The 50,968-nt window shown below is 42.1% G+C and carries 54 protein-coding genes and 2 pseudogenes; 26 read left to right on the top strand and 30 right to left on the bottom strand.

Annotation, left to right across the window (positions count from 1 at the left end; all coding sequences use genetic code 11):
* Both pglZ and brxL read left to right on the top strand, forming a co-directional pair.
* Positions 1 to 1,286: BREX-1 system phosphatase PglZ type A (gene pglZ, locus F8S12_RS36535; protein ID WP_196521224.1), on the top strand; the 1,286-nt coding region annotated here is incomplete at its 5' end.
* A 91-nt stretch (positions 1,287 to 1,377) separates the two neighbouring features.
* Positions 1,378 to 3,396, top strand: coding sequence for a protease Lon-related BREX system protein BrxL (brxL, locus tag F8S12_RS36530; protein ID WP_196521223.1), 2,019 nt, complete (start codon positions 1,378 to 1,380; stop codon positions 3,394 to 3,396).
* Here brxL and F8S12_RS36525 read toward each other — a convergent pair.
* Both F8S12_RS36525 and F8S12_RS36520 read right to left on the bottom strand, forming a co-directional pair.
* Positions 3,393 to 3,995, bottom strand: a complete 603-nt coding sequence (locus F8S12_RS36525) for a DUF1819 family protein (protein WP_196521222.1) — start codon at positions 3,993 to 3,995, stop codon at positions 3,393 to 3,395. The genes brxL and F8S12_RS36525 overlap by 4 nt on opposite strands.
* Positions 3,996 to 4,265: 270 nt before the next feature.
* Positions 4,266 to 4,436: a ribbon-helix-helix domain-containing protein gene (locus F8S12_RS36520; protein ID WP_196521221.1), complete on the bottom strand. Its 171-nt coding sequence runs from the start codon at positions 4,434 to 4,436 to the stop codon at positions 4,266 to 4,268.
* A gap of 172 nt (positions 4,437 to 4,608) precedes the next feature.
* Here F8S12_RS36520 and F8S12_RS36515 point away from each other — a divergent pair, with 172 nt between their 5' ends.
* From F8S12_RS36515 to F8S12_RS36505, 3 genes are all read left to right on the top strand, one after another.
* Complete coding sequence (locus tag F8S12_RS36515) at positions 4,609 to 5,166, top strand: hypothetical protein (RefSeq protein ID WP_196521220.1); 558 nt, start codon at positions 4,609 to 4,611, stop codon at positions 5,164 to 5,166.
* Positions 5,163 to 5,465: a helix-turn-helix domain-containing protein gene (locus F8S12_RS36510; protein ID WP_196521219.1), complete on the top strand. Its 303-nt coding sequence runs from the start codon at positions 5,163 to 5,165 to the stop codon at positions 5,463 to 5,465. The genes F8S12_RS36515 and F8S12_RS36510 overlap by 4 nt, the downstream gene beginning before the upstream one ends.
* A gap of 103 nt (positions 5,466 to 5,568) precedes the next feature.
* Positions 5,569 to 5,769 carry a hypothetical protein gene (locus F8S12_RS36505; protein ID WP_196521218.1) on the top strand — a complete coding sequence of 67 codons (201 nt, stop codon included), beginning with the start codon at positions 5,569 to 5,571 and terminating at the stop codon, positions 5,767 to 5,769.
* Positions 5,770 to 6,014: 245 nt separating this feature from the next.
* On the opposite strand, the gene F8S12_RS36500 is transcribed toward F8S12_RS36505, so the two are convergent.
* The 6 genes from F8S12_RS36500 to F8S12_RS36475 form a co-directional block, all read right to left on the bottom strand.
* Positions 6,015 to 6,665, bottom strand: coding sequence for a hypothetical protein (locus F8S12_RS36500; RefSeq protein ID WP_196521217.1), 651 nt, complete (start codon positions 6,663 to 6,665; stop codon positions 6,015 to 6,017).
* 37 nt (positions 6,666 to 6,702) lie between these two features.
* Positions 6,703 to 7,698, bottom strand: a complete 996-nt coding sequence (locus F8S12_RS36495; RefSeq protein ID WP_196521216.1) for an ImmA/IrrE family metallo-endopeptidase — start codon at positions 7,696 to 7,698, stop codon at positions 6,703 to 6,705.
* Between the two features lie 221 nt (positions 7,699 to 7,919).
* Positions 7,920 to 8,453 (bottom strand): TniQ family protein, encoded by a 534-nt coding sequence (locus F8S12_RS36490; protein ID WP_196521215.1) that lies wholly within the window; start codon positions 8,451 to 8,453, stop codon positions 7,920 to 7,922.
* Between the two features lie 116 nt (positions 8,454 to 8,569).
* Complete coding sequence (locus F8S12_RS36485; protein WP_230968521.1) at positions 8,570 to 9,283, bottom strand: TniB family NTP-binding protein; 714 nt, start codon at positions 9,281 to 9,283, stop codon at positions 8,570 to 8,572.
* 3 nt (positions 9,284 to 9,286) lie between these two features.
* Positions 9,287 to 11,041 (bottom strand): Mu transposase C-terminal domain-containing protein, encoded by a 1,755-nt coding sequence (locus F8S12_RS36480; RefSeq protein ID WP_196521214.1) that lies wholly within the window; start codon positions 11,039 to 11,041, stop codon positions 9,287 to 9,289.
* Positions 11,042 to 11,369: 328 nt separating this feature from the next.
* A complete protein-coding gene (locus F8S12_RS36475) occupies positions 11,370 to 11,567 on the bottom strand; it encodes a hypothetical protein (protein ID WP_196521213.1) in 198 nt (65 codons plus the stop codon).
* Between the two features lie 365 nt (positions 11,568 to 11,932).
* Here F8S12_RS36475 and F8S12_RS36470 point away from each other — a divergent pair, with 365 nt between their 5' ends.
* Both F8S12_RS36470 and F8S12_RS36465 read left to right on the top strand, forming a co-directional pair.
* On the top strand, positions 11,933 to 12,901 hold the full coding sequence (locus F8S12_RS36470; protein WP_196521212.1) for a homogentisate phytyltransferase: 969 nt from the start codon (positions 11,933 to 11,935) through the stop codon (positions 12,899 to 12,901).
* Between the two features lie 3 nt (positions 12,902 to 12,904).
* Complete coding sequence (locus F8S12_RS36465) at positions 12,905 to 13,381, top strand: tetratricopeptide repeat protein (protein WP_196521211.1); 477 nt, start codon at positions 12,905 to 12,907, stop codon at positions 13,379 to 13,381.
* Positions 13,382 to 13,388: 7 nt separating this feature from the next.
* Here the strand turns inward: F8S12_RS36465 and F8S12_RS36460 are convergent, their stop codons facing one another.
* Entirely contained in the window at positions 13,389 to 14,162 is a 774-nt protein-coding gene (locus F8S12_RS36460; RefSeq protein ID WP_196521210.1) for an ABC transporter permease, read from the bottom strand.
* Between the two features lie 269 nt (positions 14,163 to 14,431).
* Between F8S12_RS36460 and F8S12_RS36455 the strand changes: the two genes are divergently transcribed.
* Entirely contained in the window at positions 14,432 to 15,580 is a 1,149-nt protein-coding gene (locus tag F8S12_RS36455; RefSeq protein ID WP_196521209.1) for a DegT/DnrJ/EryC1/StrS family aminotransferase, read from the top strand.
* A 123-nt stretch (positions 15,581 to 15,703) separates the two neighbouring features.
* Here the strand turns inward: F8S12_RS36455 and F8S12_RS36450 are convergent, their stop codons facing one another.
* Positions 15,704 to 16,450, bottom strand: coding sequence for a DUF561 domain-containing protein (locus tag F8S12_RS36450; RefSeq protein WP_196521208.1), 747 nt, complete (start codon positions 16,448 to 16,450; stop codon positions 15,704 to 15,706).
* Between the two features lie 416 nt (positions 16,451 to 16,866).
* Here F8S12_RS36450 and F8S12_RS36445 point away from each other — a divergent pair, with 416 nt between their 5' ends.
* A complete protein-coding gene (locus F8S12_RS36445) occupies positions 16,867 to 18,459 on the top strand; it encodes a calcium-binding protein (RefSeq protein ID WP_196521207.1) in 1,593 nt (530 codons plus the stop codon).
* 235 nt (positions 18,460 to 18,694) lie between these two features.
* Here F8S12_RS36445 and F8S12_RS36440 read toward each other — a convergent pair whose 3' ends face one another.
* Together F8S12_RS36440 and F8S12_RS36435 are read right to left on the bottom strand one after the other, a co-directional pair.
* Complete coding sequence (locus F8S12_RS36440) at positions 18,695 to 18,904, bottom strand: type II toxin-antitoxin system HicB family antitoxin (protein ID WP_196521206.1); 210 nt, start codon at positions 18,902 to 18,904, stop codon at positions 18,695 to 18,697.
* Positions 18,905 to 19,108: 204 nt separating this feature from the next.
* Positions 19,109 to 19,378 (bottom strand): hypothetical protein, encoded by a 270-nt coding sequence (locus F8S12_RS36435; protein WP_196521205.1) that lies wholly within the window; start codon positions 19,376 to 19,378, stop codon positions 19,109 to 19,111.
* A 380-nt stretch (positions 19,379 to 19,758) separates the two neighbouring features.
* On the opposite strand from F8S12_RS36435, the gene F8S12_RS36430 reads away from it, so the two are divergent.
* Positions 19,759 to 21,492 carry a hypothetical protein gene (locus F8S12_RS36430; protein ID WP_196521204.1) on the top strand — a complete coding sequence of 578 codons (1,734 nt, stop codon included), beginning with the start codon at positions 19,759 to 19,761 and terminating at the stop codon, positions 21,490 to 21,492.
* Positions 21,493 to 21,659: 167 nt separating this feature from the next.
* Here F8S12_RS36430 and F8S12_RS36425 read toward each other — a convergent pair whose 3' ends face one another.
* Entirely contained in the window at positions 21,660 to 24,128 is a 2,469-nt protein-coding gene (locus F8S12_RS36425) for an ATP-dependent Clp protease ATP-binding subunit (protein WP_196521203.1), read from the bottom strand.
* A 437-nt stretch (positions 24,129 to 24,565) separates the two neighbouring features.
* The gene (gene rimI, locus F8S12_RS36420) at positions 24,566 to 25,117 is read right to left on the bottom strand and encodes a ribosomal protein S18-alanine N-acetyltransferase (protein ID WP_196521202.1); all 552 of its coding nucleotides are present in this window, start codon (positions 25,115 to 25,117) and stop codon (positions 24,566 to 24,568) included.
* A 91-nt stretch (positions 25,118 to 25,208) separates the two neighbouring features.
* Between rimI and lysA the strand changes: the two genes are divergently transcribed.
* From lysA to F8S12_RS36390, 5 genes are all read left to right on the top strand, one after another.
* On the top strand, positions 25,209 to 26,618 hold the full coding sequence (lysA, locus tag F8S12_RS36415) for a diaminopimelate decarboxylase (RefSeq protein ID WP_196521201.1): 1,410 nt from the start codon (positions 25,209 to 25,211) through the stop codon (positions 26,616 to 26,618).
* A gap of 225 nt (positions 26,619 to 26,843) precedes the next feature.
* Entirely contained in the window at positions 26,844 to 27,767 is a 924-nt protein-coding gene (gene cdaA, locus F8S12_RS36405) for a diadenylate cyclase CdaA (RefSeq protein ID WP_196521199.1), read from the top strand.
* Positions 27,764 to 28,513, top strand: coding sequence for an isoprenyl transferase (locus F8S12_RS36400; RefSeq protein WP_196521198.1), 750 nt, complete (start codon positions 27,764 to 27,766; stop codon positions 28,511 to 28,513). Before cdaA ends, F8S12_RS36400 begins: the two co-directional genes overlap by 4 nt.
* A 105-nt stretch (positions 28,514 to 28,618) precedes the next feature.
* Positions 28,619 to 28,933, top strand: a complete 315-nt coding sequence (locus F8S12_RS36395; RefSeq protein WP_230968520.1) for a DUF4160 domain-containing protein — start codon at positions 28,619 to 28,621, stop codon at positions 28,931 to 28,933.
* 18 nt (positions 28,934 to 28,951) lie between these two features.
* The gene (locus F8S12_RS36390; protein WP_196521197.1) at positions 28,952 to 29,239 is read left to right on the top strand and encodes a DUF2442 domain-containing protein; all 288 of its coding nucleotides are present in this window, start codon (positions 28,952 to 28,954) and stop codon (positions 29,237 to 29,239) included.
* 12 nt (positions 29,240 to 29,251) lie between these two features.
* Here F8S12_RS36390 and F8S12_RS36385 read toward each other — a convergent pair whose 3' ends face one another.
* The 8 genes from F8S12_RS36385 to dnaK all read right to left on the bottom strand — a co-directional run bounded on the left by F8S12_RS36385 (position 29,252) and on the right by dnaK (position 36,757).
* Positions 29,252 to 29,545, bottom strand: a complete 294-nt coding sequence (locus F8S12_RS36385) for a hypothetical protein (RefSeq protein ID WP_196521196.1) — start codon at positions 29,543 to 29,545, stop codon at positions 29,252 to 29,254.
* 21 nt (positions 29,546 to 29,566) lie between these two features.
* Entirely contained in the window at positions 29,567 to 29,848 is a 282-nt protein-coding gene (locus F8S12_RS36380) for a hypothetical protein (protein WP_196521195.1), read from the bottom strand.
* Between the two features lie 141 nt (positions 29,849 to 29,989).
* Positions 29,990 to 30,730, bottom strand: coding sequence for a hypothetical protein (locus F8S12_RS36375; RefSeq protein ID WP_196521194.1), 741 nt, complete (start codon positions 30,728 to 30,730; stop codon positions 29,990 to 29,992).
* Positions 30,727 to 32,055 carry an eCIS core domain-containing protein gene (locus tag F8S12_RS36370; RefSeq protein WP_196521193.1) on the bottom strand — a complete coding sequence of 443 codons (1,329 nt, stop codon included), beginning with the start codon at positions 32,053 to 32,055 and terminating at the stop codon, positions 30,727 to 30,729. Before F8S12_RS36370 ends, F8S12_RS36375 begins: the two co-directional genes overlap by 4 nt.
* A gap of 137 nt (positions 32,056 to 32,192) precedes the next feature.
* Positions 32,193 to 32,465, bottom strand: coding sequence for a DUF3143 domain-containing protein (locus tag F8S12_RS36365; protein WP_196521192.1), 273 nt, complete (start codon positions 32,463 to 32,465; stop codon positions 32,193 to 32,195).
* 62 nt (positions 32,466 to 32,527) lie between these two features.
* Complete coding sequence (locus F8S12_RS36360; RefSeq protein ID WP_196521226.1) at positions 32,528 to 33,034, bottom strand: J domain-containing protein; 507 nt, start codon at positions 33,032 to 33,034, stop codon at positions 32,528 to 32,530.
* A 491-nt stretch (positions 33,035 to 33,525) separates the two neighbouring features.
* A complete protein-coding gene (locus F8S12_RS36355; protein WP_196521191.1) occupies positions 33,526 to 34,521 on the bottom strand; it encodes a DnaJ C-terminal domain-containing protein in 996 nt (331 codons plus the stop codon).
* A 142-nt stretch (positions 34,522 to 34,663) separates the two neighbouring features.
* Positions 34,664 to 36,757: a molecular chaperone DnaK gene (gene dnaK, locus F8S12_RS36350; RefSeq protein ID WP_196521190.1), complete on the bottom strand. Its 2,094-nt coding sequence runs from the start codon at positions 36,755 to 36,757 to the stop codon at positions 34,664 to 34,666.
* A 321-nt stretch (positions 36,758 to 37,078) separates the two neighbouring features.
* Between dnaK and F8S12_RS36345 the strand changes: the two genes are divergently transcribed.
* Positions 37,079 to 37,927 (top strand): M28 family peptidase, encoded by an 849-nt coding sequence (locus F8S12_RS36345; RefSeq protein WP_196521189.1) that lies wholly within the window; start codon positions 37,079 to 37,081, stop codon positions 37,925 to 37,927.
* 55 nt (positions 37,928 to 37,982) lie between these two features.
* Here the strand turns inward: F8S12_RS36345 and F8S12_RS36340 are convergent, their stop codons facing one another.
* A complete protein-coding gene (locus F8S12_RS36340; protein ID WP_196521188.1) occupies positions 37,983 to 38,885 on the bottom strand; it encodes a bestrophin family protein in 903 nt (300 codons plus the stop codon).
* 987 nt (positions 38,886 to 39,872) lie between these two features.
* On the opposite strand from F8S12_RS36340, the gene F8S12_RS36335 reads away from it, so the two are divergent.
* Positions 39,873 to 40,190 carry a hypothetical protein gene (locus tag F8S12_RS36335; RefSeq protein ID WP_196521187.1) on the top strand — a complete coding sequence of 106 codons (318 nt, stop codon included), beginning with the start codon at positions 39,873 to 39,875 and terminating at the stop codon, positions 40,188 to 40,190.
* On the top strand, positions 40,187 to 40,555 hold the full coding sequence (locus F8S12_RS36330; protein WP_196521186.1) for an aspartyl protease: 369 nt from the start codon (positions 40,187 to 40,189) through the stop codon (positions 40,553 to 40,555). Before F8S12_RS36335 ends, F8S12_RS36330 begins: the two co-directional genes overlap by 4 nt.
* Positions 40,556 to 40,652: 97 nt before the next feature.
* On the opposite strand, the gene F8S12_RS36325 is transcribed toward F8S12_RS36330, so the two are convergent.
* A complete protein-coding gene (locus tag F8S12_RS36325) occupies positions 40,653 to 41,498 on the bottom strand; it encodes an SIMPL domain-containing protein (RefSeq protein WP_196521185.1) in 846 nt (281 codons plus the stop codon).
* A 169-nt stretch (positions 41,499 to 41,667) separates the two neighbouring features.
* Between F8S12_RS36325 and F8S12_RS36320 the strand changes: the two genes are divergently transcribed.
* The 3 genes from F8S12_RS36320 (at position 41,668) to F8S12_RS36310 (ending at position 44,874) form a co-directional block, all read left to right on the top strand.
* A complete protein-coding gene (locus F8S12_RS36320; RefSeq protein WP_196521184.1) occupies positions 41,668 to 42,510 on the top strand; it encodes a YaaW family protein in 843 nt (280 codons plus the stop codon).
* Positions 42,492 to 43,826, top strand: a complete 1,335-nt coding sequence (locus tag F8S12_RS36315; protein WP_196521183.1) for an O-antigen ligase family protein — start codon at positions 42,492 to 42,494, stop codon at positions 43,824 to 43,826. Before F8S12_RS36320 ends, F8S12_RS36315 begins: the two co-directional genes overlap by 19 nt.
* Before the next feature lie 529 nt (positions 43,827 to 44,355).
* A complete protein-coding gene (locus F8S12_RS36310) occupies positions 44,356 to 44,874 on the top strand; it encodes a hypothetical protein (protein ID WP_230968518.1) in 519 nt (172 codons plus the stop codon).
* 108 nt (positions 44,875 to 44,982) lie between these two features.
* Here the strand turns inward: F8S12_RS36310 and F8S12_RS36305 are convergent, their stop codons facing one another.
* From F8S12_RS36305 to F8S12_RS36300, 3 genes and pseudogenes are all read right to left on the bottom strand, one after another.
* The gene (locus F8S12_RS36305; protein WP_196521182.1) at positions 44,983 to 45,171 is read right to left on the bottom strand and encodes a DUF6887 family protein; all 189 of its coding nucleotides are present in this window, start codon (positions 45,169 to 45,171) and stop codon (positions 44,983 to 44,985) included.
* The gene (locus F8S12_RS42565; RefSeq protein WP_442946850.1) at positions 45,164 to 45,280 is read right to left on the bottom strand and encodes a DUF6888 family protein; all 117 of its coding nucleotides are present in this window, start codon (positions 45,278 to 45,280) and stop codon (positions 45,164 to 45,166) included. The genes F8S12_RS36305 and F8S12_RS42565 overlap by 8 nt, the downstream gene beginning before the upstream one ends.
* Positions 45,250 to 46,187, bottom strand: a pseudogene (locus F8S12_RS36300) (IS110 family transposase). The gene F8S12_RS42565 and the pseudogene F8S12_RS36300 overlap by 31 nt, the downstream one beginning before the upstream one ends.
* Positions 46,188 to 46,558: 371 nt before the next feature.
* Between F8S12_RS36300 and F8S12_RS36295 the strand changes: the two are divergent.
* On the top strand, positions 46,559 to 46,918 hold the full coding sequence (locus F8S12_RS36295; RefSeq protein ID WP_196521225.1) for a transposase family protein: 360 nt from the start codon (positions 46,559 to 46,561) through the stop codon (positions 46,916 to 46,918).
* 51 nt (positions 46,919 to 46,969) lie between these two features.
* Here F8S12_RS36295 and F8S12_RS41865 read toward each other — a convergent pair whose 3' ends face one another.
* Complete coding sequence (locus F8S12_RS41865) at positions 46,970 to 47,098, bottom strand: hypothetical protein (protein ID WP_269144870.1); 129 nt, start codon at positions 47,096 to 47,098, stop codon at positions 46,970 to 46,972.
* 72 nt (positions 47,099 to 47,170) lie between these two features.
* On the opposite strand from F8S12_RS41865, the gene F8S12_RS36290 reads away from it, so the two are divergent.
* Entirely contained in the window at positions 47,171 to 47,356 is a 186-nt protein-coding gene (locus tag F8S12_RS36290; RefSeq protein WP_196521181.1) for a hypothetical protein, read from the top strand.
* 232 nt (positions 47,357 to 47,588) lie between these two features.
* Entirely contained in the window at positions 47,589 to 48,788 is a 1,200-nt protein-coding gene (locus F8S12_RS36285) for an NACHT C-terminal helical domain 2-containing protein (protein WP_196521180.1), read from the top strand.
* Positions 48,789 to 49,111: 323 nt separating this feature from the next.
* On the opposite strand, the gene F8S12_RS36280 is transcribed toward F8S12_RS36285, so the two are convergent.
* Positions 49,112 to 49,342, bottom strand: coding sequence for a hypothetical protein (locus tag F8S12_RS36280; RefSeq protein WP_196521179.1), 231 nt, complete (start codon positions 49,340 to 49,342; stop codon positions 49,112 to 49,114).
* 135 nt (positions 49,343 to 49,477) lie between these two features.
* Here F8S12_RS36280 and F8S12_RS36275 point away from each other — a divergent pair.
* Positions 49,478 to 49,831, top strand: a pseudogene (locus F8S12_RS36275) (AAA family ATPase); the annotation flags it as partial.
* Positions 49,832 to 49,908: 77 nt separating this feature from the next.
* Here F8S12_RS36275 and F8S12_RS36270 read toward each other — a convergent pair.
* Positions 49,909 to 50,229, bottom strand: a complete 321-nt coding sequence (locus tag F8S12_RS36270) for a hypothetical protein (protein WP_190882069.1) — start codon at positions 50,227 to 50,229, stop codon at positions 49,909 to 49,911.
* A gap of 219 nt (positions 50,230 to 50,448) precedes the next feature.
* Between F8S12_RS36270 and F8S12_RS36265 the strand changes: the two genes are divergently transcribed.
* Positions 50,449 to 50,859: a hypothetical protein gene (locus F8S12_RS36265; protein WP_196521178.1), complete on the top strand. Its 411-nt coding sequence runs from the start codon at positions 50,449 to 50,451 to the stop codon at positions 50,857 to 50,859.
* The last annotated feature ends 109 nt before the right edge of the window (positions 50,860 to 50,968 follow it).

The following is a 50,968-nucleotide window of genomic DNA, read 5'->3' as shown; positions in this document are numbered from 1 at the left end:
GCCCCCCTGCCTCTCCTCCCCTGCCTTTAAGTTGGGAATTAGAGGGCATAGCATCCCAAACTAGATTTTTTGGTAGGCACGTATTCCCAATTTTAGAACGGAGCGATCGCGAAAAAGTATTTGTGATTATCTCCGATGCTTTGCGCTACGAAGTCGCCAGCGAACTCCAAGAAGTAATTAAAAAAGAAGTTCGAGGTGAAACCAGCCTAGAGGCACAATTGGGAGTTTTACCCAGCGTGACACGGTTGGGTATGGCAGCACTTCTTCCAGGGTCAAAACTAGAACTGATAGCAGGTGATGATGATGTTCGACTGGATGGGCTTAGTACTAAAGGAGCATTAGCAAGGCAAAAGGTACTAAATCAAAATAGTCGGGTAGAAGCTACAGTACTTAGTGCCAAAGACCTGCTAGAGATGAATACTGAGGAAGGACGGGCTGCTGTGCAACCTTATCGCCTAATCTACATTTATCACAACGTCATTGATGCGATCGGCGATCAGGCATCCAGCGAACGTCAAGTACTATCAGCTTGCGGAACCGCAATTAGCGAACTGCTACGGCTGGTAAAGAAAATTTGTAATTCTATCAATGGTACAAACGTTATCATCACCGCAGACCACGGTTTTTTATACCAACGTCGCCCCATTCAAGAGGCAGACAAGCGACCCCTACCAAGTGGTGAAGTAGTACTAGAAAGCAAACGCCGTTACCTGCTAGCACGAGAACAGTTGAATGACTCAACATTACTGCATTTTAGCCTACCCTATACAGAAAATGGCACAGTTGCGATCGTACCCCGTGGTAGTTTACGCTTTGCCGTCCAAGGTGCAGGAGCGCAGTTTGTCCACGGCGGGGCATCTCTCCAAGAAGTATGCGTACCAGTCATCACCTATCATCACCAACGGGCCGTTAAAGGAGACGAAGGCCCAGCCCGGAAAGTAGGGGTACAGGTAAGTGCCAGAGTTCGGCGGGTAACGAATAATCGTTTGACATTGACATTAGTACAAAGTGATGCAGTTGAGGGAAGATGGCGATCGCGTCAAATTACAGTTGCTTTCTACGATCCCCAAACTAATACACCGATAACAGATGTGCGAGGAGCAAACTTAAGCAGCACTAGCCCACATCCTAGCGATCGGGAAATTAGCTTAAGGTTGACCGTAACTACTGCTAATCCCCCTAGTAACGTCTATTTAATAGTTAAGGATGCAGACGATGAGAGTGAATTGCTCCGAGAAACCTGGGCAGTTAGTTTAGGAATCGCTAACGACTTTGGAGATTTCTGAGCCAATATAGTCACAAGATTTTAGATGTTGGATTATTAACCAACTGACTTCAATCATCTCAGAATAATCACCAGCAGTTGCCAACCCTTCTATGGACGACCTGAATCAAAAGCTAAACAGCATTTACCCTGGAAAAGTAGTACGTAAAGACCTGACTAAACGTATTAAAGAAGGTGCTAATGTACCAGTGTATGTGCTGGAATACCTACTCGGTATGTACTGCGCGACCGACGACGAAACCACCATTGAAGAAGGCGTTGCTCGTGTAAAAAACATCCTGGCACAGAATTACGTCCGTCCTGATGAAGCAGAACAGATCAAATCTAAAATTCGGGAATTGGGACGATTTACCATCATTGACCGGGTAACGGTAACGCTCAACGACAGAGATGACATCTACCAGGGAACTTTAATGAACCTGGGTGTCAAAGGTGTAGTCATTGACCCAGAAATTGTCAAACCCAACCAAAAGCTTCTGGGTGGTGGTATTTGGTGTATTCTACAACTGGAATATGAAGCCGGAACCAAACCCAGTCCCTTCATTGTCGGAAGTCTCAAACCTATCCAAATGCCTAGTGTGGATATGGATGAATTGTTTGCGGGCCGCCCAGCTTTTACCCGCAGTGAATGGATTGACCTGCTGATTCGGTCAACAGGACTGGAACCCACTACCGTCAACGAAGATGTGAAATGGCATCTACTTGCCCGTCTGGTAGCTCTTTGTGAAAATAACTACAACTGCTGCGAACTTGGCCCCCGTTCTACAGGTAAATCCCATATCTACAAAGAAGTTTCTCCTAACTCAATCTTGGTTTCCGGTGGAAAAACTACAGTAGCGAATCTTTTCTACAATATGTCCAATCGTCGCGTAGGACTAGTAGGTTTATTTGACGTGGTTGCCTTTGATGAAGTAGCAGGCATGAGCTTCCACGATAACGACGGTGTGCAAATAATGAAGGACTACATGGCATCAGGTTCTTTTGCACGCGGGAAGGCAGAGATAACCGCTAATGCTTCTATGGTCTTTGTCGGCAACATTAATCAAAGCGTGGAATCCTTAGTGAAAACCTCACATCTGCTGGCACCCTTCCCCGAAGCCATGATTGACACCGCCTTCTTCGACCGTTTTCACGCTTATATTCCTGGCTGGGAAATCCCCAAATTTAGCCCAGAGAATTTTACCAACCAGTACGGGTTTATTGTCGATTACTTAGCGGAGTGGCTGCGGGAAATGCGTAAACGCAGTTTTGCCGATGCCATAGACCTCCACTTCAGACTAGGTAACAATCTTAAGCAACGAGATGTTCAAGCAGTTCGCAAAACTGTATCAGGGCTGCTGAAACTGCTGTTTCCAGATAGCTCATTTAGTAAGGAAGATGTGCGTGAAGCCTTAGTGTATGGGCTGCGGGTGCGACGGCGGGTAAAAGAACAGTTAAAGAAAATTGGCGGAATGGAATTTTACGATGTGCATTTCAGCTACATCGACTTAGAAACTCTAGATGAGCATTTTGTCTCAGTACCGGAACAGGGTGGTTCGAGCTTGATTAGTCAGGAAATGCTGACTCCCGGTCACTTGCACTTTGTCAGTACTGGGGATAGCGGCATAATCGGAGCATTCAAACTTGAACTGCAAGCAGTACCCGGTAGTGGCAAGCTAGTACGCACTGGTGTAGCAACGGCTGGCAGGATGAAAGACAGTTTAAACATTGCTATGAATTACTTCAAAGCTAACGCCCAAAGAGTTAGCAGTAGCATTCACCCAAGTAATTTGGATTTTTTGCTTCAGTTATTAGACTTGCAAGGGTCTGGCGCACCGCAAGAGAGCGGATTAGCATTGTTCGTTTCGTTATGTTCTGCTTCTTTAAAACGAAGTGTTCAAACCCAATTTGCAATATTTGGGGAAATGACCATTGGTGGGACGATTACACCAGTCAGTAACCTAGCGGGTAGCCTGCAAGTAGCCTTTGATGCTGGCGCTAAACGTATCCTCTTACCAATGGCAAGCGCCGTGGACTTAGGCAGTGTTCCGCCAGAGTTGTTTGCTAAATTTCAAACATCATTTTACGCTGACCCCGTAGACGCAGTATTTAAAGCGTTAGCAGTCGATTAAAAATCAAGCATAAGAGTTAGGTAATAATCTAGCCCATCAGCGAGTAATTGTTGACGCAAAGCTGATGGCACTGGAACAGAACGAATTTGATAATTTCCTCTTGGAGACGTGGGTTGCAATAGACCCGCATTTACTAGCACCAGTAAGGTGTTACTAGCAGCCTTTTTATAGGTGGAGTCTGACCATGCAGCCACGGTTGAATTTTGATCTCGTTTTCCTTCAAAGAAGGTTCGCAAATCAGCAATGGTTACGACATAATCAAAACCCTTAATTTTGTCCAACAGGACTTCAGCAATGAGTTCGCGCAGAAGGCGGTGTTCTCGCAGAATCAGGAACAATATGGTGAATCGACGGGTGTCAGGGTTGCCAGTGGCAATTAATTGAATGTATTCCTCTGCCACTTGTTGAAGGCGTTTGAGAACAGTTTGCAGCGCCCGCTCACGAGAAACTTGGGAGCGCAGTTGAAATAAATCCTCCACTAATACCCGTTGCCGAATATCTTCCTGGGTTGCACCTTGATACATCAGTTCAGCAACTCGAAGGGTTTCAGTCAAAACAAAAGCGTGGTTAGTACGAGCAGCATAAGCCGTTTCAGTCATAGTAGTAAGAGTAACAAAGACAGGCAGAAACCTTTCTCAAATCCAGACGGTAAGCTATCGTACAGCAATAATCTTGCTGAGGAAGGTTTTTGGCATCCTACTATGTAAGTCTCCCTTGATATATTCGTCAAGCGTGGTAGCTAGAAATTTATATAGGAATCCTGTTTGAGTCTTGCTGGGTATACTGACACTCTAGCCTTTGTCAGCCAAGGTTTAGACTTTTGTAGTTAAGCTTTTTTGCATACTCTACGCAAGCGATCGCATCACACATCATTTTCCCTGACTTGGAGGAATTTTACCCTCATTTTGGGCTTGTTTGATAGCTCGTTTCACAATTAACACTGCCATCTGAGACAAAGACCGCTCCTCTGCATCAGCCAAAAATTGCAGGGCTTCTTTGTCTTCTTCTTCCATATAAAGAGTTACAGTTACTTTTCCCATGTCAGCATCATAAGCGATTTTGTTTGTTTTTGTGTTAAATACATTAAAACACACTAATTAAAACAAAAACACTTTATTTTAGCGTATAATTACTGATAAGTCAAAAGCCAGCCATCAACTTTCTCACGGCGGATGCTGGCTTTTGGCCCCCATATCACAGGAGACATTTTCCATGTTAAAGCCTGTTAGCTACAAAACAGATCAACACAGAGCTTATCAACAAGCTTTAGATGATTTCGGCATTACAGAATTACTCGCAAAGCTCAACAACTACTCTGATGCTGACTTTGATAGTGCCTGGATACAACTCCAGCAGCAAGAAATAGAAAGTCTAGCTGCGATTCTGATTTCTCAATTAACTTACAGCCTCAATGGTAAGTTGATTGCCGCTTATCTCAATCTCATCCGGCACAGTAACCAAGATATAGTCCCAAGCTTGATTAACCTCAAATGCCCAGACGCATCTATTGAGCTTCCCGATAATTTTCCCGATGTAGCAAAGACACCCAGATTTTTATATGGCGATCGCTTGCGTTGGCTCTCTACTGAAAGCGATACTGACTGGGGTATTGTCATAGGTAGATTTTATAGCTTTGGTTGCGATCGCTGCTGCTGGAGTTGGTGCTACCTGATTTGGTTGAGCAAAGATTGCCCCAGTGCTGCTTGGACATCTGCCGATATTGCTTGGGAAGAAGATTTAGAAGCAATCAGCGAGGAAACAGACTTATGAATCCTCATCCACTCAAGCAGCGAGAACAAGATTTGATGCAACTCTACAGTTACTGTCAATTGGGCATGACTCCCAAGCAGTTTTACGCCAAGTGGCAGGTGAACTATGAAGAAATGGCTCAGATTTGCGATCGTTCCCTGTCCACCGTTCGGCGCTGGTTTGCTAGAGGTAAAAACTACCGCCGCCCCATGCCAGCCGATTTACGCCACCTGGCGCTGATGAACTTTTTGCTAGAACACTTTGAGGATATCCCCGAAGGAGTGTTGCAGAAGCTTTGTTTTCCAGACAAGAGTGAGTAGGAATTGAATCTAATTTCAATATCAATTTGATATTTCTTGCCAGCCACCGTCACAGTAGGCTGGCTTTTGTCTTGGAATTTACAGATTTTACCAGGAGAATTCAATGACCTACCTTGAAAAGCTCAGTCCTTGGTGTATAGTTCGACTTAAACCTAATATGCAGAACCAGATTGTAGCTCGTTTTCGTCGCCGCAGCGATGCGGAAGCTCATCTACAAGTTTTATGCCGACTCATCCCCAGCCTGAGTTTTACACTAATTTTCAATGTGTTGTTAGAGCAACAAGACCGAACTGCTGTAAAGTAATATCAGGCATAAAATACTTACTGCAAACTCCTTCCATTAAGTTTGTGAAGATGAGGAAGGGTTTTGCAGATTAATAGACTTTTGGATCACAAGTAAATTTAGTAGCGATCGCATTTATGAAAGATTGGAGCAAAAATCCAAATTTATAAATTTATACAACGCGATCTAGCTAAAAGTCTTGATATTACTATAAATTTACACTAAGCATTTCAATAAAAATTAGGCAAATTATAAAGTTTTTAGTCTTATAGTTTTGTCTGGGCAACTAAAACAGAATCTATCAGTAAATCTCCTGTCTTTGCGCGTAAGTCTTGGATTGCTTGGTTCAGCACTTTAACTGCATCCTGGTGTTTTGTTTGTCTACCCAACTGAAATGCCTCGGAAACAACTTGGTCACAAGCATCTGCCGATGCCATTCTACGACATACCAAGTCAAATCCAGCATGGTCAATTACATGAATTATTAGCTGCTCTAAACAAATAGCTTTTTTATACAATCTTTGCTTAACGTCGTTGAAGCTGGATAATGCTAACGATTTTAAAAATCGTTTATCTGACGTAAGCAAATAAAAATCTTCTTCCGTTTGAGTTGCAGCAACAAGTAAAGCCTCACCCACATCAATCCCATCTGTAGAAGCTAACATTTGGTATTCTGAAGTACTACAGATAGCATAGTCATCTATTGTTTTACATCTATCCGTTATTTGTTTCGCCCTTTCTATGCTAATCGGTTTAAATTGCTTACTAATTTTTCGAGAACCGCTAAAAACTTTCGCCGCAGTAGGCAATATACGAAGATTTTCGTTTTTAATATTTAAGCTAGCAACCATTTCCCAAAAGATTTGGTAGGCTGCCAGCTTTAAAATTACATCGTTATCTGTAAAATACAGCAGCAAAGACTTGCTCCTATTTCACTCCTTTACTTAGGAGCAACTATACTCCTGTTACGAGTTTAAGGTATTCTTCGCTGTCTGTGTCTAATTTTTCCCAATTTAGCTCTTTTTCAAGATAACTATTGATTTTAACTGATGCATTAGCTACAGGTTCAATTATCTTTAATGCATCTTGGGCAATTGCCCAGTCTTGTTTTTGTTCTGCTTGCCAAGCATAATTTAATGCTAAAGCGCCAGGATCTACTGCATCTTTATTGCCTAATTGCCGCACCATTCGCGTTAGTTGTATCGAGTCAGATATCTTAGCCCATGCATATTTATTTTTCTCTCCAAAAAGAATAACCTCAGCAAACTCATTTGCTTCTTGCTCTTCCTTATCTTCTGCTTCTTTAATTATCTTTTCATCAATCAGAACACAGTCCTTAACATGACCACTAGCGATATGCCCAATTTCATGAAGAATGATAAAAAGCAAGTAAGCAGAGTACCTACGATTAGAACTAAGTACAATTACTGGACGGTCATTAATCACTGCCGCCATACCATCCATCTTAATGCTTCCTCTAGGAAACTCAGAAAAATGGACTACTGGAATACCACAATTCCAGCAAAATCTGAGAATAGCATCAAGGTCTATGTAAGAATTATTTTTCAGGATAAAATTCCTAATTTCAAATGCATTTGTTGCCATATCTGTAAAAGGTCTTTTACAGGCATACGTAACCATCTCAGCTACGCGAGTAGCTAGCCCTTGAGCAACAATTAATCGGCTCTCATCAGAATTTTTTTGTATCTTCTTAAATTTAGGGCGAATTACTTGCTTAAAAGTAATAGGAGCATCAGGATTAAGAACTGATGCCATATCTAGCCCTAAACGTTTAGCAATACGTCCTGCTGCTTCTAAAACAGCTACAGGATTATTTTCAAGTTCTGCATCCCACCATTCAGGTAAGGCTTTTTCTTGAATAAACTTTGGCGGTAATCCCACTTTTGATAAGCGTTTATACAGCATTGGCATTTCAAGGGTTTTATTCATAATTTCCCTCCTCTGCCTATTCTCAATATGTGGCCCCTTGTTGTGAATTACAAAAAAATTAATATGACGTTATCTATATAGTGACACTATTATGCCACGATGAAAATTGCCTTGACATTGAGTATGCAAATATGCAGCAAAAAGAACCAGAGTTTTAAACAGACTATTCCTTTTATTATAGGACATTTGTACTTAAGCTATACAGCTATCACTACTAATAATCAAGAATCAGCATTTAAGCTTCTCAAGTTAATAACAGACTTCTGATACGCTGCCATTTCCGCAAATGGTCTTCGACACCTATGACAGCACCCATCCTTCCACAGCGCAGGCATTTTGAGAGGAGCTTCACAATTTGGACACTTGGCTAAAAGCTTAAATTGATGGCGATCGCACTTCCATACCGACTTATACTGCCACTCAATTTGGTGACAAGGCGCTTCAGCATAACAAGCCCCACACAAGCGAATTGGCTCATGCTGCATTCCCACTCCAGCAGGTGGTAACATCTGGGCTAACCTTTGGGCATCCACTTCTACCACAGATGCGATCGCTTCCAATTCCTGTTGACTAGGGCGAGGATTAAAATGAAATCTTTCCCACCGTGCCACTACAGCACCAATCCCAGCTAAATTACCCAACCCAGCAGGAGATAAATGGTTAGCACGTCTAAACCGACCGAGAAAATGACTCAGGCTTTCCCCTGGATAGGATTCTACAATGAAAAGCCAAGGCTTAACATCTGGTGCTGTCATTATTTATACTCCTTAGCAACTTCCTGTAAAACAGCCTTGTCAATCTTCTTGAACCCCTTAGATAAAGAACGAATCGCTGCTTCCCTGAGAATCTCATCCAGCCGACCGATGTAGCCTTAAGTTGCCGATGTGAGAATCCGCAGCATATCCTTGCTATTTAAATTAGAAGAAACAGGCAGTTTCAAAACCCTATCTTCCCAGGCTTGCACAGTATCTTGGAAATCTTTCCCTGATAACTTGCCGAAGCGATGACAAGCCCGAAAGCGGTTATAAACTTGTTCATCCCGCTTGATCACTGCCTCCAAGCGGTCAGTTCCCACTAAAACTACAGCAATTCCTAACTTGTCATAAATATCTCGCACCTCAGCAAATGTCTCAGGTTTGAGGCGATCAGCTTCATCAATAATTAGCATTTCTACCCCACACCCCTTGAGTACCTCCATCGCCCTACCACGAAAATCAGAAACAGTCCCTTTTGTTGCCCGAAACTTTAGGTACTCAATCATCTCCTTGAATAAATCCCTAGAGCCGCATTTTTGCGGAGGCTGAATATAAACTACAGGTACAATCGGAGGTCTTCCAACTTCCTGCTGTGGCTTTTGCCTGTATCTATAGGCATCACAGGCAACCGTCTTGCCAGTCCGTGATTCCCCAACTACTCGACAAGATTGCCTCGCTTTGCGCTTGCCATCCAACCAATCATGGAGAGTTTTTACCTGCTGTAACGGTACAATGCTCTTACCCTTGAGACGAGCAATTTCAGCTTTCAACCACTCATCATCTGGTTTTACCCCACCTAACTGCTTGGCGATCGCTTGAGCTTCTGTCATTGTTTAAAACCCATATTCTTCACGAAGTTGTTCATAGTCCCACACCTCAATGTCTTCGTATTGAGAGTGAACCTCAGCAGTAGATTCCACTTCATCTGGTTCAATTATTTGGGAAGGCAAGAATTCTGTTTTACTTTCATCAACCACAGCAGATCGCAAAACAGTCTGTTCCAATTTTTGACGCTCCTTACGGCTTTTCTTGGTAGCTACAAGAGCATCGCGGTCAACAACTTCTTGCAATAATGATTGGTTACTGATAGTTTTCCCTACGGTACGGAGTCTGCGACTTGCTGCCTCAGCCTCATCTAATGCCAGTTGCTCTGTCTCCAAACCTTGAGCGTGAGCGCGGGTCAGAAATACTTCCTGATTGTTTTCCTGGCGATAAACCAAAATTGTTGTAATGTCTCTGGGGTCAAACCTTAAGTTGACAGTTTCCCCTGCATAACCTGCCAGATATTCTCCTCGATACATCAAGTTCTGGAACTGCAAGCAACCACCTCTTTGCACAGTGCGCCGTGACTGCTTCATTAAACAGATATCCAAATCTCGTTCTGGTATTGGTACTGGCACTGTTGGCAAACCTGCTTCCCAACGCTCAAAGCGAGTTTGATCACCCATCCGCGCATCAATACTTTGGTTGTAACGATCTACGATGTAACGCACAAGTAGCTGTTCCAATTCTCGCAGAATTAGTCTTGCGTCCTTCTCTGCATCCTCTGGACGTTCCTGCACATTAGATCCGGTGTACCCAGGAAGCGTTGAAAATAGTTGGTCATTTAATGTTTTGAAGGGACGTTCCACTACTCCACCTTCAGAAGGGCGATCGCGTAAATGGCAGACAAATCCTAATTGCGCCCCAATCTGACTCAAGTGGTTAGAGCGAAAGTCTTTACCGCCATCAGTATAAAAATGTTCTGGTTTTCCATAGGTTCCCCACTCACAATGCAGTTTGTACTCGAAACCGTACTGTTTGGGTAGAATTGCATGGCGTAACGCTAATGCTACTACCCCAGAACTGGGTGCATCAAAGCCCAAGTTGATACCCATAATGCAACGAGAGTAAGTATCAATTACTGTTGTTAGCCAGGGACGACTTAGCAATTCACCATGTTGATCCACCAGCAACACATCCACGCGGGTATGATCGCATTGCCAAACATGGTTGCTGTAATCAACGGATAAATCTTTTCCTTCACGAGTTTTAACTGAAAGCGTTGTCCCTCTCCATCCAGGGCTACGAATACTCTTAGTTTTTTCTTGTTTTTCCAAGATGGGCGCTAATACCCGTAATACGGTTTTGTAATTGGGCGGCTTAGAGTCCTTTAATTCACGGGCTTTAGCCTCGACTCTGAGAGCAACTTGTTTAGGGGTCATACGTTTACTACCCTTGTTACCCTCCTTGTAGGTTTTGGTAATGAATTTTTCCCAAAACTCACCAATACGATGTTTTCCTTTATCAGCCCTACCTGTTTGAGTGAGTCCGACTAAACCATCTTGTTCCCAGTTTTTTACCAACCTTTGTACCGTTCGCAACGATACATTTAGTTTCTCTGCTGCTTCCCGCAACTTTTGTCCATAAGTTGTGCGATCGCATGGTTCCAGCAAACTTTGGATTACCTCTAGCTTGAGTTGGGCTTCCTCTGAGAGTTGTGTGACAATTACATTCTTCTCAAGAGTTGTACCGCTTTCTCCTAGTGAGCCTTCTATAGGAATTGCCGAGGGATGAACAGCTAAATCAGGATTTTGCTGACTGTTCATAATGCAAAGCTTTTTTATAAAAACATATTGTTATTCTATTTAAACAGAAAGCGACAGTCAATTTGTCATTATGAAAATACACAAAAGCTTTTTTATCTCTGATGAAGCGACAGCTAATTTGTCACTATTACCCAAAATGACAGCTAATCTGTCACTGTCAAGATGTTATCCTAATACTACTAAAACGCTGTAACCTATACTGAGCAAGATTTTAATGGATGACATTAATTGGTCTCGGCGACAAATAATTAGTCACTGTACATATATCTACATTTCGGGGCGCAGAAAGATAGTTTTACAGCAAACCTGGGAGTTTGAGGAAGTATGACTATTTTTTAGGAAAGCAGGAGAGCGATTCGCATGGTTCGATTAGGCTTTGAATTACCTCCATCCTGAGTTTCACTTCATCTGTGATTAATTTATCAGATGGCAATTGGTGAGCTTTTGTGGACTTTTCATCTTTTTCGATTGGACTTTGGTCATCATCTGCCTTTGAAGTTAGAGACTTTTGTGAATTTTTAGGCATCTGTTAGCTTTATAGTTACATTTGCGGGTTTATCATTCCTTTCCAAACAAATGTACTATGAAATGGTAAAGCTTGCGACACCTAATTTGTGAAAAATTATGAATAGATAAATTTTAGCTTCTTGGGATGAACGACATAAAATTTACTCAATATAACAATTAGCGACTAATAATTTGTGAAATTTGCATTGAAAGAAGGTTTTGGTAAAAATAAATAAAACCCTTGTTTATCAAGGGCTTCAGCCAATACTTTAACGACATTAATTTGTGAAATAGCGACATTGAATTTATGAATGTACACTTGTTAATGACCAAATTCTGTGACAATGATTAACAACAAGCCGGAATACTGTATCTAAGCTAGTCATGAGCCAGAGTTCTCAAAACAGCCCTTTGCCACGCAAAGCCATTCAATCATATTTCCATTGGTTGTACGCTTTCTGGAAATTCTCTCGCCCTCACACGATTATCGGTACAAGTCTGAGTGTGTTGAGTTTATATTTAATTGCTATTGCCATTAATAATCGTACTGATTTCCCACTCCCCACTCCCCACTCCCTACTCCCTCTCTTCGGGGCATGGATTGCTTGTTTGTGTGGCAATGTCTACATTGTGGGGCTGAATCAATTAGAAGATGTGGAAATTGACAAGATTAATAAGCCTCATTTACCCTTAGCATCTGGTGAATTTTCCCGACAAACTGGGCAATTAATTGTTGCTTTTACGGGGATTTTGGCGTTAGTTGTGGCGTGGCTAACTGGGCCATTCTTATTGGGCATGGTAGCGATTAGTTTGGCGATTGGTACAGCTTATTCTTTACCACCAATTCGTTTGAAGCAATTTCCCTTTTGGGCGGCGCTGTGTATTTTTTCGGTGCGCGGCACGATTGTTAATTTAGGGCTGTATCTGCACTATAGCTGGGCATTGCAACAAGGCCAAACAATTCCACCTGCGGTATGGGTGTTGACATTATTTATTTTGGTGTTTACCTTTGCGATCGCTATCTTTAAAGATATCCCAGATATGGAAGGCGATCGCCTCTACAATATCTCTACGTTTACCATCGAACTCGGTTCGCAAGCTGTATTTAATCTGGCTCTTTGGGTGATAACTGTCTGCTATTTGGGAATAATTTCGGTTGGTGTGTTACGTGTTGCCTCAGTTAACTCTATATTTCTGATAGTTACTCATTTAGCACTGTTGCTTTGGATGTGGTTGCGGAGTTTGGCGGTAGACTTAGAAGATAAAAGTGCGATCGCTCAATTCTATCAATTTATCTGGAAACTCTTTTTTATCGAATATCTAATTTTTCCTATCGCCTGTTTTTTGGCTTAGATAATGCTAGAAACCTTTCCTACCAGTTCTCTTATTGCTGCGATCGTTGTTGTTTTGAGTTTGTCACTCCTTGGGTATTTCGCTTGGAAAACTTTGATTACCTCAAACTTGTTTCAAAAAGGCGTTAATCTTTATCAAGCAAAAGATTACCCAGGTGCAGAAGCAGCGTTTCGTCAGGTGATTTCGATCAACTCTACTAATGATGTGGTTCGCTTATTTTTAGGAGATGTTTTAAATCAACAAGGCCAAGTAGAGGAAGCAACAGAATTATTCCGAGAAGCAATTCGCCGCAGTCCTAAAAAGGCTGATGCTTACTTGCGTCTGGCGAATATTTTAATGCAGCAAGAGAGACAAGAAGAAGCCAAGGTTAATCTATTACAGGCTAGAGATTTATTGCAAAAACAGCGCCAACCTGAAAAAGCCGGAAAAATCACTCATCTGCTGGATAAAATTGATGCCAAACCCCTCAATAATTCGTAATTCGTAATTAAATCAATTGCGCGGCGGAATTGAAAAACTGACGACACAACCCTTTAGTGACTAAAAGTGTTGTCAATAAGTTAGCAAAAACAACCATAAACATAATTACAATTTCGTAGGATACAGCATCCAGAGGTTTGACGCCAGCTAGTAACTGTCCGGTGGTAATTCCTGGTATTGCAACCATACCTATGAGGATCATTTGATTAAGACCGGGAATCAATCCGGCTCTGATGGCATCTTTGCGATACTGGCTAATTGCTTGCTCTGGAGTTGCACCCAAGCTCAAGTGGGTTTCGATTTCGAGATGACTGGAATTAATCGTACTAACAAGGCGTTCGCCAGCGATCGCAGCTGCGTTCATGGCATTACCTAAGACTATCCCTGCTAGGGGAATTATATACTGTGGTTCATACCATCTATCTGGTTGAATAATCAAGAAGTTGGTGTACAGCACTGTTAGGGCGGTACTAATTAAAATTGCACCCCACACCAAAGGCAACACATAAGGAATTTTTTGGCTGATCCGATTTCGTGCGACAATCGCCGTAATTGTCAGCATTATTGCTAATAATGCCAAAACTGCCCAAGCATTGTCTAAAGCAAAGATGAAATCTAAAATGTACCCTAATACAAGTAGTTGTAAGATACTTCTGCCAGTAGCAAGGGCTAAGTTGAACTCTAGTCCTAATTTTTCCCAGGCAGATAAACCAATGGCGATCGCCATCAATCCCACAGCAATAGCTAAATCCCCTAAATCCAGCTTAATTAGCTCCTGCATAGGTTCTCTATTTCCTGGTATTTTTTTCTCAAAGCAGCACGCACACCTGGAACTTTGATTCGATGTGTTGGATCTGGGTTAATATATATCACCTATATCACCTTTTTTATTAACATAAGGTAGCCTTGCCCACATAAAATCCCAGTAAAAACCCCAATAGATACGTCTCTTGGGCGATAGTCTTTTAACAGCTCTTTGATGAACAATTCAATAAGCACAAATTGACTGTCGAAGTGCATTTTTTGTATCTTCCGATAAAATGAGAACTCATGATCCAAAGTTTAAATACCATCCCTGCCTTTGATATCAAGCAGCAATATACCACCATCGAAGCAGAAGTAAGTGCAGCCGTCTTAGAGGTTCTGGCTTCTGGGCGTTATATTGGCGGCCTTTTAGTCGAAGGCTTTGAGCAACAGTTTGCCGCCTATCATAGTGTCAGTGAATGTGTGGCTTGTAATTCTGGTACTGATGCGCTCTACTTAGCGTTACGAGTCTTAGGAATTGGTGTAGGTGATGAAGTGATTACAACACCTTTCACCTTTATTGCTACTGCTGAAGTTATTAGCGCCGTGGGTGCAAAACCGGTTTTCGTTGATATTGACGCTACTACGTTTAATTTGGATGTAGAGCAAATAACGGCGGCGATTACACCGAAAACTAAAGCGATTATCCCAGTTCACCTATTTGGGCAACCTGTGGATATGACATCATTGATGGCGATCGCTCAGTCTTATAATTTGTCAGTAATTGAAGATTGCGCTCAGTCTACAGGTGCAATTTGGGGTAATCAAAAAGTCGGAAGTATTGGACATATTGGTTGCTTTAGTTTCTATCCAACCAAAAATCTTGGTGGTTGCGGCGATGGCGGAGCAATAACGACTAATGACCCAGCGATCGCCACTAAACTGCGAATATTACGGGATCATGGTAGTAGAGTTCGATATTTACACGAGGAGATAGGTGTAAATAGTCGCTTGGATGCTCTACAAGCAGCTATTTTGCAGATTAAACTACGTTATTTGGATATTTGGAATGCTCGGCGGCGAGAGATTGCCAATTATTACTACCAATACCTGTGTCAAGTTCCGGCGATCGTCCAGCCTCAAGAATTACCTGGGGGTATTGGGGTATGGAATCAATACACTATTCGCATCTCAGGCGAAGGGCGAAATGGTTCTAGCGCCAAATATCGAGATTTGGTGCGTAGTCAATTGCAAGAGCAAGGTGTGAGTTCAATGATTTACTACCCGTACCCTTTACATTTGCAGCCAGTTTATCAAAGTCTGGGCTATCAAATTGGGGATTTTCCGATAGCAGAGCAAGCTTGCCATGAAGTTATATCCTTGCCCATGTTCCCGGAATTGACACAACAGCAACAAGACCAAGTGATTTATGCGTTGAAAGATTGTTTGGGGTGAGGAGAATAGGGAGTAGGGAGTAGGGAGTAGGGAGTAGGGAATAGGGAATAGGGAATAGGGAATAGGGAATAGGGAGTAGGGAATAAGGAATTTTAATATTCACCACTCCCCACTCCCCACTCCCTAGTTCTTACTCAGCACTCTTACAGCCGCCAAGGCTTCTACTAAGCCACGCACAGCTGCAATCATTGCTATTTCGCTATTGAGTTGATTGATAGCCGAACCAACGCCAACACCAGCAGCACCAGCAGCGATCGCTAACGGTGCGGTAACGCTAGAAATACCTGAAGCGCACAATACTGGCACTGACACTGCACGAGAAATTTCAAAAGCTGCTGCCAAGGTGGGGGCAGCTTTTTCAATTAATCCTAGAGTTCCAGGGTGAACTGGGTTACTGCTAGTGCCGCCTTCTGTTTGGATAATATCTGCTCCCGCTTTCACCAGTTCCTCTGCTAACTGTACCTGTTGATCTAGTTTCAGGATGTGGGGAACGGTGACAGAGAGGGTAATTTCCGGAAGGAGAGCGCGGGTTTGCTTAGTTAGCGCTAGCACTTCCAGAGCCTCAAAGCGTCGTCCTTGAGCATAGAAGGAATCAAAATTCCCGATTTCAATTAAATCAGCACCAGCTGCCACAGCTTGCACAAATTTCTCTGGTTCTACTGCTGATACGCAAATTGGTAAATTTGTCAAATTTTTAACTAGCTGGACTAAGGCTGGATCGGCGGCAATATCGACAAAAGTAGCACCGCCCAGTTCAGCAGCTTTGACAGTAGCGGCGACGCTAGCGACATCAAAGTTATTCAAGCCGGTGATCACTTTCAGAACGCGGCGGTTAGTAAATGCACGTTGGAGTGTGGAATGCATCGTCATAGTTTGGATTTTGAAGCTACGAAAATTAGGTATATTCTACCGTTCCTCAGTTGATGAGGGACTAAATTCCTGTGCTAGTTGCCAAATCTTGATAGTTTTATCCTTTTTTTCGGATTTGCGATCGCTACAAATTCTTTATTCTTAGATAAGCCTTTGAAGGCAGACTGTTTTAACCCCAAGCATCAAGCATTGAACAAATTATAGAACTGTAACATTACGAACACCCCGAAGAAAACGGAAAGCTCATAAGGAGTGATTTCCCCATCCCGACGGATGTAGCGTAAAAAACTTGAGTACAGCGAAGTTTTAAGTAGCTTTAGAACCCGCAACTTGCCCCAAACTTAGCTCGTGGCGAAATATCATCAGTTAGTATGGTAGTATATATTTGATAACGTTAATGAATTGCATAAGTAATTATGGCTACTTTCACGCTAACTACCAACGCAGATAATCTTACTGGCACCGTAGGTAACGACACATTTAATGGCACTTATGATGGTGTGGCACTGGATACCTTTGGTTCTAACGATACTCTCAATGGTGGCACAGGCATAGATACGCTCTATATTGACCATCTTGTGGATGTTGCTATCACACCGCCTGATAGTCTCTGGACTAATCTGACAAATATTGAAAAGGTTGTAATCAATACAACAGGTAATGGTGCACAAACCATTACTACAGGTGTTAATTTTCAAGCAGCATTCGCACCCTTGGGCGTAGAGCTAACAACAGCAACATCCGGGGCTGGTGCGATTAACATTGCCTTGACCACATTCACTGGTGCGGCAACACTCACAACAACATCCATAGCAGGTGCTCAAACTATTGTAACGGGTTCAGGTGCTACTACAGTGACAGCAATATCCGGTGCAGGGGCACTGAATATTAAAGGTGTAGGTCTTAAGACGGTCTTTGCAACCACCACCGGGGCGGGTGCGCAGATTATTGGTGACGGTACTGGTGGTGGTCAAAATCTTACCCAAGTGACCGCCACATCCGCTGGAGGTACACAAACTATAACAAGTACCAGTACAAGTGCGGTCGTAGTGAATGCAACATCCAGTGCAGGCCAACAAATTATTGCAACTGGTTCAGGTGCAGATATCATAACGGCATCAACAACAAGTGCTGCTAATACAATTGATACGGGGGCAGGCAACGATAGAGTTACGATTTCACCTACAACTTCGGGTACTTACACTATTGATGGCGGTGCAGGGAACGACACCATAACCGGTGGGACAGGGAACGACACCTTAAAAGGTGAGGCAGGGAATGATATTCTGGACGGAGGTGCCGGTGTTGACAATCTGATAGGTGGTGATGGCTCCGACATCTATTTTGTTAATATCGCTACAGATATAGTAACTGAAACCAATGCTATTGCCAGTACGGGTGGCATTGATACAGTGAACAGCTCTCTTGCAAATTATACATTAAGTGCGAACTTAGAAAACCTCACCTTAACAGGTACATCTGTTATCAACGGCACAGGTAACACTCTTGCTAACCTGATTACTGGCAATAGTGCAGACAACATCCTGGATGGAGGAACAGGCAATGACACCTTGACAGGTGGTAATGGTAATGACAGCTTAGTTGGCGGCACAGGCAATGACATTCTTTTGGGTGGTAATGGTAATGACACCTTAGTTGGCGGCACAGGCAATGACACCTTGACAGGTGGTATTGGAGCAGACAGCTTGACCTTTCTGGCTAAGACAGAAGGCATTGACACCATCACTAACTTTAGTGTGCCAAATGACACCCTGCTAGTTTCAGCGGCTGGTTTTGGAGGAGGCTTGACGGCTGGAGCTGTGATCACGCCTGACCAGTTCAGCTTAGGGAACGTAGCTCTGGATGCTGGGGATCGATTTATCTATCACAGCAGTACAGGTGCGTTGCTATTTGATGTGGATGGCACAGGGGCAATTGCAGCGCATCAAATAGCTACTCTCACGGGCAGCCCAAGTCTCACTACTGCTGACATTCTGGTAATTGCCTAGTGTTACTTTGGGTGACTTCCTTCGTGGCGAAACTATGCGAACCTTTCTGACGCACCTCTACAAATCCAAGGCTTTCTAATAGCGTGGCAAGGCTAAAATAGTGCATTACTAATCTCTGAAACATTGAGATTTTGGAAACATAACTCAATTTTTCTATTGCATCAATTTAGCTTTGCCACGCCACTAATATCCGAACAACCTTTTGTGCTTTCAAAATGGGGATCTTGCTCATAATCTACTGGATTACAATTTGTTGTGTACCAACAAACTCTGTATCGAATGCTAAATTTTCATCCTCCAGAAGCATCTCAATTACTTCACGCAGATTCTCTTGTAATTCATCCAATGTTTCTGCCTGGGAGTGTGCGCCAGGAAATCCGGGAACATAGCCAACATAAAGCTTTGTATCAGAATCTCGCTCAACAATTGCAGTGAAAGTCTTCATAGTTTTAGCATTTAAGCTATGTCAAATATTCACAGCATAACACTAGCATCTGAAAATGGACTGGACTGGGGAAATTGAACACGGCATAGAGTGTGGGTAGCTAACGAGTAGCTACTGATGTTAGTCAGTGCTGGTGAAACTTGTGTAAGTCTTGTGATTTACGCAAGTGTTCTCAATCATATTCTCTAAAAACTCTCTAGTAACTCAGATTAATTCCGCAGCAAAAAGCCTACCTTTAATTGGCTCATACTCATCTTCTAGTAACCATAACTTGGCTGCATTATAGTCATTACTAGAAAATACAACTTTATAACCCTGCGCCGGATCATAAACTTGACAGTTATCTTCACTATCGCAAAGCAATAAAAGAATGTATGGAGGGGATAACATTGAATCTATCCATACTTCTGTAAATTCCCAGTTATTCTTCACTCGGTCTTGTGCGGGGGATGACGTGGTATTGGTCGTCTGCATTGATTTTATCTCCCCATAGTAAAGTAGAATACGACTACCATCTGGACTGATTCTATAACCTATTGGTTCATTAAAAAACATCCCATAACGGTCATATCCTCGAATCATTCCAGTGAATAATATCTGAAATCAGATGCGAAAAGCGATCGCATACTTCATAGTACATTCTAAGTATTTGGGTAGGGTAATTGGTTTAGCTTGACGTAACAGCTAAGTAACCACAAAAGAGTCGAGTATCTAATTATTTTAAGAATATAGTAATCACACTTAAAGTTATTAAAACTTCTTTATTAATCCAAAAATAAGTATTTATACATAAATTGATTATTTTTATCTGTATTAAATTTAGATAAACATTTAAAACTAGGGTTTACCAGAATATGAATAGAGAAGTTGGAAAAGTTAAATGGTATGGCGGATTGAACTCAAAAACAGGTCGCCCCAATGATTACGGTTTTATCTCTCAGATCACAAATTCTGATGATTTGTATTTTAATAAACGTGATATTAAATGTAGTGAAAATTATCTTAAACAAGATGCTATTGTCTCTTTTTATGTTAAGACAGTAACAAATAAAGATGGCAAGATAAGTTACCAATCTTTTGATATAGATTTAATACAGAATGAAGAAGATTTAGATGTTATAAAAACTTGTGCTTTAAGCAATCAAGTCATGTTTTGGCAGCCAATTTTTAGTAAATATTTGCAAAATTGTATAAAGAATAAAAGTCAATCTGTAGATGATTTGGCTGCTCTTTGTATAAAAAAGTTGAATTTGTTAAGCACTTATCAAAAATATTCTTTTCTCCAATCTTTACCAGAAGAGCTATATCTGGTTTCTAAAGATATTCGGAAGTTATTACAACCCCAACAAGCTATTAAAATCTTTAGTCAAATTGTGGAGGAAACTGAAAGCAAAGACATAGTTGATGAAATATTTGAATATCTTAATAATTATGATAACCTCATAACTGAATTACCACAACAACTACTCAAAATTCCCAAAATTTATGATATAGCCCCTAAAAAACTTCAAGCAAAGTATATTATTAGCGCATCTAATAATAATTTAAGTAAGTCACAATTGGATAAACTAGTTGATATATTAAAAACTGCCAATACAGCAGAACTTGAATATATTGTATCCATACTTCCTTCTGAGTTACAAGCACAACCAATAATTTTTGATTTTTTGCTCCCAACAGTTCAGGTAGATATTATATGGGATAAGTTTAAGTCTGACACAGTTAGTATATGGGAAAAACTTTCAAAAGAGGCAAAGGTATTTAGTTTATATAGAGCAGTTGAAGAAAACTTGGATTTAAATATTTTAACAAAAAAAGCTGATGATAACGATATTAGTCTTGTCTCCTTTTGTCTAAAACTTTTTGCATATCCTAAAATTTCATTTCTCAAACTACATGAATCATTCCTGAAACTGATAGTTACTGTTAATGGCGATACATCTCAATTATTTCCTTTATTTAGAACAGGGCTTACGCACAAGCAACGGAAAATCGAACCACAGAGGACGCAGAGTCCACGGAGGAATAAGAGTTTGAGAGGTCTTTTGCGTAATCCCTATAGAAATGAAGATTCGATGTTAATGTCATTTGATGACATCTCCTCTGATAAGGGTGATTTAACAAGCTGCTTAGAAAAAGAAAGTAGTACTAATAAATGTTATAAGTGGAACCTTAGACATTTTTTGGTTGCTAAAAGTATTCAAATTAAATTTCCACGAATTACTTTAGATGTAGATGAATATATACGAAAAATTAAAGCTTGGGCTAATTTTGTAAAAAAGAACTCTCAGAGATTAAAATGTAGATTTTGTGGAGAGCTAATGACATTCAATCCTGAATACAGTAAACATTCAACTACACAGGAGATAACAGTTTTTTGGTGTCCAAATGCTGATCCAATAGAATGTTCAGGTATTTCTGGATTAGACGGTAGAAATCATAATTACAATGTTTATATAAATTATTGTTGGAACTGCCTTAAAACTGTTGATAGTAGAAATAGTTTACAACATTACGGAATTAATTATAAAAGTGACGGTTGGGTTAAATGTACTAATTGTGGTGCAGGAAAAAAGCCAGGATATTAGAAACACAATATTACTTTACTATGGTATTTTTTGGGTTTTCCTAATACCTACACCGATCTGCTACTGACTGTAGGTAGCAAAATAGCTATAAATAAAAACGGTAGAGCAATAAATACTCTACCGTTTTCTAATTTTCTATTTGAGATTTAAATCCCAAATCTTAAATTTTACTCAACACCTTGGGGTAACAATTCCCGACGCTGTTCAGAACTAACTTGCACAACGCCATTTTCATCGACATCAACGATCGCAGTATCGCCATCTTTAATCCGACCAGACAGAATTTCTTCTGCTAGGCTATCTTCTAACAGGCGCATAATCGCCCGGCGTAATGGTCTGGCGCCATAGCTGGGACTGTAACCTTCAGTGATCAAGCGATCCTTGAAGCGATCGGTAACTTCTAAGGTGATACCCTTTTCCGTCAGACGACCAAATACTTCCTTAAGCATAATTTCGGCAATTTGTGTTACCTCCGGCTTGCTCAACTGACGGAAGACGATAATTTCATCGAGTCGGTTGAGGAACTCTGGACGGAAGTATTGCTTCAATTCTTCGTTCACCAAAGAGCGAATCCGGTTGTAAGTTGACTCGGTGGCATCTTCGGAGAACTCAAAGCCGATACCACTACCGCCTTTTTCAATTACCTTAGAACCAATATTGGAAGTTAAAATCAGCAAGGTGTTTTTGAAGTCCACCGTGCGACCTTTGGCATCGGTTAACCGACCGTCTTCCAAAATTTGCAGCAGCATATTGAATACATCGGGGTGCGCTTTCTCGATTTCGTCGAACAACACCACGGTGTAAGGACGCCGCCGCACGGCTTCGGTCAGCTGACCACCTTCGTTATAACCAACATAACCAGGAGGCGAACCAATCAGCTTACTGACGGTGTGGCGCTCCATGTATTCCGACATATCTAAGCGGATCATCGCTTCTTCGGAACCGAAGAAGTAAGCAGCCAAAGACTTGGCCAACTCGGTTTTACCTACACCAGTCGGCCCAGAGAAGACAAAGCTAGCTATGGGTCGATTGGGATTTTTCAAACCGACACGGGCGCGACGAATTGCTTTTGAAACTGCTCTGACCGCTTCGTCTTGACCAATTAAACGCTGATGCAAGGTGTCTTCCATGTGCAGCAGCTTTTCAGATTCAGATTCGGTGAGTTTGTTCACCGGTACCCCAGTCCAGGAAGCGACAATGTGAGCAATGTCTTCTTCTGTAACTACAGGTTCTTCACCTTCATTGCCAGTTGCATTGGTCTTGCTTTGAGCGATCGCCCGAATTTCGGCTTTGATTTCCATCTCGCGATCGCGCAATTCCCCAGCTTTGTCAAAGTCTTGAGAGCGCACCGCGTCATCTTTTTCTTTTAATATCTGACGCAGCTGTTTGTCTAACTCCTTGGCTGCGGGTGGCAACTGAGAGTTAATCAAGCGCACCCTAGAACCAGCTTCATCAACTAAGTCGATGGCTTTATCTGGGAGGAAGCGATCGCTAATGTAACGATCTGATAACTTTGCCGCCGCTACCAATGCTTCGTCAGATATTTTCAGTTTGTGGTGTTGCTCGTAGCGTTCGCGCAAACCATATAAAATTTCAATTGTTTCATCAACTGTAGGTTCGCCAACCATTACTGGTTGGAAACGCCGCTCTAGCGCTGCATCTCGCTCGATGTGCTTCCGGTATTCATCTAGGGTTGTAGCACCGATGCACTGCAACTCACCCCTAGCCAAAGCTGGCTTGAGGATATTCGCTGCGTCTATAGCACCTTCTGCTGCACCCGCACCAATTAAGGTGTGTACCTCATCAATCACGAGAATGACATTACCCGCAGAGCGGATTTCATCCATGATTTTTTTCAAGCGTTCTTCAAATTCACCCCGGTATTTGGTTCCTGCTACGAGCAAACCAATATCCAGTGTAACGACGCGTTTATCTTCCAGGATGTCAGGGATATCTTTAGCGGCAATGCGGGAAGCTAAACCTTCCGCGATCGCTGTTTTACCAACCCCTGGTTCCCCAATTAGCACTGGGTTATTTTTAGTTCGGCGACCCAATATCTGGATCACCCGCTCAATTTCCTTGGCGCGTCCCACCACTGGATCGAGCTTATTGTCCATTGCCATCTGAGTCAGGTTTGAGCCAAATTCATCCAGAGTCGGGGTTTTTGTGCGCCCGGATGAACCGCCTGGTGAAACTTCGGCAGTTTCTCCCAACATGCGGATGACTTGGGTTCTGACCTTAGATAGATCCACACCGAGGTTTTCTAGTACCCTGGCTGCTACGCCTTCCCCTTCGCGGATTAGGCCCAACAGCAGATGCTCGGTGCCAATGTAGTTATGCCCCAGTTGGCGTGCTTCTTCCAAGGAGAGTTCTAGAACTCGCTTTGCCCGTGGCGTAAACGGAATTTCCACGGCAACAAAGCCTGATCCCCGTCCGATAATTTTTTCAACTTCAATTCGGGCATCTTTGAGATTGACGCCCATTGATTTCAGCACCTTGGCGGCCACTCCAGTGCCTTCGCCAATCAAACCCAAGAGGATCTGCTCGGTTCCGACAAAGTTGTGACCTAAACGGCGGGCCTCTTCTTGGGCCAGCATGATTACCTTAATGGCTTTTTCTGTGAAGCGTTCAAACATGGCATTTTTCCCATCACCTGCGGTCGTGCCGGTATGCTGATTTTAGCACAGGCAAAGCTTTTGGATGCCTGTATAACAGATTATAGACATCCTGAAGCTATGACTTGGGTTGATGGGCTAATTGTTAACTATTGACTACTTTTATCTGACTAGTGTACTGAGGAGCTTTAGTTCACCAGCCCTTTTGGGATTTATTACAAATTGCTGAGTGTTTATATTGAGAGTTTCTTTACTTAATCCCAAACACTTACAAATAACATATATATTTTTGAATGTCAAACAAAAATATATTATATAGTTTTTTATTATAGAATCATTTTATTCTATAAAATATTCAAATAAGATTAGACGCAGCAAAGTTGCACTTTTTTGCTGAAGCCGATCACCAGCCTCGATAATTCCAAATTAATTACGAATTACGAATTACGAATTACGAATTATTTAAAAAGCAAATGCCAAGAAGATTTGCTCAGACGATGACTAACTAGGGTATGCCAATTGTCTAAAGTCTTTTGAAACTTGGAGTGTTGCAGGTCTGAGAGCCAAAGAATGAGCGCGTCTTCGCCGTTATCTTGGTAGTAACCCCGCCGCAGTCCAGCTGTTTTGAAGCCAAATTTTTGATATAAAGATAAAGCACCCAAGTTGGAAGCTCGCACTTCGAGGGTAGCTCGCTCCATTTTGCGATCGCAAGCTGTCTTAAGGAGTGAATATAGTAGAGCTGCACCCATTCCCTGACGGTGATATTGAGGATGAACCGCCAAAATTGTAATGTGGGCTTCCTCCAAAATTGACCAAAAGCAACCCATTCCTAGCAGTCTCGAATTAGTTACAGGGGAAAATAAACCCAGCAAATCGCTGTTGGGACTGTCCAACTCTCGTTGGTAGCCCTCCTTTGTCCATAGACCGCCAAAACAGTCTTGATCGAGTTCCAACAATGCACTCAGATCCTCTGAAGTCAGTAATTTAATTTCTAAGTCTAATGAAATCACATTTATTGAATAAGATTACAAACCCTTTGTAAACTGGGAAACGGGAGACGAACTCAAAGCCCGTAATTTAACAAGGACAACTCTTACAGTTATGGTATCGACTCACTCCACTGGGATTCAACATTCTGGAAGTCAATATTTACCTCAAAGGCGCAGCACCGACACAAATCTCTCGCCTAATCAAGAACTTTTACCCTTAACTGCCAGAGTTCATAACCATGATTTCCTGGAAATTGGTGGGTGTGATGTCACAACCCTAGTTCAGCAATTTGGTTCACCTTTGTATATTTTAGATGAAGAGACGCTGCGTTTGGCTTGTCAGCAATACCGAGATGCTTTTAAACAGTACTATCAGGGCGAATCTCAAGTATTATATGCCTCAAAAGCTTGGAATTGTTTAGCAGTTTGTGCGATCGCCGCCTCTGAAGGGCTGGGAATCGATGTAGCATCTGGGGGGGAACTCTACACCGCCTTGCAAGCCGGTGTCAATCCTGATAAAATCTATCTCCATAACAATAACAAATCTCGTGAAGAGCTAATTTTTGCCATAGAATCTGGTTGCACCATTGTGGTGGATAACTGGCACGAGTTACATATTTTGGGAGAAATTGTAGAGACGACAAATTCCGCCTCCGCACATCCTCGGTTGCTGCTGCGGTTAACTCCGGGTATTGAATGTCACACGCATGAATATATCCGCACGGGACAATTAGATAGTAAATTTGGCTTTGATCCCAATCAAATAGAGGAATTGTTTAGTTTTGTAAGCAAACAATCTGCCTTGAACTGCGTAGGATTACATGCTCATATCGGTTCTCAAATTTTTGAGCGTCAACCGCATCAAGATCTAGCTGCGCTGATGGTAGAGTGGCTGCGGTCAGCGGCAAAGTATGGTTTAAAACTGACAGAGTTAAATGTTGGTGGCGGTTTAGGGATTAAGTATATAGAATCAGACGATCCCCCCAGTATTGAAGAATGGGTGAAACCAATTTGTGAAGTCATCCAAGAAGCTTGTGCAGCCGAAAATCTGCCTTTGCCGAAATTACTGAGTGAACCAGGGCGATCGCTAATTGCCACAGCTTGCGTTACTGCCTATACTGTTGGTTCATCCAAAGTTATCCCAGAAATTCGTACCTACGTAGCAATTGATGGGGGAATGTCTGATAATCCCCGCCCAATTACTTACCAATCAGTTTATCGGGCAGTTGTTGCCAATAAAATGTCTTCCCCCTTAACGGAAACGGTAACAATTGCTGGTAAACATTGCGAATCAGGAGATATTCTGATTAAAAATGCACTACTACCAAAGACTGAACCAGGAGATATTCTCTTAGTTATGGGAACTGGTGCGTACAATTACAGTATGGCATCTAACTACAACCGCTTGCCCCGACCGGCAGCAGTCATAGTGGCGAATGGCGAAGCAAATTTAATTTTGCAACGTGAAACTTATCAAGACTTAATTCGACAAGATTGCCTACCAGAAAGACTAAAGAAATAGTCATTTGTCCTTGGTGAGTCCAGCACTGCGGGAGGGTTTCCCTCCGCAGGTGACTGGCGTTAGCGTAGCGGTAGCGACGTTAGGAGCGTCACCCGAAGGGTCATTGGGAGCCACTGCGTTGCGGGGGTTCCCCCTGTTAAAGCAAGTGGCGTTCATTAGCCAGGAACTAATGACTAATGACTAATGACTAACTGTAATTAGAGGCAAAAGTGTAATCCAGATGTCATGAGAGATTGGTGGAAGCAATGGCTGACAAACCTAGGATGGTCACAGTCCTTGCTACTTGGGACTCTGGATATTTTGTTAGTGCTGGCGCTGACGTATATGATACTAGTTATTATTAGTGAGCGCCGGACACTGTGGATGGTGCGTGGGTTCATCGTCTTGATGCTAGCCTCAGCCCTAAGTGGCAGATTAGGACTGCCTCTGCTAAGTTTTGTACTGGAAAAGTTGGTGATTGGTTGTGCTGTGGCGATGGCTGTTACTCTACAATCAGAGTTTCGGCGGTTTTTGGAACAATTGGGCCGTGGCGAATTCCGCCAGATGTTTCAGGGCGATCGCTTGGCAATCCCCAAATCTGATAGTGTAATTGATGAAATTGTCGAGGCTGTTAAAGAATTGTCAAAAAACCGCATTGGAGCTTTACTAATTTTGGAAACCACAGGGCCAATTGATGAGCGAGATTTTTCTGTGCCAGGAGTAAAGCTAAATGCGGAGGTTTCTAAAGAGCTGATCCAAACAATTTTTCAACCGAAAACTTTGTTACACGATGGAGCAACGTTAATCCGTGGATCGAGGATTGTCGCATCGGGTATAATTTTACCACTTTCGGGACGCACAGCCTCGCGCCAGTTGGGAACACGCCACCGGGCAGCAATGGGAATTACTGAGCGGGTCGAAAATTGCATTTGTGTCGTTGTATCTGAAGAAACGGGTTCTATTTCCTTAGCGGAACGGGGAACCTTAAATAGACCACTGACGATTAAGAAGCTGAAAGAGTCATTAGAGGCTCTCTTGTCCCCAACGGTGGATCGAGAAGCTGTTGCTCCTGGTCTATTAAGTTTTATTCGTCAGATAGCTGGGAAAGCACTAGCATTGGTTTCACGTTTACTCGGATTACCATCGATCGCTTCTCGAGATAAAAAATGACACTACAACAAACTAAACTGCGAGATTTGCCCACTGACTTGAAACGAGAACTATTGCCCCAGCACGTTGCAGTGATTATGGATGGTAATGGTCGATGGGCCAAACGTCAGGGTCTACCTCGGTTTATGGGTCATAAGCGAGGAGTAGATACTCTCAAGGATTTACTTCGCTGTTGTCAAGATTGGGGAATTCAGGCGTTGACGGCTTATGCTTTCTCGACCGAGAACTGGAAAAGACCGCAGGAAGAGGTGGATTTTTTAATGACTCTATTTCAAAGAGTTCTGCGCCAAGAACTGCGGGAAATGGTCGAAGAAAATGTTCAAATTAAATTTGTGGGAAATTTGCAGGTCTTGCCACAATCGCTTCAAAAAGAAATTTCCCGTTCAATGGAAGAAACCAAGGATAATCGCGGTATTCGGTTTTCAGTGGCAACTAATTATGGCGGACGCCAAGAGATTTTACAAGCTTGTCAGGCGATCGCCAAGCAAGTTCAGCTAGGTCTGCTACAACCCGATGAAATTAATGAACAAGTGTTTGAAAGCCACTTGTACACAGCAGGAATTACTGACCCAGATTTGTTAATCCGTACAAGTGGAGAAATGCGCCTCTCAAATTTCCTGCTCTGGCAAATGGCTTATGGGGAAATTTACATTACCGATACTCTCTGGCCTGATTTTGACCGGACTGAGTTTCACCGCGCTTTGTGTGCCTACCAGCAACGAGAACGGCGGTTTGGCAAAGTCTAAAATAGTGCATCTGCCACTTTCGTAGGATGCCTTAGCGAAGATACAAAATCGGCGATCGCACTTAAATGATGAGCGAAGCGATCGCCTAATTTGACAGTGATAGCGATGCCTGCGGCCGTAAAGTACGCATTTTGGTATAATAAAGGAGTTAAGTATTTGCTAGATGTCGTTATGCCAGAGGTTGCACGGTTCTATGGAATTGTGATTAAAATATTCTTTGGCGATCACCTTCCGCCTCATTTTCATGCAGTCTATGGCGAGTACAATGCGTTAGTCAGCATTGAATCACTTCAAATCATTGAAGGAGATTTGCCAAATCGGGCACAAAAGCTAGTCCTAGAGTGGGCAAATTTATACCAGCAAGAACTGTTGCAAATGTGGAATACCCAGGAGTTTCGTAAGCTACCTCCTTTGAAGTAGATTTGGTTAGGAGCAGCTATGTTGTATCCCCGAATTCATCACGCTAAAGCAATCGATGATACTACTCTAGTCATTGAATTTACCAATCAAGAGGTAAAAAAATACGATGTTCGTCATCTCTTAGATACTCCAATGTTTTCTCCACTTCGACAACCTGCTTTTTTCAAGGACTTTAAGGTCGAGCAAGGGGGCTATGGGATTGTGTGGAATGAGGAGATTGATCTTAGCGAGTATGAACTTTGGAAGAATGGTGTGTCCTTGATGGAGAGTGAAGACAAGGCCAGCGATCGCATTCAGCAGTCATAGTGCGATCGCACCTCAAGCAGTTTTTCGTTGTGGAGAAAAGACAAAATCGCTTGAGAATTCCAGGTCATAATTAGCGATCGCCTCTTCAATAGTGGAATAAAGGGAGGATCGTTGATCAGGAGATTCTTCGATGAAGAGTTCTAAAAATTGTTTGTCTAGTGCTTTGATCTGGTTTTCGTTCAGGGGAAGGTGGTAATAATCAGCACTTTGTACACAAAACTGTCCGTCATTAAGGCGTTGGAAACAGCGATAGCGGATAGCGGCTGCGTCATCTAGTCTTTTCCAAATGTCGATCGCTTTAAACATAGCTTGCTAGGAGATAGGTTTCTATCGACCTGACTCAATGCGCTTTTGGGTATTGGCTCTTGAGTTTTTGAACTGAGTAATTTGCTGGTTGGTTGCTGGATCAACGATGACCACTCGATCACTCTTTACATATACATAATAACCAGTTTCAGCATCTTGGAATAGCCGACCTTCTCTGACAACTCGATTGACATCGCCTACTTGCCGAGTCACTGTACCGTCTTGGGCTTCTTGCGACCTCTGCTCTGCATGGGGTGTTTTACCTTCAATTTGCTTGCGCTCCTCCTCGTTGGACTCACACATTACGATCGCGCTCTAAATTTCTGCTCATTCTAGCAAGTGATCGCCCCTTCCCATCTGTCCCACAGTTGATCGCGTCAGCAATCCGTACACGATCGCTCAAGACCTAACAGCGATCGCACTATAAGCAAAGGAGCGATCTCATTAATCCAATGGCATTGCACCAAGTAATAAACTAGCCGGAACCTGCTGTTCAGTCCCTTGCGCTTTAGCCCAAGCCAGTATCTCTTCACGTTCAGACTCTGATAGGGCATCTACGATACACTGCAATGCGGCTCTAGTTGATTCATTGCGAACTATCTCTTCAACAGTCATTGCTTGGGGCGATATGTCTAAGCCCAAGCCTTCTTCGTCTTTGTATGGCGGTGATAATCGACGGAGTTCGTCGTGTGTTTCTTGATCGCGCTCGTAGCTGACCAAATCAGCTATTTTGGGAAGCAGGGGTAATAGGTTTTGAGGTGGTAAAACCGAAGTATATGCTGGATTTCCCTGACCGCAAGCGTGGCGTAGAACCACCCGCCAAGCAAGAAGTGCGCCTGTCAACTCATTGTGAATGAAATTTCGGTATGCCCAGTCCTTAAAAGCTTCCACTGCTGAGGAGTCTACCTTGGCTTCGAGATGTTCCAGTGCCTCAGTGACAAACTCCCGTGTAATGGCGGTATCCAGTTCCGGCAAATAGCCTAGTTCCTTGTTTGCTTCCCACAGAGCGGCACGTTTTTCAACCGCCTTAGTATGGATAGCTTGAAAAATCTGTGGATCACTAGCTAAAGCAGGCGGAAATTTCATTGGCTTCAGAAAGGGTTTCACCCAAGGCTGCGCGGGTAGAGCTAAAGCTTGTAGCCATTGCAGCCCAGTATTGGGTTGCCAAATGGAATCAGAATTCATGCCGTTGAGCCTCCAGAATCGCTTTGAATGCCAAGTCGCGTAAGCAGTAAAGTTATCATCACTACAGAAAGTCCAGCAAGTGCTAGTTTGGTAGCAGGTTCAGGATCAGCCAAAGCTGCTATAACTACACTAAGCAGTGCGATTGACAATCCTAAAGTGACTAGAACGTCAATTACATCAGATACAGACACAGAGCGGGAAGAAGAAGGCGCAGGGCGCTCTCGCGGAATCGGAACTGGGGCTTGACGAGTAGCCCAATCCCAAGCGTTTTCAGGTAATTGGACAGTACCATCTGGGTCATCGCAATTCTTGCTGTTCCACTGGTTAAGTCTGTTCCGTAACCCTTGTTGCATATTCCTAAACTGCTGTTGATGCCCTTCAACCGAACCATACTGCGGATGAGGGTTAATCCAGTAGTCCCATTGGAGATTTCGCGGATCTGCTCGTAACTCCTCCCACCGTTGGATCAGTCCCTTAGTGTTTTCATCTCCAAAGATGAAACGGCGAATCTGCTCAAGAAGGTTAGGACATTCGGGGTCTCCACCCGCCGTTGCTGTTTGACATTGCACGATTCCTATTTGTTGCACTACATGGGTCAACTCATGGGCAGTCAACGCATCCTTCGCAGGAGATTTTCCCGCACCAAAATAAACATCTTGTTTGTGTGTGAAGGCTTGAGCATTCAAATCCTGGTTCATCTGCACGGCTTCGCTGCCTGTATGCACCCGCACCTGGCTGAAATCAGCGCCAAAGCGGGGTTCCATGAACGATCGCACCTCATCCGACAGAGGACTACCCCCACCTTTACTGCTATTGAGCCGACTTTCAATATTATTCCCTGTCTGTAAGCCACCATCAGTAGCCGTTTGTATGGATGGTTTAGTTTGTACTTTGTCTTCTTCCTGTTCACAGGCTGCACATTTGCGCTGCAAGGAATCTTGTACAGACTGTACGCTTTGAGCGTTAAGTTTATCTGGCATAACCATCCGCATCACCTGATTTGCCATCCAATCCGCTTCCTGCTCGTACTTGTCCCCTGGTTTTCCCACCGTCAGCTTTGCCTGGGGACGACGCAACGCCATGCGACTAATGTCGTGACCAAAAGACCGTTGGTGAATGACTTCTGATAACAAAGATTGCTCGTCAGCAGCCTGCGCTTCTTGAAGGTTGGTTGATTCCTCAGTTGCTGTTTGGATAACATTATTCGTTGGTAAACCAAAGCCTCGCACTGGGTTCGCCAGGGTCGGAGTAGTTGGTGAGACAAGAGATGGATTTGAAAAAGTTGATGTACCTGCTTTCTTGTGCCCAAACGTGCGATCGCTCATCTCACCCTTCCTTGAACAATGAGTACAGCCGTGATTCTTGCTGCCGGGATTTATACCCGTAAATTTTACAGTTGATCAAAATGCGATCGCTACCGACTTTCGTCTGAATTTACGGTTAACTGTACTTAGTACTTTACTCACGGGCCAGAAAAAACAGCTTGTTCTATATCATCCCGGCTCAGGGAATACTTAAATGAGCGTTGGATATGTTGTCCATTTTCCCCAGATTGGACATATCGGACTACGATTTGCTCGACATCTAGCCATAGTTCAGCTTGCCAACTGGGCTGCTGCACACGCCAACAATGCTTCTGGATTTCGTCTTGTTGACAGCCTTGGTCTTTTAGCCACTGCTCAATTTGTGGCAGGGGATGATTATATAGGGGAGTACTAGAAGGAAGAAGAGGCATAGGAATTTTAGATTTTAGATTTTAGATTTTGGATTAGGAAGTTTTTTAATTTTTAATTACCATCAGGTAACTAGTTGCAACACATGGGTAATGTGTTGGTGTACAGATGGAGTTAGCTGTAGTAAATGGGAATGGATCGCAGCCTCACCACGAGTTAAGCCAATGGCAACAGCTAATAGCAGACAACCTACAAATGTTAATACCAGCATAAATAAAGCAAAGATTTCGCCAGATGAGAGGGGGCGATCGCTCGGATCAAGGTAAGCTGATTTTGACCAGTCATAAGAATGGGAAACTGGATGATTCAAGTCAGGGGGTGGTTGAATTACTCCAAAGCGGGAATAGCCAATTTTTAAATCGTAGCCGAAGCGCCGCTCTGGATGGCTAAGGGTGGCGTAGGCTTCGTTGATTTGCTGAAACTTGAGAGTGGCGATCGCAGTCGGCAAGTCTGTAGTATCAGGATGATAGAGTTTGCTCAGTTGCCGATAAGCGCGACGAATGTCAACTACCGATGCCCAGGGATGCAGTCCTAGCAGGGAGTAATAAGTTGGTTCACTGCTTTGTGGCATTGCCCTGTTTTGATTCACGGCTGTTTGAGTCACTTTGCTCAAAGATATTTTTTATATTTTAAATCTTTTGTGAATTGGAGAGGACACAAGAAAACACAGCAGGTTTATACTCTCAAAGGTGAGGCTACACAAACAAAGCTTCTTGGCGCGGGCTAGACAAAATAATGGTTTCTAGTCTGACTAAGCTTTACCCCTACCAGCCGCATCTATAGGTAGTAAAATCTTTATTTCACCAGGCTTTTAAGATACTCTTGCTTGGTTGCAAAATAGTTTGTGACTTCTGCAGGAGTAAGTATTATAACCTTTGTGCTGGGTCGAATGGGCTGTAATAAAGTGTTTTGACTACAATGAGAAATGCTTGCCTTCCTATACACGCATTCAGCACTCATACCAGATACACGAAAGTAATTGCCTATTTGTAGCTCTTGGAAAGTCATGTAAATCGTCTCCTAACCATCACTCTTTTTTGACATCCGATGAAAAGCTAGTTTCTAACATATTAAATCAGCACGGGGTTTAAAGGTTTCAATTTGCCGTAACTTTTCGTAAAGTTCCCGTTCTTCTTGACTAATATTTTTCGGAGTAACTATCTGAATTTCCACCAATTGATCGCCACGTTTCCCGTTCTCAACAGGGTAGCCTTTATTCGCCAAGCGTAATCTTTGACCTGATCTAACTCCTGGCGGAATTGTCATTTTCACTGGGCCATCTAAAGTTGGTGCTTCTACCTGTCCTCCTAAAACTGCTTCGCTGGGAGTAACGGGCACTTGGCAGAGTATATTTAAACCTTCTAGCTTAAATAATGGATGAGGCTCGACGGTAATTTTTAAGTATAGGTCGCCACCACCAACGCCTTGGTTACGCAAACGGATGGTTTGACCTGTTACCATACCTTGTGGCATATTAACTTCTAGCGATCGCCCATCTTCCAAACGAATGCGTTCATTACCGCCTTGATAAGCTTTTTCTAGCGGGAGCGTTAATCTAGCTTCTATATCCCGACGGGTAGTGCGAGGTGGGGTGTTAGGGGTGTAGGCAACTTTTGTCCTCGGTGAACGAAACGGATCGCTCGTATTGCCATTACTAGAATTACTTGCCGTACTCTTATTTTTGACGCCGATAACTTGATTAATAAAGCTTTCAAAGTCGGAGAATTCGCTTGGATCTACGCCCTGATTACCGTTGCTCGCACCAGCACTATTCTGCCAAGTTTTGGCTTTTGGCGTTTGTTTGTTGCCTGCAAAACCTTTTTGCTTCCAGTAGCGGCTAAACTGGTCATACTGCGATCGCTTGGCCATGTCTGAAAGGACTTCATAAGCCTCGCCAATATCCTTAAATTTTTCCTCAGATTCTTTGTTACCCGGATTAAGATCGGGGTGGTATTGCCTTGCTAACCGCCGATAAACCTTTTTAATTTCCTCGCTAGAGGCATCTTTAGATACTCCCAAAATCTCGTAGTAATCGCGAAAGTTCGGCAAATTTTGCATAGTTCAGTTATTTAAATTTTAGATTTTAGATTTTAGATTTTGGATTAATTAAGAGTTAGGAGTAAAGACGCGATTAATCGCGTCTGTAATGAGTTGAAAAATTTAATTTTTAACTTCTCACTCCTAACTTTTATTAAAAGTACTACAACCAATCATTGTCTTCATCATCATCCCAGTTATCTTGGTAGCTTGGACGAGATTTGCGTGTAGGACGGCTGTCATAGGAAGAAGAACGACTGTCTCTGGTAGAGTCTCTGCCATAGTCTCTGCCAGTGTCCCTGCCATAGTCTCTGCCAGTGTCCCTGCCATAGGAGTCGCGTTCCCGATATGTATCTCGCACAGATTCGCGTTCTCGTTCCTTATCGCCGCCAGTAAAGATGTCACGGATAGTACCAAACAAATTGTCGTCTTCATCCTCAGTATAAGACTGGCGGACTTCCCGATTTAGCTCATACAGAGCATCTTGCAAATCGGCGTAAGCTTGATCAATACCGCGATCGTCATTTTCCTTAAGACTATCTCGTAGTTCCCGGCAAGTACTATCAATTTTTTGGCGGCGGCTGCGGGCAAACTGCATACCAAATTCCAAAGCTACTTCTCTAAGCTGTCGTTCTGCTTGGAAAATCAACGCCTCAGAACGAGTCCGCTTTTCTATGCGTTCTTTACGTTCCCGATCAACATCGGCGTATTTCTGAGCGTCCTGAATCATCCGATTCACTTCCGACTCGTTCAAGGTAGAAGCGCCTTGAATGGTGATACTCTGCTCTCGGCCAGTGGTTCTATCTAAGGCTGTCACCTGTAAAATACCGTTAGCATCGATATCAAAGGATAGTTGTACTTGAGGAATACCCCGTGGTGCTGGTGGAATGCCATACAGCTTAAACCGTCCCAAAGACTTGTTGTTTGCTGCCATTTCCCGTTCGCCCTGGACTACGTGGATTTCCACAGTATTTTGGTTATTTTCCGACGTAGAAAAAACGTCAGAACGACGGACTGGGATGGTGGTGTTACGGGGAATGAGTTTTTTCATCACGCCACCGATGGTTTCCAATCCCAAAGACAACGGTGTGACATCTAAAAGCAACACATCTTTGAGTTCGCCGGCGAGAATTCCGGCTTGAATTGCTGCACCCACTCCCACGACTTCATCGGGGTTAACGTTTTCGTTGGGTTCTGTACCAATCAAATCCCGCACAAGCTGCTTCACCATTGGCATCCGGGTAGAACCGCCAACTAACACAACTTCTTCAATGTCTCTAGGTGAAAGTCCGGCATCTTTAAGCGCTCGTTTCACTGGTGTCCGCAATCGCCCCACCAAATCACCACACAAACCTTCAAACTGGGAACGAGTTAAACGAGTTTCCAGATGTTTGGGGCCATCTTCCGTGGCGGTGATGAAGGGTAAGTTAATATCGGTGACGCTGACGGCAGAAAGCTCAATTTTAGCTTTTTCCGCAGCTTCCATTAGACGTTGTAAAGCTTGGCGATCGCGTCTTAAGTCTACCTCTTCTGTTTCCAGAAATTGCTCTGCTAACCAATCGACTATTATTTTGTCAAAGTCGTTACCACCGAGTTGCGTATCTCCACTGGTAGCCTTAACTTCAAATATCCCATCACCAACGTCTAAAATCGATACGTCAAAGGTGCCACCACCCAAGTCAAATACTAAAATAGTTTCTGTCTCACCCCGATCTAATCCATAAGCCAAAGATGCAGCAGTTGGTTCATTGAGAATCCGCAGCACCTCTAAGCCAGCAATTCTGCCAGCATCGCGGGTTGCCTGTCGCTGAGAATCGTTAAAATAAGCGGGTACTGTAATTACTGCCCCTGTCACTGGTTCACCCAAGTAGCGACTAGCGTCGTCTGCTAACTTCTTCAGCACCATTGCCGAAATTTCTTCTGGGGCGAAATCTTTATTGAGGCGAGGACAGGCAATTTTAATATTACCTACTTCGTCTTTGCGGATAGTGTAGGGTATACGCTTGGAATCTGGGTTAAGTTCGCCATACTTGCGCCCAATGAAGCGTTTAACTGCGAAAAAGGTATTTTGGGGATTGAGAACGGTTTGTCGCCGTGCCATTTGCCCAACTACCCTTTCGCCTTCTTTGCTAAAGCCAACTACGGAGGGGGTTGTTCGCATTCCTTCTGCATTGGCAATCACCACCGGCTTGCCACCCTCCATAACGGCGACTACTGAGTTGGTTGTACCCAAGTCGATGCCGACTACCTTGCCCATGCGTTACTCTTCTCCTAAAGCGTCTTATATATTTATTATGATTGGGCGGAACTACCTTTAGCTTTGTGCTACAGGATGAAAGCACCTCAATGGTATAGTAGTCATCATTAAGGCAGTAAGTTAAAAAGTGCAGTTAAAGGAGATAGTTGCAAGACTAGGATAGCATTGAGATGGTTTGTGTGCCCAAGCAGCCTTCATTCTTGTTATCTAGCTACTTCTCTTTACGGAATTTTCAAGTTGGTAAGTAAATACACTTTAATCCATGCTTGATCTGCTTTTTTAAGTGCCTGAAAACCCTAATATTGCCAATATTTTAAAGATTTGAATTTAACAGAGCGATTACAAAGTTCCCTAAGTGAGATAGCGCGAGAACGCGATCCTTACATGGCAACGGCTGGACATTTTTTTGTCCAAGAATACATCCGTCGGGAATTTTCACAATGGGGGAGTGTGGAAATCCACACCTTTGAAGTCAGAGGTAAAGCTTGTAAGAACTTGATACTAAATTTACCATCTCAAGCTAGAGGGCAAAAAAAGGATTTGCCACCAATCTTAATTGGCGCTCACTATGATGCCGTTCCTGGAACACCAGGAGCTGATGATAATGCCACAGGGGTGGCGGTGTTGCTGGAATTGGCGAGAAAGTTTGCTGCCAAACCTCTAAAATATCCCTTAAGGCTGGTTGCTTTCGATATGGAAGAATACGGCTTACTGGGTAGCGCTGATTATGCATCTCTGTTGCATCAACAAAAGCAGCAGCTACGCTTAATGATCTCTTTAGAAATGCTGGGCTATAAGGATTCTACACCTGGTTCCCAAAGTTACCCCCCTCCTCTGGAACGCTTCTACCCAGATAAAGGTGATTTTATTGCTTTAATTGGCAATTTGCGGACATTGCCTGACTTAATTGGTATGAGCCGTAGTATTCGCAAAGCTGGCGTATCGAGTCAGTGGCTACCCGTGCCGAATCGAGGTTTAATAGTTCCCCAAACCAGACTTAGTGATCATGCACCTTTTTGGGATTTGGGTTATCCGGCAATTATGATCACAGATACGGCATTCTTGAGAAATCCACATTATCACAAGTCTAGTGATGCGATCGCTACTTTGGATTTAGATTTTCTGAGCGGTGTATGTGAAGGTTTAGAAGTTGCTATTCGGAGTCTATAAAAAGTTAGGAATATTTTTAATCCTAAAATAATAACTTCTAATGTCTACTTTAATCCTATATTTTTTTGTATGATTGTACACCAGGAGTCAAACTAATCAAATCGTTAATATTGCGTTTCATTGTCTCGCAAATTGCATCTAAAGGTAAATCATTGGCATCATAACCAAAGGGGTTTTCTATCTCCAAACCGATGGCTTCAATACCAAAGACGGTAAACCCAACTAAAGCAGAAATTAAACCTGTCCACCAACCCAGATTCTCTACTATTTGAAAGGGTAGCAGGAAACAATACAGTATTAATAATTGCTTAAGATGAATGGCATAAGCTAATGGCATAGGTGTTTTTAAAATACGTTCGCAAGCACCCAAATTATCCACTAGATTATTCAATAATTCTTGCATAGATGTTAACTGGTAGCTATTAAGGCAATTGCGATGATACTGCTGCTGTAAATAATCTCCTATCCAAAAGGCAACCTCTATGGGGGGATTATTCATAATCTTCAGTTTTATGTACTTAGTAGATGGCATTAATTCTTCTAACTCGCTATTGACAGCTTCTCCTCGCAAATGTAATTTAGTTGTCACAGCAAAAGCTATCAATAAGTTTAATGCCGTAATTTTATTGTCTTTATCTTCTGGTGAGATTTCATCAATTGATACCCAAATTTGCCGCGCTAGATTTCGGACATTGTTTACTATAGATCCCCAGCATTTTCTACCTTCCCAGAATCGCTCATAAGCGGTATTTGTGCGAAATACAAGTAACAAACCTAAAACAATACTAGGAATAACACTTCCTAAAATAGGTTGGGATACAGGCACGTCAAAATGGTAAAGTATAGAAATCAAAAATCCGAAAGCTCCACACCATAAAATATGTTTGTAAATTGCTTTAATTACCGAACCTTTAAGTTGGAATGTAGTGCGTAGCAATTTCAGTTTTTCGGCTGTCATGCAGTTACCCTAAGATAATATTTAGCGAAGCGATATATCAAACATCAGATACTTTAAAAATAATAACTATATAAATAGCATAATTGGCAAAAATAATACTTTAATAAGTAGCCTTGGGAAGGAACGGGATATATTTGCGGCAATGACTGTATCCTACCTTGTGTTATATAAGAGTCAAAAGCGATGCCTACGGCTGGCGATGTCTACGCGGCTAATTGTAAAGAAATATAAATATTTCTCGGTGGCTGAATAAATCCCGCGCTTCACCCCGATAAATTGATAGAAAAATTACGGAACCATTGATGATCGTCATACACCATTAATCGGTAGATGTACCTCAGTAAATGAAAAAGTTCTACCCTGTAAAAATCCTGCCCTGTAAATTCAACGTTTAGACATAACTAAGTAAGTTATGTCTTTTTTTTAGGGATTGTCTCAAAACGGCATCGAAATCATGGGTATAAAAGAAAGTAACCTGCTGTTCAATTGGCGGATGATTAGACATAAAATACATTTGAGTATATACCCCAACGACATTTAGCGATCGCATAGGTAAAAATTAGTTGATGTTAGAAACCTGTTACTACTCCAGAATGCCTTAAACGCATCTGGAGTTTCTTTTTGGAAAAAGCGACCAAAATTTTCAAAATCATCCAGACATAACAAAATACGGCTGAATAGGGATGTATACTGAATTATCTATATCTAACACGGAGCGTCACTTGTTGATGTACTCCTTCGTCAAACAACCTTGCAAAACAGCCTCAGATCATCTGGGGCTGTTTTGCGTTACTTCAAATAGAAAAGGTGTATAAACGAGAAGCAAAGCAGTGAGGGGGTTGCAGTCTTCTCCCGTCTCGTAGAGAAGGGAAGACACTAAGAGCATCTGGCGGTTCCCGTCGTTAGTGAGTCTTGTCTAGACTCCAGTGAATATTTTACTTTTTTATAGATTGATAGAATGAAAAAACAGAATAAGTAAAACAAAATATGACTGAAACAAAACCAACCCGCTCGCGTTGTCGGGGTAGGCTATTCCCAGAATACACAATATCACCAGAAGAACTGGCCAGACGAAAAGCTGAAAAAGATGCTCGTGGCAAAAAAGCTCGTAGTTATTTTGATCAAATTTGTCCCCAATTGATAGATAAATACTACAATTGGTTCATTACTATTGAGCCAAATAGTGGTAACTATTTTATTGATCGAGATATAGAAGTTGCTGAAGAAAAAGCACATCAAAAGTATCCTAGCGGCTGGCTTGTAACTTTCCGTCTCAACGAGACAGGAGTCTGCGACAGGATATGATTTCAGGTAGTTTCGGTGAAATTGGTGAGCTAATTTTTGAAATAGAGCTTATTGCAACTGATGGAGGAAAGTTTTCTTTAGATGTTTTATTAGATACAGGGTTTACTACAGGCCTGTTGGTACTTGATACCCAAGATGCTGAAAGTTTAGGATGGGATTTGATTGAACGTAATCGCACGATGCAGATGGCACGAGGTGAGGAATTATTTGACATCTATCAGGGAATACTTGTACTTGATCAACAAGAGTACATAATTCCTGTTGTGGCATCTTTAGGAATTCGCGAACCTCTGCTGGGTTTACAATGGTTAAAAATGTTGCCACTGGCTGTAAATTTTGCAGCAGGAGTATTGACGCTAGGATAAATATAAAAAGCGATCGCTCCTAAATCAAAGGAGTATTATTAGTGATTATTTCCATACTCTTTGATATGAAAAGTGCGACCACCCTTCATATAAATGCTTATTTCGTTGTATACGTCACAAAAATATCCTTTTTCATCTCTACTTCCGCCGGGGCATCTGGATTATAAGTTGGTGATAATAAAAAACTAGCAAAAGACGGTAAAGGAACTCCAGTTTTGGAACTACATGAGGGATATAATAATGTGTAAAATGGTTCAGCTACAGAAGGAGTACCAAGTTTAACACCCATAGGAATTGCTAAAGCTTGAGCGCGACTTTGAGCGTCTTTCATAGCTGATTGATAAACTGAACTCTGCAAAGCCTGACAGTCATTTACTGCGTACTCAACGCCTACGTTCTTGATGGAAAGGTTTTCAATTTTGCTCGTGGACTTGTTTGCAGTAGCAACAATTTCCTGGACGCGATCGCGTGTTGGTTTTTCTAATCTCACCAATATTTTGGCGTTATTTTCAGTGGAATTATTGTTAATTTGTACCTGAATTTTATCAGCACTAATTCCTTTGGCAACTAGGCTATTCACCACAGGCTGAAGGATTGCTTTAGTTAGTGATTTTGATTCTACAGCTATTTTGTCATTTAAGAGTAGAGTTAGCGAGGATAAACGGCGCGCTTCTGGGAAGGCTGATGGTTGCGTTTCTAACTCATTTTTGCTACCTTCGCTACTGAATACCAACTCAATATCGGCTGTATCTGCTGGCACTCTCACTACCCCTTGACCGATTACCATTAATGAATGGCGATCGCTTGCTGGCGGGTAAAATAATTGGGCATTTGTGACTTTGGGTGTTAAAGCTTCTACCCCGATAGTCACGGTAATACTTAGCATTAGAGCAGTTATTTTTCTCATGTCCTGGGAATGTTCTTTGAACTTAGTAATTGTCAAAGTTTACACCTCAAGAGCGATATACTTAATCCTTCATCCTAATAATTAACTAAAACTGAAGAAGGAAATAGGTTACAGAAATCAAATGACAAAGGATGTATCATCAAGGACAAAATGGCTAATAGTAGAATAAGGTACAGAAAAGCTGCACAGAAGGGAGGAAGGGAAATTGGATGAGATGAGAGCGGCGCTAGAGTTAGCGACCGAAGAAGAATTGCAAGATTTAACGGCAATTTTATTTAGTCGTAAGTTTAATCCCCTAGATTATGTACAGACACCCGAACCCATCGAAGTGCAAAGCCAAGACCGCAAAGCTTGGCTAGACTCACTAGAAGGACGCTTTCGCTTTTTGGCGGCAGATGGGATGACGGTATTGCGGGGACGCACAGAGCAGGTAACTTACCGACAAGCGTTAGTTCAAGTATGTAAGTATCTAAAAATCCCCTATTCTAATCAGCTACCAACCATTGATTTAGAAGCAGAAGTATTTTTGCATCTGCTGGGACAAGTGTGGAAAAACTTGCCTGAACAGGAAAAGCAAAAATTGACTGTACGGGTGCAGCATCAGCTTGTCAAATCAGAATTAAAACAACCGCTACCACTTTTATTGCAACGTGATCCCTTGGGGTTACTTTTCAAAGGCGGTAGTGCGATCGCTGTTACTTCCATGCTCCAGCCACTCGTGCTTAAGCAAATTGCCCGTCAATTTGCCATCCACTTTGCTACCTATGAAGTAGCGAAACAATCGGCAATTAAAGGCTCACAAGCAGCTACAACGCAACTTCAAAGCTATGTAGTGATGCAAATGGCGCGGCGGGGTATGACTTTGAGCGCAGCTCGTTATGGGGCAGCCCGCAGTATGTTTGCCGTTATTGGGCCGATGATGTGGACTTGGTTTTTTGCGGACTTGGGGTGGAGAGCGATCGCTACTAACTATAGTCGAATCATCCCTACCATCTTCACCTTAGCTCAAATTCGCCTCACTCGTGATGAATGTTGGGAGCCAGCTTGAACAAGGTTTTTTACTATTTCAAGTCTCGTTGGCAATCCTCTTGGAACTACTCTTTATGGGCACTGTTAATCTTCCCATTGAGTCCTTTGTTGGGGGCGGTGACTATAGGTTTTGTCTCATTAATAACTTGGGTGAAACAATACCGCAAAATTAGCCGCCGCCCCCTCAACCGGGGATTTGCCCTTTTGAGTGTGTTGCTAATCATAACTGCTGGATTTGCTCAGGACAAAATAGCAGCTTTCCTCGGCTTATTTAATTTATTACCATTCTTTTTAGTTTTTGCTGCCCATAGCACTCTGATTAAAACATTTACCCAATTGCGGCAAATGTCTTGGATTGTGGTGATCAGTTCCATGCCGGTGGTGATTATCGGCTTGGGGCAGTTATTTTTGGGCTGGAGTTTGAAGTTTCAGTTTTTGTGGATTGTTTTAGATTGGGCGATCGCACCAGGAGGAAATCCACCAGGGCGCATAGCCTCACTCTTCTTGCACGCTAACACCTTTGCAGCTTATCTAGTGATAGTTTTCATCCTTGGTGTAGGGTTGTGGCTGGAAAACTATCAGCAATTAAGAGTCAAGAGTCAAGAGGCATTTTCCGCCAATCTCTCCCTTATCTTCCTAACTGTGGCGGTGATTACAAATTTTATCGCCTTAATTTTCACCAGTTCGCGTAATGGGTGGGCGATCGCTATTTTTGTCTGTTTAGCTTATGCACTCTACCAAGGTTGGCGTATTCTTGTAGGTGGGGTCGCTGCGATCGTCGCTAGCATACTTTTGGCAGCTTTTGCTCCTTCGCCAGTCGCTCAATTTTTTCGTCAGTACGTTCCTGCTTTCTTTTGGGCAAGGTTAAATGACGATATGTATCCAGATAGACCAGTCGCTTTAATGCGAAAAACTCAGTGGGAGTTTGCCTGGTCTTTAACTCAGCAGCATCCCTGGACTGGCTGGGGCTTACGCAGTTTTAGTGGACTCTATAAAGCGCAGATGCAAATTCCCTTGGGTCATCCCCACAACTTATTTTTAATGTTATCTGCCGAAACTGGTTTTCCAAGTACTTTTTTATTTTGTGGCTTACTCAGTTGGATTTTGATTACAGGCATCCAATTACTGCGAAAGTCAAAATATATAAATACGGAAGACAGATTAATATTTTTTAGTTATCTTCTAGCCTTTGTTGGGTGGATTCTACTCAATACAGTAGATGTAACTCTATTCGATTTTCGTTTAAATACGCTCTCATGGTTAATTTTGGCTGCCCTTTGTGGAGTAGCACACCGCCATAACCAACAAGACAGGCTTACATCTGATCAAAATTAGTTAGGCGTTGAGAATAACCATTAATACGCTTCGGATAAGGTTTCTTGAGATCACAAAGACGTGATAAATCGCCGTCTTTACAAGAATTAATCCTTTGTAGAGACGGCGATTGATCGCGTCTCTTGCCTTAACCGAACCGTATTGGAATAACCATTAGTTCTTTTTCAGTGTATACACTGGGTACATTTAGAGTTATAAGTTAATAAGATTACTATGTGAATGTAACTAATACTTAATTAGTTACAGTTGCTGATTGTTGGGAAGGTGTAGGGACAATCCTTTGGGGTTTTCCTGCATGACGGGCATCTCTCGTAGATGCCCTTTTGTATATTTATTATTTTTCTTCAGTTAATAACAATTTGAAAAAAGAATGCGACAAATAGATCATCTGTAGAGACGCGATTCATCACATCTTTACCCAAGGATGTGTTGCAATCATTAATTGAATTGGTATAAGCACAATTTAAAAAAGTATTGAATTTGACCGAATCGCTGAAAAGTTTTTATCTTTCATCAAGGAACATAGAACATGATTGCTGAAATTAAACTAGGTCTTTGTAACCCGCCAGAACCTATATATTTGTACGTAAAAAAAGGAGAATTAACCGGCAAATCCTATCTGTGGTATAACTACGACAATAATAATAAAATAACTATTCCTGTGCAACAAACAGGGCTGACTGGGTATATATCCAAACTTAAATTAACGACGAAAGAATTTAAGGAAAGAGACAACCTTAAGTTAGACATCGTTGTTAGAGCAGATGAGATTTATATTGTTAGGACTGGAATAGAAACAAACTTTGCTAAAAGTTTCCTTTTAGCTGTATCGCTAGTTCAGGACTTTTCCAAGCCCCTGGTTATCGCTGCAACTGCTGGAGAAGAGAATGTGGTTTTTTGTAACCTCTATGACGCGGCGACTAAAACCCGGATTGACTATGAATGGAATAAAGATGCTGATTGGCTGGCAATCATTGATAGTGTTCAAACTAAGTTGCAGACATCTAAAAATTCCCATATCGTCTCTGGTGAGCCAATACTGTTCTGAATAACTGAGGAATTTGGAAAAGTAATACTAGTTTTAAAAAAGAATACAGCACATGGACAAAAGCCTGCTCTAATTCCTTTCAGAGTGAGCTTAAGATGTGATTTTTAGCTATGGCTCTAAACCTTGACGGCGTTTTTCTTGGATAACTTGTTGTAGTTCATCTACTGAATTGAGACGTTTGCCATTAGACTGAACGTGTAATGCTAGGGCATGAATTGCTTCGGTATCGCCACGATTTTGTAAGACATAATCTCGCAATTGCTTGTGTGTCATTTCTCTAAAGTTAGGCTTATTCATAATCAACCTCTCCTTCTGGATTAATTACTACAACTGTCTCTTCACCTGCTATTACTACGATGTTATCTGTTCGCTCATCTAAGGTAAGTAGGTAAACCGGGAGATACATTTTACGAGAATCACTTTACACAATTGGTGGAACAGTAGGTTAACTACCTTACTCATAAGCTTTCCCTGGATGTGTTTACCACCTAGCAGCTTTTCACCCTGTTCACTGACGTTAGCTTTGAGTGAGTCGCGGTAGTTAATCAGTTCCTTGGTCAGTTCGTTCTCTGGTAGCCTTCCAGTTTCTACACCAGTTAAAACGTACTGCCAATGGATATTTTATAGCGATTTTCGATTCGAGTTTTCCCGGCGGGGGAAATTTCGAGCCTTTTAGCTAACCATCCCCACAGAGGGGGTAAAAATCCCGCAGTGGAAACGCTCTTAGTGTGAGCAACTTCTGGAAACTGCCAAGCGAGAAGCTGCCTAGCATAATTTACAATTGGCGATTGCACACGGTTAAGGTGTTCGAGTTGCTGGCACAGATCACGGAGTTCATCAATCGGTTCTGGCCGATGCATGAGAAAATATCTCAGGTTAATCTCTCCAGTTTCTAGCCGATGATCTGGATCGTGACCGTAAGCGGCCATTGCTAAAGCGTCAGCCGGGTCACTTTTATTCGGGAGATTTTTACCTCCGCGATAACGGCGCAGTTCCACATGACCAACCCAGAGAATTTTGATTTCCAATTTATTGAGGATGGATGCCCACAGTCTTGAGTAGTGGTTTCCAGTTGGTTCAAGAATTGCGTAATCTGGCTTGATTTCTGCTAGATAATCTGCAAAGTCAAAAGCTGATTTTTGTTTCTTCTTAGCATCAGGATTGGAGTAAAAAGCCGGATATAAACTTGATGATTTATTTCTTGTTTTATTCCAATATGCTTGTAATCCGCCCTTGGGGTATTGTGTTAAAATGTGAGTGGTTATACTCGATTTGCTAACATCAATTCCAAGAATTGTTAATTCTATTGTCATGGTTCTGCGATGCTTAAATGGTGGTTTTCACGGACTGGCATCCGTTGGTTTACCCGAACTTAATAGCGCACGAATCACCCTAACGCCCCACACGCTTAGGGGCGCGATTCAGGAGTAAACGCATTCGGGGAAGATTAATTAGAGAAGTGCCGCGCATGAACTTGAAAACGCCACAATTCAGGGGCGCAATTCGTCTTGAACGCTGCACTTTCTCTAATTAACTCAAAGGAAGAAGATATTGTTGATGTATAGCAATCCTAAATGAGTCGTGAAAAATATAAATAAGGAAACGAACCGCCAAGAACGCCAAGGACACAAAGGGAAGAAAGAAGAAAGAGATATAGAATTTTCACAAATGATTTAGGACTGCTATATATGTTGGCAAATTAGGTAAAACAAGCGATATCGGTTTATTTCGAGAAACACGACATAAATTCAATGTTGAACAAAAGTTTATTGGTGACAAAGCTTATATTGGAGATAATGCAATTACTACACCATATAAAAAACCAAAAAAATCAGAGATTTCACAACTACAAAAAGAACAGAATAAACGATTATCTTCACGGAGAATTGGTGTCGAACACATGATATGTCGAGTGAAAATATTTCGAGTAGCGAGTGAGAAATTTCGTTTATCTCGTCATCGCTATAATCAGGTAATAATGGCAGTATGTGGACTTGTCAGATTGCGACTTAATTGCTCATGGTTTTTATCTGTTAATAATTGAGTTTATCGGGGAGAGAATAAATTTTTATTCTTTCTATCTTTTCCTTGCTAACTAATAAATTAGCTCGATTAATTCCCCTAAAGCCTTATTGTTGCGTCCACCAAGCGCTTGCGTAGCTTGCCGCCGTAGGCATCGCTTGCCATCAAAATCGCTAAAACCATTGTATAGTAAGCATTTCATATTTTCGGATAAGTCTAATGGATCACAGAACATGGTTGCTGGTAATGGGGTGCTGAGTGAGGAAATCTGGGGATGGCGAAAGTAGCGATCGCTCTTATGAGGTTAGTCTATCGTCTCCCAAATCGATTGATTATCCCAAGATTACCGAAAGCCCTGTTGGTGTGGCTTGTTGCAGTGATCAGTGGCGTGTTGGTGGGAAATCTGGCGCAAAAATTCGGTTTGGGATCTGAAAATTCGGTTTGGGAGTTTTTGTGTTAGAAAAGTTACTGCTGAGGGAAAACTTAAAACAAGACCTTGTGTTGAATAAACTAAGGGGATTCAGGTCAGAAGAAAATCGCAGCCGTCGTGAATTGACTTAAATTCTTGAGGGGTAAGTATAGTTAACCTATTTCAAGATTAAGTCACACAAGACTAACTCCACTGGGATGAAGCAGTAAACCCAGGCAATACAATGTTTACAAATATCAGTAAAAGTTAGAGTACTAAAAACATGAGTATAAATATTGAAGCAGTTCAACAAGCAATCTGTATCCCCAACTTCAAAAGAATAGATCTACTTGAAATTGCCTTAACTCATCCTTCACAAATTTATGAAAATTCCAATAATCGACAGCAGCAAGATAAACAGGAGCGCAATTATAGAAGATTGGCAATTTTGGGTGATGCTATTTTAGGTACTGTTGTAATTGACTATCTATATCAAGAATATCCAGGTTTTAATCAAGAGGAAATTACTAATAGAAAAAGCCATGTTGTAAGTAGAAAAAACTGCTACAAGTTTGCAAAACAGTTGAGTCTGAAATCTTTATGTTTATTGGGAGGAAGTGAACGTTTCCAGGATGAAAATAAACAAACAGAGCTTTTTGGTGAGATGTTTGAAGCTTTATTTGGAGCTATATATTTACATTACGATAGGATTTTGTCTCTAGCTAGCGAATGGTTAATCAATTACTTCATCAAATCTAGTGTTAATGATTTCCTCCAATCCAATCAAATCTTAGAAGATCCGTCAGTAGACTATTTACAAGCTATTAGTTCACTCAGTATCGATGAATCACTTAAACTTATAAAGCAGATGAAGGAAGAAGCGGATGCTTTAGTTGCACAAGATGACAAATTGCAGAGTCTATTATCTTGGATAGATAAGAAATCATCTTTAGTTAGCCCTAACTATAAATATACACAAGTTAAAGCTTTTTATCTAGCTCTCATGCGTATATTCATTCTTGGCTTTGTTCGGAATTCTAACCCTAATGAAAATATTAATAGCCAAGTTCGTACCTTTTTTGATAGCTTTAATCGTGTAAATAATCTTGGACTTGAACTTTCTTTTAAATTTAACCCTACTTTTGATCCAGCTAATATCATTGCATCAATATTGATATTGGATATTGAACCTAAACTTAAGGAAGCTTTGCAAGAATTAAAAATAGAATTACCTAATCCAAAAACAGAACAATTAAGATTTACTGAATGGCGGCAAGCTCATGGTCAAAATTGGCTTGATAGAATAAAACAGGTAATTGGTTATGATTTAGTATTAAGCAAATATCAAAAGGAATTATTGAAGCAATATTATGACAAAAATTTATTACTCATGGAGTGTATAAATAAGAGTCAATTAGCTATTGAAGAAAAACAGGAGATTGAAAAAACTTTATTTTTACCTACTCAAAGCAACGATGTCTAAATTGGGTGGCGCTAGATATAGGAATAGTTCTCATTTTTTAGTAGCCGCGCTGTCCTCAACCCTACAAGTTTATGGCAGTTTTACCTTTCAATGGCTTGTTTTGTTGGGGGATATCAATTGTTTACTACAGGTCGCTTGAATATTTAGACTTAATTAACCTTGATACACCGCTTTACGACTGGCTATAAATTACACAAAAACACTAATAGCTCCAATGACTTGAAAAAGTATATTTACAGCGTCATTTAACACTGTCTCATTTGAGTCATTAATAGCTCCAATAACTTCAAAAAGCACATTAGCTGTTTAGCTTAACTGGTTTATTAATAAGCGGCTTCGGTTGTCCAAGGAAATCGGCTCAAGTCCGGGTGTTGGGCTTCAAAAAAAATGAACTCGTTCTCGTCCCAGTCGAGATGAAGGGTAAGACGGATTTCATCAGGGTCTAATCTTTCAACACTTTTGCCCCACCAACAGTTAGCACCTGTTAGCTCCCAGTTGTAAGATTCGGTGTAAATCTCTGCAATTACATTTATATCGGTTTTAGATAGCTTCAAATTCTTTATTTAGTGATAAATCTCACGAATGCCACTATAAGGCTACTCTTGCCTAACTTTTGAAAATTCTCTAAGTTAGACGTGGCTATCCTTCGCAGAAGGGCTAGTTCAGGCGATCGCGCTCTTGGCGGGGAGCGATCGCTTCATCTGCCACAACCTAAAGGTGTGCTGCTGGCTGGCCCACCCGGAACAGGTAAAAGTCACTGCGCCAAAAACATCGCTAATATACTTAACCTACCACTTCTGCAACTCGACATTGCCTCAATGCTAGGTTCATTAGTTGGCGAGTCCGAAGGTAATGTTAAACGTGCACTGAAAACAGCATCCGAGATCGCACCTTGTGTCTTGTTTATTGATGAGGTCGAAAAAGCACTTTCAGGTCAGGGCGATACTTCAGGTGTTAGTCAAAGGATTCTTGGAACTTTGCTTACGTACCTCGAAGCGATCGCCGCGAACACCACAAAGTTTTCAGGGGCAGAACTGGAAACCTGCTATGGTACGGCAGTAGACTTGCTCACATGAGGTTTTGAGCCAGTCTAAAGGGTATTTTTCCATAGCCATTTGTATTATTCCTCCGTAGGTATTGCTGATTCGTCTACTAAAAATGTTTCCCAGTCAACCGTTTCGATATCTAACACATCTTTCAATCCATTATTTTTGAGTATGTCTGCAATTAATTCACTAACCGTAGAGTGATTGATCGCTGCTTCTTGTTTCAAGTCCTGACAAACTTCTCGCCAATTCCCATCGCTGGAAACCCGATCAATCAAAATTGCTTCTGCCATACGAGTTTTGCTTACTCCTCTGGTGTGTCCCCATAGAATCAGGCGTATCTCCTTAACTAAAGGAAGGTTAACGGAAAATCTTCGATCGCGTTTATCTGCCATATTTATGATGCCAATTAGATTCCATAATTATACTTTTTAGCGTCCTATCCTCTAATTTTAATGCTTAATCGAATAAATGGATGCTAAAATAACACCATTAGTTATATAAATGGAAGCATATGTGGAAAAATTCAGCAATTTCTTCAACCCTATAATATAGAAGCCACTGATGATGAAGTCGCTAACCTCTGCGCCCAAGTTGATGCTGACATCGACCAATTGACCGATCAACAAGCCCAAGCGATCGCTACTCAGATTCTTGAGCTTAGGCTTGCGTCCGGGAAACTGGCTACCAATAGCAAGTCTAAAAATGGCAACGGCAAGTTAGGTAAAAACTCCCCACGCTGCAAAACTACTCCCCCATTACAAGGAGCGATCGCTCACGCATCTCAGGTTTCAAACCAAGAAATTCAATCCTTGGAAGATGTTCTCAACGTCGGGATTGATGCTTACACAACTGATAAAGCAGACCAGTTGTTATCAACGATTCGCAATGCCCCCAAGGACGTGGTGAGCAAGTTTGTCTCTAAAGCGATGGAGGAAGAAGCTGATGTAGAATCCTTTCGTCAAGTCGGTAACGAACTCGTTGAAGGGATTTTCGGTATTAGCTTGGCAAATGCAGCCGAGTAAATTTTTGGGATTAGCGGCAGCATTGAATATGCTGCTGCTGACGATCATTTTGGGAGTGGCAATTCATGGAGCAATACAAAGAACGGACAAGACAACAAATCAATATTCA

Origin of the sequence: Nostoc sp. WHI, from assembly GCF_015714725.1 — a bacterium.
Classification (GTDB): Bacteria; Cyanobacteriota; Cyanobacteriia; order Cyanobacteriales; family Nostocaceae; genus Nostoc.
Note: the sequence above shows the minus strand (reverse complement) of the source record. Positions and strands in the feature narration are given on the sequence as shown.

Coding starts and splice junctions, on each gene's coding strand:
- F8S12_RS41865 (WP_269144870.1), bottom strand. CDS start 47,098: ATGAAATGCTTACTATACAATGGTTTTAGCGATTTTGATGGCAAGCGA.
- F8S12_RS36440 (WP_196521206.1), bottom strand. CDS start 18,904: ATGAAGACTTTCACTGCAATTGTTGAGCGAGATTCTGATACAAAGCTT.
- lysA (WP_196521201.1), top strand. CDS start 25,209: ATGGTATCGACTCACTCCACTGGGATTCAACATTCTGGAAGTCAATAT.
- F8S12_RS36475 (WP_196521213.1), bottom strand. CDS start 11,567: ATGCCTAAAAATTCACAAAAGTCTCTAACTTCAAAGGCAGATGATGAC.
- F8S12_RS36480 (WP_196521214.1), bottom strand. CDS start 11,041: ATGAACAGTCAGCAAAATCCTGATTTAGCTGTTCATCCCTCGGCAATT.
- F8S12_RS36510 (WP_196521219.1), top strand. CDS start 5,163: ATGAATCCTCATCCACTCAAGCAGCGAGAACAAGATTTGATGCAACTC.
- F8S12_RS36525 (WP_196521222.1), bottom strand. CDS start 3,995: ATGACTGAAACGGCTTATGCTGCTCGTACTAACCACGCTTTTGTTTTG.
- F8S12_RS42565 (WP_442946850.1), bottom strand. CDS start 45,280: ATGTATCTCCCGGTTTACCTACTTACCTTAGATGAGCGAACAGATAAC.
- F8S12_RS36310 (WP_230968518.1), top strand. CDS start 44,356: ATGATTGCTGAAATTAAACTAGGTCTTTGTAACCCGCCAGAACCTATA.
- F8S12_RS36435 (WP_196521205.1), bottom strand. CDS start 19,378: ATGCAGACGACCAATACCACGTCATCCCCCGCACAAGACCGAGTGAAG.
- F8S12_RS36470 (WP_196521212.1), top strand. CDS start 11,933: ATGAGCCAGAGTTCTCAAAACAGCCCTTTGCCACGCAAAGCCATTCAA.
- F8S12_RS36380 (WP_196521195.1), bottom strand. CDS start 29,848: ATGTGTGAGTCCAACGAGGAGGAGCGCAAGCAAATTGAAGGTAAAACA.
- F8S12_RS36465 (WP_196521211.1), top strand. CDS start 12,905: ATGCTAGAAACCTTTCCTACCAGTTCTCTTATTGCTGCGATCGTTGTT.
- F8S12_RS36365 (WP_196521192.1), bottom strand. CDS start 32,465: ATGCCTCTTCTTCCTTCTAGTACTCCCCTATATAATCATCCCCTGCCA.
- F8S12_RS36430 (WP_196521204.1), top strand. CDS start 19,759: ATGAATAGAGAAGTTGGAAAAGTTAAATGGTATGGCGGATTGAACTCA.
- F8S12_RS36355 (WP_196521191.1), bottom strand. CDS start 34,521: ATGCAAAATTTGCCGAACTTTCGCGATTACTACGAGATTTTGGGAGTA.
- F8S12_RS36270 (WP_190882069.1), bottom strand. CDS start 50,229: ATGGCAGATAAACGCGATCGAAGATTTTCCGTTAACCTTCCTTTAGTT.
- F8S12_RS36285 (WP_196521180.1), top strand. CDS start 47,589: ATGAGTATAAATATTGAAGCAGTTCAACAAGCAATCTGTATCCCCAAC.
- F8S12_RS36330 (WP_196521186.1), top strand. CDS start 40,187: ATGATTTCAGGTAGTTTCGGTGAAATTGGTGAGCTAATTTTTGAAATA.
- F8S12_RS36495 (WP_196521216.1), bottom strand. CDS start 7,698: ATGAATAAAACCCTTGAAATGCCAATGCTGTATAAACGCTTATCAAAA.
- F8S12_RS36485 (WP_230968521.1), bottom strand. CDS start 9,283: ATGACAGAAGCTCAAGCGATCGCCAAGCAGTTAGGTGGGGTAAAACCA.
- F8S12_RS36450 (WP_196521208.1), bottom strand. CDS start 16,450: ATGACGATGCATTCCACACTCCAACGTGCATTTACTAACCGCCGCGTT.
- F8S12_RS36445 (WP_196521207.1), top strand. CDS start 16,867: ATGGCTACTTTCACGCTAACTACCAACGCAGATAATCTTACTGGCACC.
- brxL (WP_196521223.1), top strand. CDS start 1,378: ATGGACGACCTGAATCAAAAGCTAAACAGCATTTACCCTGGAAAAGTA.
- cdaA (WP_196521199.1), top strand. CDS start 26,844: ATGAGAGATTGGTGGAAGCAATGGCTGACAAACCTAGGATGGTCACAG.
- F8S12_RS36370 (WP_196521193.1), bottom strand. CDS start 32,055: ATGAGCGATCGCACGTTTGGGCACAAGAAAGCAGGTACATCAACTTTT.
- dnaK (WP_196521190.1), bottom strand. CDS start 36,757: ATGGGCAAGGTAGTCGGCATCGACTTGGGTACAACCAACTCAGTAGTC.
- F8S12_RS36315 (WP_196521183.1), top strand. CDS start 42,492: ATGTTGGGAGCCAGCTTGAACAAGGTTTTTTACTATTTCAAGTCTCGT.
- F8S12_RS36335 (WP_196521187.1), top strand. CDS start 39,873: ATGACTGAAACAAAACCAACCCGCTCGCGTTGTCGGGGTAGGCTATTC.
- F8S12_RS36515 (WP_196521220.1), top strand. CDS start 4,609: ATGTTAAAGCCTGTTAGCTACAAAACAGATCAACACAGAGCTTATCAA.
- F8S12_RS36375 (WP_196521194.1), bottom strand. CDS start 30,730: ATGAATTCTGATTCCATTTGGCAACCCAATACTGGGCTGCAATGGCTA.
- F8S12_RS36505 (WP_196521218.1), top strand. CDS start 5,569: ATGACCTACCTTGAAAAGCTCAGTCCTTGGTGTATAGTTCGACTTAAA.
- F8S12_RS36490 (WP_196521215.1), bottom strand. CDS start 8,453: ATGACAGCACCAGATGTTAAGCCTTGGCTTTTCATTGTAGAATCCTAT.
- F8S12_RS36385 (WP_196521196.1), bottom strand. CDS start 29,545: ATGTTTAAAGCGATCGACATTTGGAAAAGACTAGATGACGCAGCCGCT.
- F8S12_RS36290 (WP_196521181.1), top strand. CDS start 47,171: ATGGCGAAAGTAGCGATCGCTCTTATGAGGTTAGTCTATCGTCTCCCA.
- F8S12_RS36520 (WP_196521221.1), bottom strand. CDS start 4,436: ATGGGAAAAGTAACTGTAACTCTTTATATGGAAGAAGAAGACAAAGAA.
- F8S12_RS36340 (WP_196521188.1), bottom strand. CDS start 38,885: ATGACAGCCGAAAAACTGAAATTGCTACGCACTACATTCCAACTTAAA.
- F8S12_RS36455 (WP_196521209.1), top strand. CDS start 14,432: ATGATCCAAAGTTTAAATACCATCCCTGCCTTTGATATCAAGCAGCAA.
- F8S12_RS36425 (WP_196521203.1), bottom strand. CDS start 24,128: ATGTTTGAACGCTTCACAGAAAAAGCCATTAAGGTAATCATGCTGGCC.
- F8S12_RS36390 (WP_196521197.1), top strand. CDS start 28,952: ATGTTGTATCCCCGAATTCATCACGCTAAAGCAATCGATGATACTACT.
- F8S12_RS36400 (WP_196521198.1), top strand. CDS start 27,764: ATGACACTACAACAAACTAAACTGCGAGATTTGCCCACTGACTTGAAA.
- F8S12_RS36395 (WP_230968520.1), top strand. CDS start 28,619: ATGCCTGCGGCCGTAAAGTACGCATTTTGGTATAATAAAGGAGTTAAG.
- F8S12_RS36460 (WP_196521210.1), bottom strand. CDS start 14,162: ATGCAGGAGCTAATTAAGCTGGATTTAGGGGATTTAGCTATTGCTGTG.
- F8S12_RS36305 (WP_196521182.1), bottom strand. CDS start 45,171: ATGAATAAGCCTAACTTTAGAGAAATGACACACAAGCAATTGCGAGAT.
- F8S12_RS36360 (WP_196521226.1), bottom strand. CDS start 33,034: ATGCCACAAAGCAGTGAACCAACTTATTACTCCCTGCTAGGACTGCAT.